The organism is uncultured Gemmiger sp., from assembly GCA_944388105.1.
GTDB lineage: Bacteria > Bacillota > Clostridia > Oscillospirales > Ruminococcaceae > Gemmiger.
On sequence record CALXHN010000006.1, the window covers coordinates 1 to 53,419 of the forward strand.

A 53,419-nucleotide genomic window follows, 5' to 3' on the forward strand; every position below is an offset into this window, starting at 1 on the left:
AGGGCCTGATGGACGAGCTTTCCAAGATCGCCCGCAGCGTCAAGAAGGCCAGCCCCGAAGCCAGCCTGGAAGTGCTGTTGGTGCTGGACGCCATCACCGGTCAGAACGCCATCAGTCAGGCCCAGGAATTCTGTCGGGCGGCGGGGGCCACCGGCGTGGTGCTCACCAAGCTGGACGGCACCCCCAAGGGCGGCTGCATCCTGGGCGTGCACGAAAAGCTGGGCCTGCCCATCCGCTTTGTGGGGGTGGGCGAGAAGATCGACGACCTGATCTTCTTCTCCGCCACTGATTTCTCCGAGGCCCTGCTGCCCGAACTGCCCAAGAAAGAGGAGGAACAGGCATGATCTTCTGCGCTGCCACCAACAACCAGGGCAAGCTCAAGGAGCTGCGCCGGATCCTGGAACGGGCCGGTCATACGGTGAAAAGCCTGCGGGAGCTGGGGGTCACCCTGGACCCGGAGGAAACCGGCACCACCTTTGCCGAAAATGCCCGCATCAAGGCGGAAGCTTTCTGCAAAGCCACCGGCCTTGCCACCGTGGCCGACGATTCCGGCCTGTGCGTGGACGCGCTGAACGGCGCTCCCGGCGTGTACAGCGCCCGCTATGCGGGGGTGCACGGGGACGACGACGCCAACAACCGGAAACTGCTTGATGCCATGCAGGATATCCCGGCGGACAAGCGGGCCGCCCGGTTTGTCTCCGCTGTCTGCCTCATGCTGCCCGACGGCCGGGAACTGACGGTGGAAGGGGAGTGCCCCGGCACCGTGGCCTTCGGCCTGACCGGGGAGAACGGCTTCGGCTATGATCCGCTTTTTGTCCCCGACTGCGTGGGCCTGCCCGACGGTTCCACCGCCCCCAACACCGTCCGGCGGTCTTACGCCGAACTGGCGGACGGGGAGAAGGACGCCATCAGCCACCGGGGACGGGCCATGGAACGCCTGGAACAGGCGCTGCCCGCTTTCCTGGGGGAATAAACAACCAACACCGAAAGGATTTCTGATATGAAAACTCTGACCAGCAAACAGCGTGCGGCCCTGCGCGGCGCCGCCAACACTCTGGACCCCGTGTTCCAGGTGGGCAAAGGGGAGATCGGCCCCGCCATGATCGAAGCGGTGGGCAAGTGTCTGGCCGCCCGGGAACTCATCAAGGTGAAGGTGCTGGAAAACAGCGAATACTCCGCCAAGGAGGCCGCCGCCATCCTGGCCGAAGCCACCGGCGCCCAGTGCGTCCAGGTCATCGGCCGCAAGTTCGTGCTCTTCCTGCAGAAGGACAAGGACTCCGACTTTACCGCTCTGCTGGCCTCGGCCCGCTGACTGATGGAACCGGTGGGCAAACTGCTTTTGTACGGCGGTACCTTTGACCCGCCGCACCAAGGGCATATGAACAATCTGCAGGCGGCCATGGAGGCGGTGCATCCGGACAAGGTCCTGGTCATGCCCGCGGGCATCCCGCCTCATAAAGCCGCCAGCGCCACCCCCGCCGAACTCCGTCTGGCCATGTGCCGCTGTTTCACCGCCGTGGACCCCCGGGTGGAGGTCAGCCGGTGGGAGATCGACCGGGAAGGGCGCAGCTACACCGTGCATACCCTGCAGATGCTGCGGGACACCAACCCGGGAACGGCCCTGTATCTGGCCCTGGGCAGTGACATGCTGCTCAGCTTTACAAGGTGGCACCGGTGGCAGGCCATCCTGGCCCTGGCCACCCTGGTGGTGCAGAGTCGGGCCGGGGGCGACAGCGCCGACCTGCACGCTGCCGCCGACGCTTTGCGCCCCTGCGGCGGGCGGGTGCTCTTTGCCCACGCGGTGCCGGTGCCCTGCGCGTCCAGCCAGATTCGCGCCGGCACCCTGGATGCCGACACCCTGCGGCAGGTTCTGCCCGCATCCGTGCGGGCCGTCATCCGCCAAAACGGACTCTACGGCCTGGGGGACCGGGTGTAAAGCCCCGGCGCCTGCCTGCCGCCACAGCGTGTCGAGAGACTCGACACGCTGCAAAAAGGGGAACAGTCCCGCACGGCAATTGCCTGACGGGCCTATTCCCCCTTTTGAAATCCCCCTCGACAAAATTTTGCGGCAAACCGCGCACGCGTCGCTTTGCTCCTTGCACACAATTTGCCGCAAAATTTCCCTGTCGGTGTCTCCATCGTCGGCGCTGGTCCGCCGATGGAGACGGATTTGGATTTTTTTGACAGTCTGAGGCAGTCTGCCTGCCCCCAACCGAACTTTTTTGACAAAGAGGGAAGTATTACATGACCTGTGAAGAAGCCCAGGAACTGGTAAAAGGCCGTTTGTCCCGCAAACGGTACAAGCACACCGTAAATGTAAAAAATAAGGCGGTGGAACTGGCCCGCCGCTACGGTGCGGACGAGGAAAAGGCCGCACTGGCGGCACTTTTGCATGACAGTGCGAAAGAATTGCCCCAAGAGGAAATGTTGCAGATTTTTTCCGACAATGCTATAATGGCTAAAAATGCCGCGTCCCGGCCCACGCCGGTCTGGCACGGCATTGCCGCCGCCATCCTGTGCGCCACCCAATGGGGCGTTACCGACCCGGAGATCCTTTCTGCCATCGAGTGTCATACCACCGGCAAAGCCGACATGACCCTGCTGGAAAAGATCATCTACATGGCGGACGCCACCAGCGCCGAGCGGGATTACCCCGGCGTGGACCGGCTGCGGCAGGAAGAGATGCAGGACCTGGATCTGGCTTTGCTGCACAGTCTGCAGCAGAGCATTGCCTTTGTGAAAAAGAAGGGCGGAAAACTGGACCCCCAGACCGTAGCGGCCTGTGAGGACCTGCAGGAACGCATCGCCCAAAAAGGATGAACATACCATATTCCCAAAAGGGATGCTCCGGCCCGTCCGCCGCACCCCGCCACCAAAAAGGGAGGACGCCCATGAGCGAACCACGCAAACTGAACACCGGTGACGCCCAGCGCACGGTGTATCATGCCGGCGACGCACAGCGCACCATCCGCACCTCCGGCGCCGCCGCCTCTTCCAGCCAGCTGGAGGAAGCCCGCCGCCGCGCCCGCATGGCCGCTGCCGAAAGCAGCCGCCGCAGCCGCCAGTTTACGCCGGTACAGCCGGCCGATGTGCAGCGGTATCAGGCTGCCCGTCAGGCACAGAACGCACAGACGGCCCCGCGCACCATCCATCAGCCGGTGCAGCACACGGCCCGCTACGCCCAGCAGCCTGCCGACCCCCGTCAGCAGGCCCAGCCCCAGCGCACCATTCACCGCGCCCAGCCGGCCCAGCCTGCGGCTCAGCCCCAGCGGCCGGTACAGCGTGCGGCCCAGCCCCAGTCCGGGGAAGAAAACCTGACCATGGCGCAGCGTCAGGCCATGGCCCTGCGCCGTCAGGCCGCCGCCAAGCAGGCGTCCGCCGGCGCCCGGGCCCAGGTGCAGCATCTGGACCTGCGTTCCGCCCAGGGCGAGCGCCCTGCCTATGATTTTGACGGCGACGCCGAGTTCGAAGCCCGTCAGGCCGCCCGGGCCGCCCAGCCGGCCGCCGCGGCCGAACAGCCGTCGGCCCGGGCATCCTCCCGCAGCACGTCCGGTTCCGCCCGCAGCGGTTCCGCCTCTTCCGCCTCCGGCCGCCGCAGCGGCGGCGCTTCCGCCGGCGGACAGCCCCCCAAGGGCCCCGGCAAGGGCCGCAAAGGCCGCGGCGATGACGGCAGCGGCAAAAAGGGCGGCAAGAAAAAGAAAAAGGGTACCTGGTGGAAGATCCTGCTGTCCACCCTGTTGGTGCTGGTGCTCATCTTCGGTGTCACCGTGGCCCTGATCATGAACGCCCTGCGCCCCGAAACCGGCGGCAACATCACCTTCAACCAGCTGCTGAACACCCCCAAGGAATTTGCCGGCAAGGAGATCAACATCCTGCTGGTGGGCATCGACCGTTCCACCGAGGACGGCTCCGGGGAAGACTCCCAGAGCAATGACGGCATGACCGACATGATCATGTGGATGCACTTCAACAATGAGACCGGGGAAGTGAAGATGCTGCAGATCCCCCGCAACATCTTCGTCACCACCGACTCCAGCTATTCCGGCAACTACCAGATCAACGCCATTGCCAAGACCCAGGGCTCCAAGGGCTACAACAACCTCAACGCCCTGTGCGAGGAGGTCAGCAAGGAGTTCCAGGTCTCCATCGACGGCTATGTGAGCATCCGGCTGGAAAAACTGGTGGAACTGGTGGATATCCTGGGCGGTGTGTACTGCTATATTCCCCAGGATATGTCCTACAAGGGCAGTGCCCTGGAACAGGGCTACCGCAACCTGGACGGCGCCGCGGCGGAGTTCCTGCTGCGCAACCGTCACAGCTACGCCAACAGCGACCTGGGCCGCCTGAACACCCAGCGCTACTTCTACGCCGCCATGTTCGCCAAGCTGCGCTCCATGACCGCGTGGGATATCGCCAAGAACCTGCCCTTCTACCTGAGCATGGTGGATACCAGCCTGAGCATCTCCGACCTGATCAGTGTGGCGGTCAGCCTGATGAGCGTTTCCAGTGACAAGATCATGCTGGCCCAGGTGCCGGTGTATATGGGCGGCATCACCTACAACGGCAACGACGTGGTCGTGGTGGCCCGCCAGGAAACCGCCGACCTGCTCAACACCTATTACCGTGAAAACACCGGTCCCGTGGATGCCAGCGAGCTCCAGGTGGTGGACAACGTGCTGGATGTCAGCGGCGTAGGAGCTTCCGACCCCAACGTGCAGTTCATGGCCGCCATCAACGAGCAGGTCAACGACGCTGCGCAGGAATCCGGCGTGGATACCAGCAGCGAGTATGTCTACGACACCCCGACCGCAGCTCCTGAAGGGGACGCTGCCTCCACAGAGGAAGGCACCGATTCCGCCGACTCCTCCAGCGAGGACCAGGCCGCCTGAGCGCCTGCATGCAAAATAAAAGGAGAACAGATTTATGGATAGCAAGACCCTGGCCATCGAACTGGCCCGTGCTCTGGACGCCAAAAAGGCACTGAACATCCGCGTGCTCAAGGTCGAGGACCTGACCACCGTCACCGATTACTTCGTCATTGCCACCGGCACTTCCACCACCCATGTGGGCGCCCTGGCGGACGAGGCGGACTTCGCTTTGTCCCAGCAGGGGGTGCATCCCCTGCGCAGCGAAGGCCATGACGGCAAGCGCTGGGTGCTGCTGGACTACGGCACTGTCATCGTGCATGTGTTCACCAAGGAAGCCCATGATTATTACGACCTGGAACACCTTTGGGCCGACGCCGCCGAAATGCCCGCCGCCGAATGGATGAAACCGGCCGAATAAATACCATTTTGTAAAATAGTGGGGAGAGATCAACCGTGAAGTACGACTTCAAAGCTGTGGAAGCCAAATGGCAGAAGGTGTGGCAGGATGAACACACCTTCCACGCCGAGATCGACCATTCCAAGCCGAAATTCTATGCGCTGGTAGAGTTCCCGTATCCGTCCGCCGCCGGCCTGCATGTGGGGCATCCCCGCAGCTACACCGCCCTGGATATTGTGGCCCGCAAAAAGCGGCAGTGCGGGTACAACGTGCTGTATCCCATGGGCTGGGACGCTTTCGGCCTGCCCACCGAGAACTATGCCCTGAAGAACCACATCAACCCCGAGATCGTCACCGCCAAGAACGTGGCCCGCTTCAAGAGCCAGCTCCAGGCCCTGGGCCTGTCCTTTGACTGGGACCGTGAGATCAACACCACCGACCCCGAGTACTACAAGTGGACCCAGTGGATCTTCCTGCAGCTGTACAAGAAGGGTCTGGCCTACAAGAAGGAGACCAACGTCAACTACTGCACCGGCTGCAAGGTGGTCCTGGCCAACGAGGAAGTGGTCAACGGCGTGTGCGAGCGCTGCGGCAGCCCCGTGGTCCACAAGGTCAAGAGCCAGTGGATGCTGAAGATCACCGCCTATGCCGACCGCCTCATCGACGATCTGGACGGCCTGGACTTCATCGAGCGCGTCTCCACCCAGCAGAAGAACTGGATCGGCCGCAGCCACGGCGCCGAGATCAACTTCGATACCACTGCCGGTGATGTGCTCACCGTCTACACCACCCGCGCCGACACCCTGTTCGGCTGCACCTATATGGTCGTCTCCCCCGAGCATGCCTACCTGAAGAAGTGGATGGACGCGGGGCTCATCAAGAACCCCGACGAGATCACCGCCTACCAGCAGGAAGCCGCCCGCAAGTCCGAGTTCGAGCGCACCGAGCTGAACAAGGAAAAGACCGGCGTGCGCATCCAGGGCGTGGAGGCGGTCAACCCGGTGAACGGCCAGACCGTGCCCATCTTTATCTCCGACTACGTCCTGGCCACCTACGGCACCGGCGCCATCATGGCCGTGCCTGCCCACGATACCCGTGACTGGGAGTTCGCCAAGAAGTTCGGCCTGCCCATCGTGGAGGTCGTCCGCGGCACCACCCCGGCCAACCTGGATGAGGGTGCCTTCACCGACGTGGCCACCGGCACCCTGGTCAACTCCGGTTTCCTCACCGGCCTGTCGGTGGAGGATGCCAAGAACAAGATGTACGCCTGGCTGGAAGAGAACGGCAAGGGCTGCAAGAAGGTCAACTTCAAGCTCCGCGACTGGGTCTTCAGCCGTCAGCGGTACTGGGGCGAACCCATCCCCATGGTCTACTGCGAAAAGTGCGGCTGGCAGCCCCTGCCCGAAAGCGAGCTGCCCCTGCGCCTGCCCGAGATCAAGGACTTTGAACCGGGCGAAAACGGCGAAAGCCCTCTGGCCCGCCACACCGAATGGGTGAACACCACCTGCCCGTGCTGCGGCGGCCCCGCCAAGCGGGAGACCGATACCATGCCTCAGTGGGCCGGTTCCAGCTGGTACTTCCTGCGCTACATGGATCCCCATAACAAGGATGCCATCGCCAGCAAGGAAGCCCTGGAATACTGGAGCCCGGTGGACTGGTACAACGGCGGCATGGAGCACACCACCCTGCACCTGCTGTACAGCCGTTTCTGGCACAAATTCCTGTATGATATCGGCGTGGTCCCCACCAAGGAGCCCTACGCCAAGCGCACCTCCCACGGCATGATCCTGGGTCTCAACCCCCACAGCTTTGTGAACCTGCCCGCCGAAAAACAGCGCAAGCTGGTGGCGGAGTTCGGCTCCGAGAAGGCTGCCCGGGAACACCTGGTGGAACAGTACGGCGAAATGGCCGAACACCCGGTGGTCAAGATGTCCAAGAGCCTGGGCAACGTGGTCAACCCTGACGACGTGGTGGACGAGTACGGCGCCGATACCCTGCGCCTGTACGAGATGTTCATCGGCGACTTTGAGAAGGCCGCGCCCTGGAACACCTCCTCCATCAAGGGCTGCAAGCGTTTCCTGGACCGCATCTGGGCCATGGGGGACAAGCTGGTGGAGGGCGGCGTGCGCCCCGAACTGGAATCCCTGATGCACCGCACCATCAAGAAGGTGGGCGAGGACATCGACAGCCTGAAGGCCAACACCGCCATCGCCCAGCTGATGATCTACGTCAACGCCCTGTCCGATGCCGGCGGCGCCACCCGTCCCGAGTACGAGGTGCTGCTGCAGCTGCTCAACCCCTTCGCCCCGCATATGACCGAGGAACTGTGGGAGCAGATGGGCCACGAGGACCGTCTGGCCTACCACCCCTGGCCCAAGTACGACGAGGCCAAGTGCACCGAGCAGACCATCGAGATCGCGGTGCAGGTCAACGGCAAGATCAAGGCCCGCATCAAGGTTCCCGCCGGTGTGGAAGCCGCCGATGCCATCGCCGCCGCCAAGGCGGAGCCCGCCGTGACCGAAGCCCTGGCCGGCAAGACGCTGGTCAAGGAGATCTACGTCAAGGGCAAGCTGGTCAATCTGGCCGCGAAATAAAACACGGAGCCCCCGCAGCCACGGGGGCTCTTTTCGCATATCATGGCAAATATCCCGTTGAAGGAGAGAAGTATATTGATGCGGCAAAACCTGCGCGCGGCCCTGCAGAAGCGGCTGCCGCGCCATTGGCTGGTGTGGGCGGTCATCCTCATCGAAGCGGTCTTTCTGGTGGGCGGCTTTGTGCAGGACCGGGCGGTGCGGGGCACCACCACCCTGCTCAGCGACAGCATGGGAGACATGCTGGACCACGGCATCACCCATACCACCCAGGGCACCGAGGTGGAGGCGGGGCTTTCGGGAGAAGTGCTGGCCACCCGCTGGCTGGAACTGGAACCGGGCATGTACAACGTCACCGTGGCCTACCTGGGCGGCGGGGACGATGTGACCTGCTATTTCTACAAATCCACCGCCCAGGCCGATACCGTCACCCTGCGGGAAGGCATGCGGGCGGTGACCTTCCAGGCACTGGTGCCCAGCGACCAGCAGCAGGCCACCCTGCGCATCGCCACCGGCGGCAGCGGCTTTACCCTGGAAAGCATCGTCATTTCCTACAGTCAGGCCTATTCCTGGTACAATCTGCTCTGCCGGCTGGTATTTTTCGCAGCGGCGGACCTGATCTGGCTGCTCTGGTCCGGGCGCCTGGTGCTCCCCGGCGGACCCCGGGCTTCGGTCACGGCCCTGGGCCTGGGCGGGGCGGTCCTCATTGCCTCCCTGCCGCTGCTCACCGGCGGGCTCATCCCCGGGCATGACCTGCAGTTCCACCTCAACCGCATCGAAGGTCTGGCCCAGGGCATTGCCGCCGGACAGCTGCCGGTGCGCATCCAGCCTTTCTGGCTGGACGGCCGGGGGTATGCGGTGTCGGTCTTTTACGGGGAACTGCTCCTCTACTTCCCGGCGCTGCTGCGCTTCTTCGGGGTGACGGTGCAGGGAGCCTACAAGGTGTATGTGGTGGCGGTGAATATGGGCACCGCCCTGGTCAGCTGGTTCTGCCTGCGCCGGATGCTCAAAAATCACTGGGCCGCCCTTTTCGGCAGCGTGCTGTACACCCTGTCCATCTACCGCATCATCAACATTTATCTGCGGGGGGCCGTGGGGGAATACACCGCCATGCTTTTCCTGCCCCTGGTATTTTACGGGCTGTGGAAGATCTTCACCCAGCCGGACGGCGCCAAAGCCGCCCCCCTTGTCTGGCTGCCGGCGGTCATCGGCTTTACCGGCCTGATCCAGACCCATCTGCTCAGCTGCGAGATCGTGGGCATGCTCACCCTGGGCAGCTGTGTGGTGCTGCTGCGCCGGACCCTGCGCAGAAACACCTTCTTCCCGCTGTGTAAGGTGGTGGGCATCACCGCCCTGCTCAACCTGTGGTTCCTGCTGCCCCTGTTCGATTACATGCGGGGGGATCTGGTCATCACCACCCAGGAAAGCTCCGGCCCCCACAACACCGCCGCCTTCCTGGGCCAGATGCTGGGCCTTTCCTTCAGCGGCGTGGCCGAGCGGTACAACCTGGGCCTGGACCAGGGTACTTATGAGGAGATGGCCATCGGCCTGGGCCTGACCCTGCTGCTGGCGGCGGGTCTTTTCGTGCTGGTCACCGCCATGGGCCGGGGCGACCGGAAAAATCCCGTCTGGCGCCTGGGCAGCTTCGGCCTGTGGGCAGGCCTGGTCTGCCTGGTCCTGGCCAGCGACATCTTCCCCTGGGACAACCTGTACAACCTGAACCCGGTCCTGGGCAAGCTGGTGGCCATGGTGCAGTATGTCTGGCGGTTCCTCAGTCCGGCCACCTGGTTCTGGGCCCTGGCGGGGGCCTGTGCCCTCTGCCTGCTGGCTGACCGGCCGGACCTGCGCAATCTTTCGGCGGGGGTGCTGCTGGTGCTCACCCTCTTCAGCTGGGGCGGCTTTGTGCAGACCGCCCTCACCGACAACGAGACCCTGTTCTGCTACAGCGCCGCAGCCCTGGATTCCTGTGACGCCGGGGCAGGGGAGTACCTGCCTGCCGGCACCGAAAAAACCGACTTCGGCGGTCCCCGGACCATCGAGGCCGACGGGGTGACGCTCACCGACAGCTCCCTCAGCGGCCTGACCGCCACCTTCACCTGCCAGAGTACCGACGGGGGCACCGTCACCGTGCCCATCCTGTACTATCCCTACTATCAGGCCGGAGATGAGGCGGGCAATGCCCTGACCGTGACCCAGGACCCGGAGAGCAAGATGGTCCGGGTGGATGTCCCGGCGGGATACAGCGGCACCATCCGGGTGTCCTATGCCGAACCCTGGTTCTGGCGCGCCGCCGAGGCCGTCAGTCTGCTGATCCTGGCGGGCCTGATCGCCCTGGGCGTATATCGCCGCAAAAACACCCGGACCCCCGTTCCGGCCAAAGGATAAAAGGATGAAACAGACACAACACAATCCGGTTTGGTCCAATCTGGCCGCCCTGGCCCGCCGTCCGCTTTTGTGGGCGGTGCTGGCGGCGCTGGCGGCCCTGGGCTACGGCTACGCCATGGCCGTGCCCGCCGTGGACATGGACGATCTGGCCATTGCCACCTACCAGCAGGGCGGGGAATTCCTGCGCCAGGGGCGGTTCACCGTCTGGCTGCTCCAGGCGGCCACCGGCATCATGACCTACCAGCGATTCTGGCCGGAATTCTTCTTTGCCCTCTGCCTGCTCCTGGCCGGGGTGCTGCTGGCGGCCCTGGTATACACGGCTTCCGGCCGGCAGCCGGCTCTGCCCGGAGTGCTTCTTCTGGCGGGCGGGCTTCTCCTCTGGCCTTACCATGGGGAGATCCTTATGTACTCCAACCAGTGCGGGGTGGGGCTGGGGTATCTGCTCTGCGTGCTGGGGGCCTGCCTGGTCTGGCCGGAGATGGCGGCAGGCTGGCGCCGCGGCCTGTCCGGCGGGGCGGGTGCCGCGCTCTGCCTGATGTTTGCTCTGGGACTGTATGAGTCCTTCGCCCCGGTCTGGCTCACCCTGGTGTTCCTGTTGCTGCTGGCGGCCCCGCCCCGGTCCCTGCGGGCCGGTCTGGGCATGGCTCTGCGGGGACTGTGGCCCCTGGCTGCCGCCCTGGTGCTGCGCAGCGGCATGGCCGCGGCCCTGCGTGCCCTGATGGGGGTGAGCGGGGAAAACGGCAGCGCCTCCAAGACCATCTTCTGGTTCCGGCGGGACAGCGTGCGGGATGCTATCCTCATCCCTGTGCGGGAATTCCTGACCAAATACGGGGCCGAGGCGCTGGCCGTGCCGGCGTTGGGCCTGCTGCTGCTGGCCTGTCTGGCCCTGGTGGTGTGGGCTTTGCCCCGCCGCGGCCGCCGGCTGTGGGCGCTGTGCCTGCTGCTCTCCCAGTTTTCCCTGGGGCTTTTGCAGGGCACCGGCTCCCAGATGGCCCGGGCCTGCCAGTGCTTTGCGGTGTTTGTGCCCTTTGTGGTCTGGCTGTGGCTGGGCAAAGCCCTGGACAGCCGCCGCAGCCTGCCCCTGGCCGCCCTGTGCTCTCTGCTGGCTGTGGCCCTGCTGGGCACCGAGGCCTGGGCACTGACCGATGACCTGCGCTTTGACCGGGACCGCTGGCAGTATGAAAAGGCCCTTCTGGAACAGACCGCCGCCGATCTGGCGGCTCTGGACCCGACGGGCACTGTGCCGGTGGTCTTTACGGGAGAGGTGGAACTCTCCCCCGAGCTGGAAGCCCGGGCGGAGATCCCGGCGGGCAGCCCCGCCTACACGGTGGCGTGGGTCATTGCCACGGCGCTGGACGGGCCCCAGGGGGTTCTGTACCGGTACGAAAACCCCCAGACCCTGGTCATCAACTGGGCCCAGACGGCCTTCGGCAGCCATGAACAGATGTACCTGCTCATGGAGGAGCTGGGTCATGTGTATCCCCGTCCCACCGGCGAACAGCAGGCGGCGGGGGACGCCCTGGCCGAAACGATGCCCGCCGGTGTCACCAGGCAGGACGGCTATCTGCTGGTCTGCTTCTGACCGTTGCGAAGCGCTGCACACTGCTGTATAATAAAAGAAAGTTTTCTGCTCGAAAGGTGGTTCACCCCTATGCTGATCTCCCTCGTTGTGCCCAGTTACAATGAAGAGGAAGCCATGCCGCTGTTCTATCAGGAGGCGTCCCGCGTGGCGGCCGAAATGAAAACCAGCCACGGCGCCGATTTTGAATTTATCTTTGTGGATGACGGGTCCAGGGACGGCACCCTGCGTGTGGCCCGGGAACTGCATGACCGGGACCCCCGGGTGCGGTATGTCTCCTTCAGCCGCAACTTCGGCAAGGAATCCGCCATTTATGCGGGTCTGAAGGCGGCCAGAGGGGACTATGTGGCCACCCTGGACGCCGACCTGCAGGACCCGCCCGCCCTGCTGCCCCAGATGCTGGACGCCCTGCTCACCGGGGATTTTGACTGCGCCGCCACCCGCCGTACCACCCGCAAGGGGGAACCCCCGGTGCGCAGCTGGTTTGCCCGCAAGTTCTACCAGATCATCAACCGCCTCAGCGACACCGAGATCGTGGACGGTGCCCGGGATTACCGGCTCATGAGCCGGAAGATGGTGGATGCAGTGCTCTCCATGGCGGAGTACAACCGGTTCAGCAAGGGCATCTTCAGCTGGGTGGGCTTCAAGACCAAGTGGTTTGATTACGAGAACATCGAGCGTGTGGCCGGCCAGACCAAATGGAATTTCTGGGGCCTGTTCAAGTATTCCATCGAAGGGATCGTGGGCTTCTCCACCGCGCCGCTGGTCATTGCGGCGGGCGCCGGTGTGATTTTCTGTCTGGCGGCCTTTGTGGGCATCATTTTTGTGGTAGTGCGGGCGCTGGTCTTCGGCGATCCCACCTCCGGCTGGCCCAGCATGGTCTGCATCATGCTGCTGTGCAGCGGCGTGCAGCTGTTCTGCCTGGGTATCGTGGGCGAATACCTGGCCAAGACCTACCTGGAAGTCAAACATCGCCCCATCTACATTGAGCGTGAGACCGAAGCGGACCGCGACGCCCGCCGTTGCCAATAAAACGGGGCAGGGGGTCTGTTTATGAATGATATGACCCGGGGCAGTGCGTACCGTCATCTGTGGCAGTATGCACTGCCCTTGATGTTGGGCAACTGGTTCCAGCTGGCCTACAACGCGGCGGATTCCATCATTGTGGGACAGTTCATCGGCAAGGATGCCCTGGCGGCGGAAGGCGCTGCCGCCCCGGTGATGAATCTGGTGATCCTGGCCATTTCCGGGGTGACCATCGGCGCCGGGGTGCTCATGAGTGAATTCTTCGGTGCCCGGGACGGGGAACAGCTGCGCAGGGAACTGGCCACCACCCTTCTTGCCGGGGCATGTTTTTCCCTGGCGGTGGCGGTGCTGGGCATCCTGTTCACCCCGCAGATCCTGCGCTGGCAGGCGGTTCCCGACGATATCTTTGCCATCACGATGGTCTACCTGCGCATCACCTTTGTGGGGGCGCCCTTCACCTGCTTCTACAACGCGCTGGCCGCCGGCCTCAAGAGTGTGGGGGATGCCAAAACGCCCCTGCGCTTCCTGATTTTTTCTTCTGTGCTCAATGTGATGCTGGATCTGGTCCTCATCGGGGCACTGGATTTCGGCATTGCCTGTTCGGCGGCCACCACTGTCTTTGCCCAGGGGGTCAGCGCCCTGCTGGCGGCGGTGTACCTGGTGCGGCGTCTGCCGGAACTCTGTCCCCGGCGGGAAGAGTGGCGGATCGACCGCCCGCTGTTGGGCCGGACCATGCGCTATGGCAGCGTCACCGCCCTGCAGCAGGCCTGCCAGCCCATCGGCAAGGTGCTGATCCAGGGCCAGGTGAACCTGCTGGGCGTGGATGTGATGGCCGCGTACAACGCCGTCACCCGCATGGATGATTTTGCCTGTATCCCGGAACAGAGCGTGGCCCAGGGGATCACCACCTTCATTGCCCAGAACCGGGGTGCCCGCCGGTATGCCCGCATCCGGGCCGGGTTCCGGGCCGGACTGCTCATGGAGTTCGGGTACTGGATTCTGATCGGCAGTATCACGGCCCTTTTCCGTACGCCCATTGTCTCCCTGTTCGTGTCAGGGGAAGGGGCGGAGCAGGTCACGGCCCTGGGCAGCCAGTATCTGGCCGCCATGACGGTGTTCTACATCCTGCCCGCCTTTACCAACGGGTTCCAGGGATACTACCGGGGCATGGGCCGGATGGGCATCACCCTGGCCGGTACCCTGATCCAGACCTCCCTGCGGGTGGTGTTCACCGTGCTGCTGGCCCCCCGGATGGGGATTTACGGCATCGCCTTTGCCTGCGCGGGCGGCTGGATCGTCATGCTGCTGTTTGAGATCCCCCTGTATTTTCTGCGCATGCGCGGACGGGAAGGCGAGGCCGCGGCCTGATTTTCTTCCCCAAAAAACAAAAACCGGAAGGTGTACCACCTTCCGGTTTTTTTGCATCAAAAAGCGGGTCCGCCGCTGTGGACGGACCCGCCTGCTGTTTCTGGAGAGGAAAAAATCAGGCCTTGTTGGCAGAGCCGAACAGCTCGATCTTCTCGCGCACGGTGGCCTTGATGGCCTCGGCGCCGGGAGCCAGCAGCTTGCGGGGGTCAAAGCCCTTGCCCTGCAGATCCTTGCCCGCTTCGATGTACTTGCGGGTGGCATCGGCGAAGCTCAGCTGGCATTCGGTGTTGACGTTGATCTTGGAAACGCCCAGGGTGATGGCCTTGCGGATCATGTCGGCCGGGATGCCCGTGCCGCCGTGCAGGACCAGAGGAATGTTGTCGGTGGCCTGATGGATCTTGCCCAGAGCCTCAAAGTCCAGGCCCTTCCAGTTGGCGGGATACTTGCCGTGGATGTTGCCGATGCCGGCAGCCAGGAAGTCGATGCCCAGGGCAGCGATCTTGGCGCACTCAGCGGGATCGGCCACTTCGCCGGCGCCGATGACGCCGTCTTCCTCGCCGCCGATGGAGCCGACCTCAGCCTCGATGGACAGGCCGTGGTCATGGGCCAGAGCCACCAGCTCGGTGGTCTTGGCAACGTTCTCATCGATGGGATAATGGCTGCCGTCGAACATGATGGAGGTGAAGCCGGCGGCCACGCAGGCCTTGGCGCCCTCGTAGGTGCCGTGGTCCAGATGCAGGGCCACGGGAACGGTGATGCCCAGGCTCTCATCCATGGCGCGGACCATGGCGGCCACGGTCTTGAAACCGGTCATATACTTGCCGGCGCCCTCGGAAACACCGAGGATGACGGGGCTGTTCATCTCCTGCGCGGTCAGCAGGATGCTCTTGGTCCATTCCAGGTTGTTGATGTTGAACTGACCGACGGCGTAATGGCCATCGCGTGCTTTCAGCAGCATATTGGTTGCGTTTACCAGCATAGTGAAGATACCTCCCAATGTTCTTCTGTTTCCGTTGCAGGAAAAATCCGCGTGGGGCCGTGCGCCCCGCGCGTCACCAGGGTATAGCTTCATTATAGCCTGACATTGACAAAAAAGCAACAAAAATATTTTGCTTCTTCCAGACAGGACTGTTTTGACGATGTACAGATGATTTCAGATGATTTGACCATGGGCGGCGGGCAGCCGTTCCCGGTGTGCGGACGCGGCGGCGCGGCGGGAAAAAAGGGCGGTGCTCCGGGGTTGTGCGGGCATGCAGGGGCCGGGATGAACTTTTCACCCCGATGGATGTGGAAAACCCGGAGCCTGGAAATCCTTGGGCATTTTGTGGGAATTTCGGAGGGTTTTGGCAGGAAAATCAGAACTTTGCCAACTTGACACGAGGGTTTATCCGAACTGTTATGTGGAAAAATTTTCAACAGGCTGTGGAAAACATCCTTCCATTTGGTGGAAAAATCGCATGGTGGGCGGGTTTTCCACACTTTCAACAGGGTTTTCAACAATGAACTCCGGCCATTGTGGAATTACGGTTTGTATAAAGCGCGGCGCAGCGCAAAACCTCCCTGGCGAAAAAGCAAAAAATCTGCACTTTTGACGCGGGTTTGCAGGTGACAAAGGCTTCCGGTTTGTGGTATACTATAATCCGTATAATTGTCGTCTGGTCCGGGGACCGGCGGCACAGAATTTCACGGGGGCGGCCATGCCGCCCCGCCGGAGGAACCAGAATGAACAAACCGGAACGCCCGGACAGCCGGGTCAACCCGTCCGATACCCCCGACACCCTCGTCTGGGGCAAAAATCCCGTCACCGAACTGCTGCGCGCCGGCACCGGGGTGGATACCCTGCTGCTGGCGGACAGCCTGGACCCGCGGACCGTGTCCTATTTCACCGCCTTGGGAAAACAGGCGGGGGCCGTCATCAAGCGGGTGCCCTCGGGCAAGCTGCAGAAGCTCTGCGGCACCCCCGATCATCAGGGCATCGCGGCCTGGGCCGCCCGCATCCAGTATGCGGAGCTGGAAGACCTTCTGGATGCCGCAGCCGCCAAGGGCGAACCGCCCTTCCTGGTCCTGTGCGACGGCATTGAGGATCCCCACAACCTGGGCGCCATCCTGCGCTCGGCCCTGCTGTGCGGGGCCCACGGGGTGGTCATTCCCCGCCGCGGCGGGGTGGGCGTGACCGGTACGGTGATGAAGGCCAGTGCCGGGGCAGCCGCCCGCATTCCGGTGGCCCGGGTGCCCAATCTGGCCCAGGCCATCCGCACCCTGAAGGAGCGGGGCGTTTTTGTCTACTGCGCCGATCTGGGGGGCGAATCCCCCACCCGCACCGACCTTACCGGATCGGTGGCCCTGGTCATGGGCAGCGAAGGCAGCGGTCCTTCGGCGCTGACTCGAAAATTGTGTGACGGTGTCGTCACATTGGATATGGCCGCAGGGGACTGCGGCGTGGACAGCTACAACGTTTCGGTAGCCGCCGGAATCCTTTTGTATCACATTATGCAGTGCCGCCGCGGGCGCTGAGCACCGGACGCCGGTGCCGCCGCCCGCGCTGCGGGCAGGGAAAAAGGGGAGAAGGATATGCCAAGCAAACGCACCAACGATTCGGTGGAACAGATTCTGCAGGAACTGAGCCATCAGCAGGCCAGGGATGGTGTGCGGGACAGTGTCAATGAAAGAAAGGTCGATGAAATCCTGAAAAGCGTGGGCATCGATACCGCTGCGCCCGGGTCTTCCCAGGATTCGCTGGGCCCCATCGGTGCGGAGGATCTGCCCCAGGTGGAGATCAGCGGCGGTGTGGCGGAAGACCGTTTTTCCACCACGGTGCTGGATGACCTGCTGGGGGACCTGCCCAGCATGAAACTGCTGAAGAAAAAATCCCCGCGCACCGCGCCGTCCAAGCCGGTGTCCACGGCGCCCGCCCAGCAGCCCGTCCGTCCCGCAGCCCCCGCGCGCCGGCAGCCGTCGGCCCGCACGGCGCCGCAGCCTGAACAGCCGGTCCGCACCGTGCCGCAGCCGGAGCAGCCGGCCCGCACGGCGCCGGCACCCCAGCCGGAACAGCCTTCCGGGCAGCCGGATGCCGGCCGGGACCGCACAAGCCCCGCCGGCCGCACCGAGCAGCCTGCGCGGACGGTGCCCGCCAACCCGGACCCGGAGCCGAAACCCGCTGCAGGGACCGGCCGGGGTAGGACCGGCACGGTCACCGATACCACCAGCACCAGCGTCATCAAGAATTTCCTTCTCAAGATGGCCCCGGGCGCCGACCATGCCAACACCCATGCCCTGAATGAGGGCAAGGAACAGTTCCAGCAGTTCTTCGGAAAGACGGCTGCGGTTGTCCCCGGTGCGGACGGCAAACTGAAAGACCCTTCCACCCATCGCAAGCGGGGCCTGTTCGGCCTGGGCCGTGCGGAGGATTCCGGGCAGTTTGTGCCCATCAATATCTCCCTGGGCGGCCGCCGGGAAGAACCCGAGCCGGAACCGGAAGAGGATACCTATGTCCAGCCGGAACCGCAGCCGGAACAGACTTACGCGGAGGACGCCGACGCCTTTGATGACGGGGAAGCCGTCATGCCGGAGGCGGAGACCCCCGCCCCGGAACCGCAGCCCGAACCGGAGCCGGAGCCGCAGCCCGAGCCGCCGGCGGACAAAAAGACCGTTTACCACTCCCAGCACACCGGCGGCATCCCCGGCGGGACCCGCCATGGGGGGCTGGGCGGCAACACGGTGAGCATCACCTTCAACAATATCCGGGACGTGCTGCGGGGCAATACCGCCTCCGGTGCCACAGGGACCATCTACCGCAAGAAGCGCAATACCATCGAGTTCACCCCGGGCCAGAAGCTGGCCCGCAGCCCCGAACCCGACCCGGGGGAGAAATCCCGCGGGGAACCGGTGGGGGAGCCGGTCATGACCTCCACCGCCGACGTTACATCCGGCACCGCATCCTTCAATGTTTCCCTGACCCAGGAGGAAGAAGCGGAGGATACCAAGGACTTCCTCAAAGACCTGGAAGCGGCCTCGGAATCCGCGGCCAAACTGGCCTCCCGGGTCGCCCGACAGACGCCGCGGCCCCAGCCTTCCGCGCCGGTCACTCCGGCCCGCGGCGGGGCGGACCGGGCGGACCTGCCTTCCGGGCAGCGCACCCAGCCCCGGCAGGACACTCCCACCCCGCCGGCCGGACGGACGGAACAGCCCGCCCGGGAAGATACCTTTGAGGAGATCTCCCGGGATGATGCCGTCTCCATGACCGGAGAGGTGCGTCTGGCCGATATCGCGGCCGGCCGTACAGAGGAGGATACCTCTGCCTTCGAGGCGGATCTGGCCCACGCGGGCACCCACGAAGTCAGCCCCGACACGGCGGACTTCATGGCCCAGCTGGACGCCCAGCCCCGCCCCCGTCCGGACACCGGTGCCTTTGTGAAGGGCATTGAGCAGTCCATCAACGACGAGGACCAGGAGGCCGAGCCGGAAGACCGCTTTGCCCAGGCCGCCGGCATCCTCACCGACACCTCCGAGATCGACGAGCCCACCGCCCACCGTACCAAGGCGGGCATCCGCCTGACCGGCAAGCCGGATGATGAAACCGGCGACGGGGAAAAAGGCGAAGCTCCTTTTGAGGAGGAAGCGGCCGCACCTTCCCGCCATCGGGAATACGAACATGTGGAAGATGCGCCGGCGGTGCGCCGGGATCTGAACAACCAGATCCTGCTGCTGACCGTCGCCGCCATCGTGTCGGGCATTGCCGCGGTGGTGATGCTCTACCTGGGCGTTGCGGCAGGGGGCGGTCTGCCCATGCCCGCGCCGCTGGACCCCCTGACCGGGGCCACGCCGCTGCTGGCCACCCTGCTGGTACTGCTGCTGTTCTGCTGCGCGCTGAACTGGCATACCATGCTGGATGGACTCAAGGGGCTGTTCAAGGGCCCAACTGCCGATACCCTGTCCGCGCTGGCGGCTTTCGGCGCGGTGGTGCAGCTGGCGGCGTTCCTCATCCAACCGGAATGGTATAATCCCGAAAAACTCTGCCTGCTGGCCGGACCCGCGGCGCTGGTGCTCTGCTTCAATGCCATCGGCAAGCGGCTGGACGCCCTCACTACCCGGGAAAATTTCCAGCTGGTCAGCGCCAAGGTGGACCACGCGGTGGCCTACCGCCTGAAAGACACCGGGATCCTGCGGGCCGTCACCCGTGGGCTGGACCAGCCCCGTCCCAGCGTGCTGGTCAGCCGTCCCACCCTGCTGCTGAAGGATTTCCTCTCCTCCAGCAGTTCCCACCGCACATCCGACAAGAACCAGCAGCAGCTGGGCCGTCTGGTGGCCGGCGTGGCTGTGGCGGCCCTGCTGTTTACGCTGCTCTACCGCAAGGACGCCGGTCTGGCCTTCACCGCCATGGCCGCGGTGCTCTGCCTGGGGGCACCCCTGGCAGGTACGCTGCTCAGCGCCCTGCCCGCGCGGCTGATGCAGCGCAGCGCCGCCCAGGTGGGCGCGGTCATCCCCGGCTGGCGGGATATCCGCCAGCTGGGCCGCATCAATGTGATCCAGGTCTCCACCCAGGATCTATTCCCCCGGGGCTGCGTCAAGCTCTGCGGCATCAAGCCGGTGAATAAGGAGACCATCGATCTGGCCATTATCTATGCGGCCTCCATGATGGCCCAGGGCGCTCCCACCCTGCGGGACGTTTTCCTGGGTATGATCGGGGACAACCGCAAGCTGCTGGACAAGGTGGACGACTTCGAGACCATCTATGGCATGGGGTATGTGGGCTGGATCAAGGGCGAACGTGTGCTGGCCGGCAACCGCCGTCTGATGGAAAAATTCGATGTGGCGGTGCCCAGCCTGGAATATGAGCAGCGCCATACCGTCAACCAGCGCCGGGTCATTTATCTGGCCGTGTCCGGCAAACTGTACAGCATGTTCCAGGTGGTCTACCAGGCGGAACGGGATACCGCCGCCGTGCTGGACGGCCTGCGCCGCAGCGGCATGTCCCTGATCGTGGACTGTGACGACTTCAACTGTGATGAAGCCCTGCTGGAAGCCGCCTACACCCTGCCCACCGGCACGGTGCGGGTGCTGGACGGCACGGCGCGCAAGGCTCTGGAACCGGCCATTGCATGGCTGCCCGAAAGCGAAGGCAACATGCTGCATCTGGGCAGCTTCGTGAGTTATGTGGGCGGCCTGGAAGCCGCTGCCGGCGCCGCCGAAGGCGAGCGCAAAGCCGCCACCATCCTGTCCATGTCGGTGCTGCTGTCCTGCGTGCTGGCGGTGATCATGGTGCTGGCGGGGGGCATTGCGGCCCTGCCGCTGCCCGCACTGGTCCTGTACCAGGCAGCCTGGGCCGTGCTGGCTCTGATTTTCCCGATGCTGCAACGTTACTAAATCAAAGGGGGCGTGGTCTTTGTACCGCACAAGCGAACAGCAGATGAGCATTTATGATTATCTGCCGCCCTATCATGGGGAACTGGCCGAGCGCAACCGCTGGGTGCGTCTGGCCGATGCCATCGACTGGGATGCTTTTGAAAAAGAATACAGCGGTCATTTCGGCCATGTGGGCAAGGTGGCCGTCCCCGCCCGGGTGGCCTACGGCTGCCTGATCGTCCGGGCCGCCTGCGGCGTGTCCGACCGGGAGACGGTGGCCCTGATCCGGGAAAGCCCCTATCTGCAATATTTCCTGGGGTTCGACGCCTTCACCGACACGGTGCCCTTTTCCTCCCGCAGTATGGAGCGCTTCCGCACCCGCATCCCGGCGGACAAGGTCCGGGCGGCGGTGCGGCTGCTGCGCCGGTTTGAGGCCGAGGACTGAACCCGCTTCTCCTGACCAGGGACGCTGAACACGCCCCTGGCTTTTTGTGCCCGGTATGCCGGGACTTCTCATGCCGTCACGGCGGCCACGTTCACCGCCGTTTTCCACTCTTTCCGCATTTTACCCCGCAACCATAAAGGAAATCACATGGAACACATCATTCTGCACACCATCGAACATGCTTTTGAGGACAGCCTCAAAATGCTGCCCTTCCTGTTCCTGGCGTATCTGCTCATCGAATGGCTGGAACGCCACCACGGCGAACGCATCGAAAACGCCCTGGCCGGCGGCGGCCGCTGGGGCTTTGTACCGGGCGCTGTGCTGGGCTGCGTGCCCCAGTGCGGGTTCTCCGCGCTGGCGGCCAACCTGTACGCCAGCCGGGTCATCACCCCCGGCGCCTTGCTGGCCGTCTTTGTGGCCACCAGTGACGAGGCCGTGCCCCTGCTGGCCGCCGAGCCCAGCCTGTGGGGCACCCTGCCCCTGCTGCTCATCGGCAAGGTGGTGGCCGGCGTGGCGGGCGGTTTCCTGCTGGATGTTCCCCTGCGCAAGATCCTGCCCGCCGGCCTGTACGGCGGCTACGCCGGCCATGCCGACGAGATCGACTGCCACGAGGAGCACGAGGAACACAGCGGCGTTTTACTGGCCGCCCTGCGCCATACGGTGGAGATCTTCCTCTTCATCCTGCTGTTCAGCTTCCTGATCGGCTTCGCCTTTGAACTCATCGGGGAGGACACCATCACCGCCTTCCTCACCGGCATGGGCATCTTCCAGCCCATGGCCGCCGCCCTGGTGGGTCTGGTGCCCAACTGCGCGGCCAGCGTGCTGCTGGCCCAGCTGTACGCCCAGGGGGCCATCAGCTTCGGCAGCCTGTTCGCAGGCCTGTGCGCCGGAGCGGGCATCGGTCTGGCTGTGCTCTGGCGGGTCAACCCCAGCTGGAAGCAGAACCTGTTCATGACCGGCCTGCTGTGGGCCGGCGGTTCGGTCTGCGGCATTGTGCTGCAGTTCCTGCCCCTGTGATCCCTCTCTGACAACAATACCCCGCCCGCCGCAAAAACCTTGCAGTTTTACGGCGGGCGGGGTATTATTATATCGTGTTTCCGGTCTTACAGCGCTTCGCCCTGGCGGACAAAGACCACGGCCCGGGAACCCAGCTGGCGGTATACCCGCATAAAGCGGTCCCGGGGCACGGTGCGATTGAAATCCAGGGGGTCCGCTACCGTGAAATGGGTGTCGGTGGCCCCGCACAGCACCATGCAGTGCAGGGTGTGGAATACCCGGTGCACGCCGCCTTTGGGCAGGGGATAGGGGGCCACATCCGCAAAGCCGATGTCATCAAAATGCAGCGATGCCCAGAAGATCACCGGCCGCCCCTTCTGCAGCTGCGCCACCAGGTCGGCTTCCTCCGCCCCGGTCAGGTCGTGGGCGGTGTACCCGCCGCCGTGGCGGGCCAGATAGGTGTTGGCTGCTTCCACAATGGGCCCTGCAAAGCAGTAATAGCCCTCCTCGGGGGTGCCGTCATCCTTGTGTGGGTCCCCCATGTACACCTCGTCCGGGTCGGCGCCGTACCAGCGCTCACTGCGGGGCAGGTAGTGGTCGGCCAGGTCGCACTTGTCCGCCTCAAAGCCCAGATAGCGCAGCACTTCGCAGCAGCTGGTGATCTCACACCCGTTGGGCAGTTCCGGGTTCTGCAATACCTGAGGCACGTTCAGCAAGATTTCGGTCATGGGTTCCTCCCCGCCCGGCGGGGCCGGGACTTGTGATTTTTTCCTTTTTACATTGTATCATATCCCTTTTTGGAAAGGAAGTGCATCCATGCCCACCATCCGCGATTACGGTCTGGTACCCGGGCATCTGCCTGCCGGACCCCGCAACGCCATCACCGATGTGCCCGGGGTGCGGGTGGGCCATACCACCGTCGATGCCGGCAGCCATCACACCGGTGTCACCGTCATTCTGCCCCGGCAGGACATATACAACCACCGCTGCACCGCCGCCGCCCATGTGATCAACGGCTTCGGCAAGACCGCCGGCCTGGTCCAGATCCAGGAACTGGGCCAGCTGGAAAGCCCCATCGCCCTGACCAACACCCTGAACGTGGGGCTGGTGTACGACGCCCTGGTGCAGTACACCGCCGATGCCTGTGCCGAAACAGGCGGCAAGCTGCGCAGTTTCAACCCGGTGGTGGGGGAGTGCAACGACGGCACCCTCAGCGACATCACCGACCGGGTCATCGGCCGGCGGGAGGTGTTCCACGCCATCGAGACCGCCTCCCCGGACTTTGCGCAGGGCTGTGTGGGGGCCGGCACCGGCATGATCTGCCACGAACTCAAGGGCGGCATCGGGTCCGCCAGCCGGATGGTCAAGGTGGCCGGACGGGATTTCTGCATCGGGGTGCTGGCCCTGTGCAACCACGGCCAACTTTCGGAGCTGAACATCCTGGGCCGCCATGTGGGGGCGGAGATCCGCCGCCGCATCCAGGGCGAACCCCGCCCGGAAGACAAGGGCAGCTGCATTCTGGTCCTGGCCACCGACCTGCCCCTGTCCAGCCGTCAGCTGGGCCGGGTCTGCCGCCGGTGTGCCGCCGGTCTGGCCCGGGTGGGCAGCTACTGGGGCCACGGCAGCGGGGATATCACCATCGGCTTCACCACCGCCCACGATATCCACCGGGGGGATGCCGCCGAGATCGCCACCCGTGCCGTTTTCAATGAGGACAAGCTGGATCCCCTCTTCCTGGCCGCCGCCGAAGCCGCCGAGGAATCGGTGCTCAACGCCCTGGCCGCCGCCGTGCCCATGGTGGGATACGACGGCACCGTCTGCCATGCCCTCTCCGAATTTGCCGATCTGTTGGGCTGATTCCGGCCCGTCATTTTACCATAAAAAGCAGGTGCATCTTTATGAAAATCACCAACATCACCACCACCGAATGTCAGATCCCCCTGCGCACCCCCTTCAAGACGGCCCTGCGCACGGTGGACAGCGTGCACGATCTCCTGGTCCGGGTCGAGACCGACACCGGCGCTGTGGGCTACGGCGAAGCGCCGCCCACCGCCGTCATCACCGGCGAGACCCTGGGGTCCCTGCACACCGCCGTGGAGGAGTTCATCGCCCCGGCCCTGACCGGCATGGAGGTGGAAGACCTGGACACGGTCATGACCAGGCTGGAACGCTGCATGGTGCACAACACCAGCGCCAAGGCCGCTGTGGACATGGCCATCTATGACCTTTTTGCCAAAAGCTGCGGCAAGCCTTTGTATAAAGTGCTGGGCGGTGCCCGCAACACCCTGGAAACTGACCTGACCATCTCGGTGAATCCGGTGCCGGAAATGGTGGCGGATGCCAAGTCTGCGGTGGCCGAGGGCTTCCGTGTGCTCAAGGTCAAGGTAGGCAAGGAAGGTCTGGCCGACATCCCCCGGCTCAAAGCCATCCGGGAGGCCGTGGGCCCCGGTGTGGCCCTGCGGGTGGACGCCAACCAGGGCTGGACCGCCAAGCAGGCGGTGCGGATCATCACCGCCCTGGAGGATGCCGGGGTCAACCCGGAACTGGTGGAACAGCCGGTGCCTGCCCATGACATCGACGGCCTGGAATACATCACCAACCGGGTAGCCACCCCCATCCTGGCGGATGAGTGCGTCTTCTCCCCGGCGGATGCCCTGAACGTGCTCCAGCGCCATGCTGCCGACATGATCAACATCAAGCTGATGAAGACCGGCGGCATCTGGCAGGCCCAGAAGATCTGTGCCGCGGCGGAGATCTACGGCGTGCAGTGCATGATGGGCTGCATGCTGGAAAGCAAGCTGGCGGTGTCGGCGGCGGCCCATCTGGCGGCGGCCCGGTCGGTCATCAGCTGCGTGGACCTGGACGGCCCCAGCCTGTGCAGCGTGGACCCCTACACCGGCGGTCCGGTGTACGAGGGCGCCCGCATTGTCATGAACGAGACCCCGGGCATCGGCATTACCGGTGTGCCCGGGTTTGAGGAGGTGTAAGCCGTGAAAGTCTGGGACCTGCACTGCGATACCCTGTCCGAACTGCGCCATGCCCAGCTCAGCGGCGCCCCCAAGAGCTTTGCCCACAACGACCTGATGATCGACCTGCAGCGGCTGAAACAGTCCGGCTACGGCCTGCAGTGCTTTGCCTGCTTTGTGGATCTGGGCGCTCCCGAAGACCCCATGCACACCGCCCTGCAGGAGATGGACATCTTCCACACCCTGCTGGCCCAGTACCCCGATGATCTGGTCTGGGTGCGCACCGGGGAGGACGTGAAAAATCTGGCCAAAGAAAACCGCATCGGCGCCATGCTCACGGTGGAGGAGGGCGGCACCTGCCACGGGGACCCGGCCATCCTGCGGGACTTCTACCGCCTGGGCGTGCGGATGATGACCCTGACCTGGAACCACAAGAACGAGCTGGCCGAACCCAACGTGGGCCCTGATTACAACGAGGACACCTGGCCGGTGGCCCCCAACACCACCGGCGGCCTGACCGACCGGGGCGTGGAATTCGTGCAGGAGATGGAGCAGCTCCACATGCTGGTGGACGTGGCCCATCTGTCCGACGCGGGCATCCGGGACGTGCTGCAGCACAGCACCCGGCCTTTCGTGGCCAGCCACTCCAACGCCCGGGCCTGCTGCCCCCATGTGCGCAACCTGCCCGACGACCTGCTGAAAGCCATGGGAGAGAAGGGCTGCCTCATCGGGCTGAACTTCTGTCCGGCCTTCCTGGACGACAGCCCGGAACGCCATAATCTGAAAAGCCGGGTCACCGACATGGCCCGCCACGCAAAATACATCATGAACCTGGCGGGGGAGGACTGTCTGGCCCTGGGCAGTGATTTCGACGGCATCGGCGGCGAATTGGAGATCGCCGGCGCCCAGGACATGCCCCGTCTGGCCGAAGGCCTGTGCAGGGCGGGCCTCACCGAGACCCAGGTGGAAAAGATCTTCTGGAACAACGCCGCCCGTTTCTTTGCCGAAAACCTCTGAGCCTTATATAAAGGAGAATCCCCATGCCTTATCCATCCCTCACTCTGGAAAAACGCATCGACGCCGAACTCTGCGGCCTGGATGCCACCATGTGCGTCTACGCCGACGACCTGCGCGGCCATGTGGTGGAGCGCGGCGCCGACGAACCCTTTGAATCCGCCTCCACCATCAAGATCTTTGTGCTGGGCTGCCTGTATGACCGGGCGGAGCAGGGCAAGGCCAGCCTGGACGAGGTGCTGACCTATGAGGACCGGCACTTTGTGGACGGCTCCGGCATGATCCGCTCCTTAGGCCCCGGGGCCAAGCTGCGGGCCGGCGATGTGGCCACCCTCATGATCATCTGCAGCGACAACATCGCCACCAACATGCTCATCGACTACCTGGGTCTGGACACCATCAACGCCTTCATCCGTTCCATCGGCTGTGGGGCCACCACCCTCCACCGCCGTCTGGCCTCGGACAACTGGGGCGAGCCCCTGGGCACCATCACCCCCCGGGACATGGGCCGTTTCTTTGCCCTGCTGGCCAGGGGCGAGCTGGTCAGCCCCGCTGCCAGTGCGGCCATGCGCGCCATCCTGCGCCAGCAGCACTACAACGCCATGCTCACCGGCAACCTGCCCCCCTACTACACCGACGCCGAGGAATCCGGTGCCGATCCGGACCTGATCTACACCGCCAGCAAGAGCGGCAGCATGGATGCCTGCCGCAACGACGGCGGCCTGGTCCACACCCCCTACGGCGACTATGTGGTGGTGCTCATGTGCAAGGATTTTGCCAACAAGCTGGAAGTGAACGACCATCCCGCCTTTTTGTACGGCGCACGCGTGAGCCGCCTGCTGTTCGACCAGTATCTGGCGCTGGAAGGCAGCTTTTCCCTGACCTGACCCGGAGGTGCCTGCCATGACGATCCTGAATTTTGTGTACTGTGTGCTGGGTGCGGTGTTCATCGTGCTGGGCGCTGCCTGCCTGTGGGAAAAATACCGGGTGGTCCGCGGCGGTATGTGCCTGCCCGCCCGGGTGCTGGAATGCCGCCGGGTGGGCTCCTCCCGCCGCAAACGGGGCGGGGGATACTGCTATGTGGTGGAGTTCACCTCCCCCGACGGCATCCGCCATGTGGCCCCCACCAACGACTCCTTCTGGGCTGACCGCCCCAACAGCGTGGGTACGGTGGTGGAGATCTGGTACAACCCCGCCACCCCCGAAGTGGTGGAGCGCCGCAGCCTGGAAGCGGAGCTGCTGGGCGCCCTGTTCATCGCCATGGGCTTTGCGGTGATTTTCTGGCTGGGGCTGCGCTGATTTTTTTGTGAGAGAACAACAAATGGTTGTAACGGGCGGCTCCCTGTGGTATACTGAACCCATCAAACAAGAGGAGATAGAACACATATGGAACCGCTGATTTATCTGCTGCTGGTGCTGGCCCTGGTGGGGGACGTCCTGCTGGCCGCCGTACTGGTGCTGACCCTGCGCCGCAGCCGGGAGGAGGGGGATGACGGGCAGCTGGCCCGTACCCTGCAAAAGGTCATCGAATCCGAGACCGACCTGCTGGCCGACCAGCTGCGCGCCACCCAGGCCGAGACCGCCCGCTCCACCCAGGCATCGGTGCGGGATCTGGGCACCATTCTGGCCGAAAGCCAGCGCCAGAGCAGTGCCGCTGCCACCGCACGGCTGGAAGCCATCGACAAGGCGGGGGCTGCCCGCCAGAAAGCCGCCGGCGACGCCACCGCCGCCCAGCTGGCCCTGCTGGAAAACCGGCTCAAAGGCCTGGAAGACTCCAACGCCGCCCGTCTGGACGGCATGCGGGGGGCCCTGGTCCAGGGGCTGAACACCATCCGGGCGGACAACAACCGCAAGCTGGATGAGATCCGGGGCACGGTGGACGAGAAGCTGCAGGACACCCTGCAGAAGCGGATCTCCGAATCCTTCCGCACCGTCAGCGCCCAGCTGGAACAGGTGTACAAAGGCCTGGGCGAGATGCAGACCCTGGCCGCCGATGTGGGCGGCCTGAAACGGGTGCTCTCCGGCGTCAAGACCCGGGGCATGCTGGGCGAAGTGCAGCTGGGGGCCATCCTGCAGGAGATTTTGGCGCCCGGTCAGTATGCGGAAAATGTGGCCACCGTCCCGGGCAGCGCCAACCGGGTGGAATTCGCGGTGAAGCTGCCGGGGCAGGGGGGCACCGTCTGGATGCCCATCGACGCCAAGTTCCCCGGGGACAGCTACGCCAAGCTGGTGCAGGCCCGGGATTCCGGGGATGCCGCTGCCGTGGCCGCTGCCCGCAGGCAGCTGGACACGGTGCTGCGCCAGGAAGCCAAGGACATCCACGACAAGTACATCGAGGTGCCCTACACCACCGCTTTCGGCGTCCTCTTCCTGCCCTTTGAGGGGCTGTATGCGGAGGTGGTCTCCTCCGGCATGACCGAGAACTTGCAGCGGGAATTCCAGATCAGCGTGGCGGGCCCCTCCACCATGGCGGCCCTGCTCAACGCCCTGCAGATGGGATTCCGCACCCTGGCCATCCAGAAACGCTCCGGCGAGGTATGGCAGGTGCTGGCAGCGGTCAAGACTGAATTTGAAAAGTTCGGTACCGGTCTGCAGGCCATGCAGCGGCACCTGAACCAGACCGGCAGCGATCTGGAAGAACTCATCGGCACCCGCAGCCGGGCCATCACCCGCAAGCTGGAATCGGTGCAGCAGCTGGAACCCACCGAGGCCGCCGACCTGCTGGGGCTGGATGTGGACCCCGCCCCCGGTGCGGCACCCCGCCTGCGCCGCCGGGACAGCGATTCCTGATCCTGCCGGACCGGAAACAATCCCGGCCTCTGCCGGGAAAACAAAGGAGGCAATCTGCCATGAAACATCTGCAATGGGACCGTCTGGTCATGCCTGTGGCCGGGGTGGTGCTGGGTCTTTTCCTGGTGGCCCGTCCCTGGAACGCCACCGCCGCTCTGTGCAGCTTTATCGGCTGGCTGGTCCTGCTGGCCGGCATCTGCGGCATCGTCAATGCCCTGGCCTTCCAGCGCGCCACCTTCATCTCCAGCCCGCTGCTGCCCATCAGTGTGGGCGCGGCGGTCATCGGCTTTTTCTTCATCCTCAGCCCCGGCATGCTGGTCAGCCTGGTGGGCACCATCGTCTGTGTCTTTCTGCTGGTCACCGGCATGAGCAACATCCAGGCCGCCATGGCCCGCCGTGCCTGGGGGGACCGGGCCTGGTGGGTACCCCTGGCTGTGGGCATCGTCTGCGTGCTGCTGGGCCTGTATGCCCTGTTTGCGCCGGGGGCCTCCGCCGCCATGGTCATGCGGCTGGTGGGAATCATGATCCTGTGCTCCAGCGCGGTGAACCTGTTTGCGGTGCTGACCTGGCACGACTGAATCCCCGGAAAAAACTTTGCACAGCGGTTTAATTTTTGACATCCCGCAAAAATATGCTACAATAAAAAGAAACAAACGGTGGACCTTTTGCAGTCTGCACGGTTGCGCCGAGAAATGAGGCTTGCTGTTATGATCCGCATCCTGACCGACTCCGCCGCTGACCTGACCCCCGCCGACGCCAACCGTCCCGGGGTGACCATTGTACCCCTGCACGTGCTCTTTGCCGACGGTGAAACCATCCTGGACGGGGTGGACATGACCGGCGACGAATATTACGCCCGCCTGAGTGCGGAGGCCAAGCTGCCCCGCACCAGCCAGCCTTCCCCGGACACCTTCATCCAGTTCTTTGAGGAGGCCGCCGCCGCGGGGGATGAGGTACTGGCGGTGCTCATCTCCTCCAATCTGTCCGGCACCTACCAGTGCGCCCGTCTGGCCGCCGAAACCTGCGAGTTCGAGAACGTCCGCTTTGTGGATTCCCGCACCGCGTCTCAGGGCGAAGCCATCCTCATCCGGGAGGCCCTGCGCCTGCGGGAGGAGGGCAAGACCCTGGATGAGATCGCCGATGCCCTGGAGGAACTCAAGGGCCGCATCCGCATCCTGGGCATCGTGGACAGCCTGAAACACCTGCACAAGGGCGGCCGTCTGCCCGCTGCCGTGGCCCTGGTGGGCGGCGCACTGGGCATCAAGCCGGTGCTGTCGGTCATTGACGGCGAGATCAAGCTGGCCGATACCGCCCGGGGCCGTCCCGGCGCCATGGTGGCCCTGTTCAAGCAGATCGACAAGCTGGGCGGGGTGGATGCGCGCTACGGCTATGTGCTGCTTTATTCCGACCAGAAGACCATCACCGCTCCCATCCATCGCTATATGCACGAGAACCTGCACCTGTCCGGCGGCCGTGTGGCCCGCCTGGGTGCTGCCATCGGCACCCACATCGGACCGGGCTGTGCCGCCCTGGTCTTTGTGGCCAAGGAAGCCGACGCCGAATAAGTTCCCATAAAAAAGCAGCGCCGCCCCGGCATCACCGGGACGGCGCTTTTTCTTTGGGCGGGCCGGACTGTTCAGCCCTGCACAAGGCCCTGCTCTTCCTCCATCCGCTTCTGCAGCAGTTCCTCATATACGGCAGGGTCCACCGGCAGACGGACCTTGCGCTCCTGCCAGGCCGAAACATAGGCCGCGTTGGTCAGTTCCACCGTCCGCAGGCCATCCTCCCCGTCGGCGATCAGGGGGACGCCCCTGCGCAGATGGTCACAGAAATTCTGCAGGATCGTCTGGTATACTTCCGGGTTGGCCTGTACCGGGATCTCCCGGCTGTGATGGGCCAGTTTCCCGTATATCTCCCGGTTGACGGCGGCGTATTCAGTGGTGGTCATCTCATTTTCATCCAGGAAGAGGCGGGCGGTGTCCTCCACGCACAGCCGTCCCTTTTCTCCCCAGATCTCCAGCCGGTTCACCCCCGGATTTTCCCCGGTGGAACTGATATAGGTGCCGTGCAGGCCGCTGTCATAGTACAGCTGCATGTCCACCGCGTCATCCACCGTGATGGGCGCATACCGCCCGAAGGACAGGTCGGCGTACACCCCGTCCGGTGCCCCCAGCAGCCACTGCCAGATATCCAGATAATGCTGGCTCTGGTTGATCAGCAGACCGCCGCGCTCTCCCAGCCAGCTGCTGCGCCAGGGCGAAGACTGGTGGTACGCCGGGGTGCGGAACCAGGTGTTGCACACCCAGACCGCCCGCACGGGGGTCCCCACGGCGCCGGCCTGCAGCAGCTCCCGCGCCTTGCCGAAAGCCGCGTTGGCCCGGGTGTTGAACATCATCCCGAAGCTGACCCCCGCCGTGCGGGCCTGGTCCACCAGCGCCCGCACATCCCGGGCGTATACGCCGGCGGGCTTGTCCAGCAGGATGTGCTTGCCGGCCGCCACCATCCGGCGTGCGATCTGCACATGGCTGGTGTGGGGCGTCACGATGAGGGCGGCATCAAAATCCCCGGCGTGGGCCAGGGGGTCCTCCACATCCCGGTAGATGGCCACCCCCGGGTATTCCTCCCGCAGAAGCTGCTGCCCGGGGGCGTTGCGGCAGCATACGCCGGCGAGCACCATGCCCTCCACTTCCTTGTCCCGCAGCATGGCGGCGTACTTGCGCCCCATGCCGCCAAACCCGATCAGAACCATCCTTACCTGCTGCATGGCAAAACCTCCCTGCACGGCCCCGGGCCGCGTTTTTCCCCATTATACCATGGGCCTGTAAAGAAGGCAAAACAAAAGAAAAACGTGCAAATATTGTCATAAAACGAAAAAAACACACAAAAAATCCCTTGGGCTGTAACATCTTCGATACATGAATCGTTATATAGTATAAGCGGGGTTTTCCTTGCGGCAGAGAAACTCCGCCCGGATTTGCGGGGGAAGATTGCGGAATATCTATGTAAAGAGGCTGTTGAAGTATGGCAACGATCCTGATTGTTGAAAACGAACACGCCATCGCACAGCGCATGGCGGTGAATCTGCACCTGGTCGGACATAACTGTGACCAGGCTGAAACGGCACAGCAGGCGGCGGAACTGGACCGCCGCAAGGTATACGATCTGGTGATCCTGGACCTGGATGCTCCCGGTTCCGGCGGTTTTGAAGGCGTGCATGCCTGGGAAAACGGCCATCCCGCACTGGTGCTGGCGTCCCAGTCCCGTCTGTCCTCCTGCCCGGAGGCGCTGCGCGCCCTGTGTCTGGCCAAGCCCTTTGAGGTCATGGAACTGGTGGGGGCCGTGCAGCATACCCTGGGTGCCGGGGCGGCGTCCGGGCAGGAGTTCCACTTCCATGACATCGAGGTGGACATGGCCGGCCGTCAGGTGCTGCGGGGCGGGCATACCGTGTCCCTGACCCCCCAGGAATACTCCCTGCTGGAAACCCTGGTGCTCAACCGCAACCTGGCCCTCAGCCGGACCAAGCTGCTGGAGATCGCCTGGGGCTACGGCTACCAGGGCGCCACCCGCACGGTGGATGTCCATATCCAGCGCCTGCGCCGCAAGCTGGGCCTGGAAAAGGAGATCCAGACCGTGTACAAGATCGGCTACCGCCTGAACACCCGGGAGGAAGTCGGGGCTGTTTGACGCGCCTTCGCAGGAAATGAGAGCATGCCTGTTCCGGTTCTTTTGCCGGGGCGGGCTTTTTTCGTGCAAAAACTGCCAAAAAAGCAAAGGGGGACCCGGAGCCTTTTGCACGAACTGCTGAAAATAGAAGGATGTAATATTTATTCATTGACAATGAATAAATACAAATCTATACTAAAGGGTATCCCGGCGGCGCATGTCCGCCGGTTCAAGAGGGAAAAGAACAGAACATTGTACAAAAAGAGGGTTATTACATGAAAAAGCTTCTTTCCGTTTTGCTGGCCGCCGGCATGGTGTTCAGCGTGACCGCCTGCGGCGCTTCCTCTGAGAGCACCGCTTCCACCGAGACCAACACTGCCGAGGCCGCCAGCGCTGAGACTGCTTCCACCGAGACCGCTTCCGGCGAGTTCACCACCGTCACCGACGGCGTGCTGACCATGTCCACCAACGCCGCCTTCCCCCCGTACGAGATGACCACCGACAGCGGTGACTTCGAGGGCATCGATGTGGAGATCGCCGGCGCCATCGCCGACAAGCTGGGCCTGGAGCTCCAGGTCGACGATATGGACTTTGACGCGGCGCTGCTGGCTGTGCAGCAGGGCAAGAGCGACATGGTCATGGCCGGCGTTACCGTCACCGACGAGCGCAAGGCTGTCATGAACTTCACCGACTCTTACGCCAACGGCATCCAGTCCGTCATCGTGCTGGAAGATTCCGACATCGCCTCCATCGATGACATGCAGGGCAAGCTCATCGGCACCCAGGCCGGCACCACCGGTTACATCTACTGCTCCGACACCCCGGAAAACGGCGGTTTCGGTGAGGACAACGTCATCGCCTACGACAACGGCATCACCGCTGTGCAGGCTCTGATGAACGGCCAGGTGGACTGCGTGGTCATCGACAACGCTCCTGCGCAGGAGTTCGTCAAGGCCAACCCCGGTCTGAAGATCCTGGACACCGAGTACGCCAATGAGGACTACGCCATCGGCGTCAACAAGGACAACACCGCTCTGCTGGATGCCATCAACGGCGCCCTGGCCGAACTGAAGGCTGACGGCACTGTGGACTCCATCGTTGCCAAGTACATCAACACCGACAGCGGCGACGCTGCCAGCAGCACGGCTGAATAAGCACACAACGGCGTGAACAGCGCCGCGTGGCGGCCCCGGAAGGGCCGCCTCTTTTGTGGTTTTACACATTCCGACGAAAGGCGGCTCCTTCATGGCATACCTGACCCAACAATTTGAAATCCTGTCGGCTCTGGCCGATAACGGCGGGGATCTGACTGCCTGGCAGGACGGATTCCTCAAGTTCTACCGGGCGTTCCTGGCCAATGACCGCTGGCTGCAGTACATCGAGGGCGTGGGCACCACCCTGGTGGTCACGGCGGTGGCCCTGGCCATCGGCGTGATCCTGGGCGGCACTGTGGCCCTGGTGCGTGTGGCCCACGACCAGCAGCGCCCCCACCACCGCAACGCGCTCCTGGGCTTTGTGAACGGCGCGTTCAAGGTCTATGTCACCGTCATCCGCGGTACCCCCATGATGGTGCAGCTGCTGATCATGGGCATGGTCATCTTTGCCTCCAGCCGCAACTTCACCATGGTGGGCGCCCTGACCCTGGGCATCAACTCCGGCGCCTATGTGTCCGAGATCATCCGCGGCGGCCTGATGGCCGTGGACCCCGGCCAGATGGAAGCCGGCCGCAGCCTGGGCCTGAATTACATCACCACCATGGTCAAGATCATCATTCCCCAGGCCATCCGCTCCATCCTGCCGGCCCTGGGCAATGAGTTCATCGTCCTGCTCAAGGATACCTCCCTGATCACCGTTATCGGCGGCAAGGAACTGCTGTATGCGGCCCAGGGCATTTACAGCCGCACCTATGAGTGCATGTACCCGCTGCTGGGCATCGCCGTCATCTATCTGGTGCTGGTCATGATCTTTACCTGGCTGCTGGGCAAGTTTGAAAGGAGGCTGGCGCAGAGTGATCGTCGTTAAGGGACTGAAGAAAAGCTACAATGGTCTGCAGGTCCTGAAGGGTGTGGACCTGACCATTAACAAGGGCGACGTGGTGGTGCTGGTCGGGCCTTCCGGCTGCGGCAAGTCCACCTTCCTGCGCTGCCTGAACCGGCTGGAAGAGCCGGACGAGGGCACCGTCACCCTGGACGGCCAGGAAGTCACCGAGAAGGGCATCGACGCCATGCGCGCCAAGATGGGCATGGTGTTCCAGCACTTCAACCTCTTCCCCCACCTGACAGTGAAGAAGAACATCACCCTGGCCCCGGTGCACCTGGGCCTGATGGACCAGGCCACCGCCGACGCCAAGGCCATGGAACTGCTGGAACGCATCGGTCTGGCGGACAAGGCCGATACCTACCCCAACATGCTTTCCGGCGGCCAGAAACAGCGCATTGCCATTGTGCGTGCCCTGGCCATGAACCCGGAAGTGCTGCTCTTTGACGAGCCTACCAGCGCCCTGGACCCCGAAATGGTGGGCGAGGTGCTGGAACTCATGAAGGAGCTGGCCAAGGGCGGCATGACCATGGTGGTGGTCACCCATGAGATGGGCTTTGCCCGGGAGGTGGCCAACCGGGTCATCTTCATCGACGAGGGCGTGGTCAAGGTGGACAAGCCCCCGCAGGAATTTTTCAGCCGTATCGAGAACGAGCGTCTCAAGGCCTTTTTGTCCAAGGTCCTGTGACGCTGTGGGCGGTCCCGCCGGTCGGCGGGGCTGTTTTTTTGTTGTGCGGCGTCCAGGCCCGTTTACAAAAAGGGGCGGGGCGTCTACAATAAAGACAAAACCGTCCCGATGTAAGGAGGAACCCGTTATGCCGCTGCAGATCGTCCGGAACGACATCACCAGGATGAAGGTGGATGCCATTGTCAACGCCGCCAACACCTCCCTGTTGGGCGGAGGCGGGGTGGATGGCTGCATCCACCGGGCCGCCGGACCGGGGCTGCTGGCCGAATGCCGCACCCTGGGCGGCTGCAGGACCGGCGACGCCAAGATCACCGGGGGATATGCGCTGCCCTGCCGGTACGTCATTCACACGGTGGGGCCGGTATGGCGGGGCGGCACCCACGGGGAACGGGAACTTCTGGCCTCCTGCTACCGCACCTCCCTGGAACTGGCCGCCGCACACAACTGTGAAACGGTGGCCTTTCCCCTGATCTCCTCGGGGGTGTACGGCTATCCCAAGGTCCAGGCCCTGCAGGTGGCGGTGGACACCATCCGGGACTTCCTGGCCGACCGGGAAATGACCGTCTACATGGTCCTGTTCGACCGGGACTCCACCACCATCGGCCAGCAGCTCTTCACGGATCTCCGCTCCTATATTGATGACCGGTACGAGGATGTGTACGCCACCTCCTACGCCGAGCACACCCGCCATCTCCAGGCGCTTCTGGAGGATATGGCGCAGGCCGCACCGTCCATCGACGCGCCGCCCTGCGCGGCCATGTCCGCCTCCCTGGAAGAGGCCCTGGACGGCCTGGATGAAAGCTTTTCCCAGATGCTGCTGCGCAAGATCGACGAGAAGGGCATGACCGATGTGCAGTGCTATAAAAAGGCCAACATCAGCCGCAAGCTGTTTTCCAAGATCCGCAGCCACAAGCTGTACCGGCCCAGCAAGGCCACGGCGCTGGCTTTTGCCATTGCCCTGGAACTGTCTTTGCAGGAGACCCGGGAACTGCTGATGAAAGCGGGGTTTGCCCTGTCCCGCAGCAGCAAGGCGGATATCATTGTGGAATATTTCATCGAACACGGCAACTATGATATCTTTGCCATCAACGAGGCCCTGTTCGCCTTTGACCAGAACCTGCTGGGCGGCTGAATGTCGCCTGACGGGCGACCGCTTTTTCTCCGTGATCCGGTATGATGGATGCACAAGGACAGGCAATCCAACCCATTCACACCAGAACGGAGGAAAATCCCATGCAAGAAAATCTGACCGAACTCGTGTTCATTCTGGACCGCAGCGGTTCCATGAGCGGCCTGGAAGCCGATACCATCGGCGGCTTCAACTCCATGATCGAAAAGCAGAAGAAGGAGCCGGGGGAAGTGCTGGTCTCCACCGTCCTCTTCGACAATGTCAGCCAGGTCATTCATGACCGGGTGGACCTGCGGGAGATCCGGCCCATGACCGAGCGGGACTACACCGTCCGGGGGTGCACCGCCCTGCTGGATGCCATCGGCGGTGCCATCCACCACATTTCCAATGTGCACAAATACATCCGGACGGAGGACGTGCCGGCGCACACCCTGTTCGTCATCACCACCGACGGCATGGAAAACGCCAGCCGCCGCTACAGCGCTCCGGAAGTGCGCAGCATGATCGAACGCCAGCAGAAGGTGTACGGCTGGGAGTTCCTGTTCCTGGGCGCCAACATCGACGCGGTGGGGACGGCCCGGCGGTTCGGCATCGGCGCGGACCATGCGGTGAATTACCACGCCGACTCCGCCGGCACCCGCCTGAACTACGACGTGCTCAGCGATGCGGTCAGCGCGGTGCGCTGCGACTGCCCGCTGGATGCCGGCTGGAAGATGCGGATCGATGAGGATTACCAGAAACGGGAGCAGCGCGGCAGGCGCTGAGCACCTTACGGGAAGGCCGGGGCTTGTGCCCCGGCTTTTCCTTTGGGGAACAAGACACTTTACATGGTGTGTCCGGGTATTGTATCATAGAAACCGGAACAAGGGGGAATGGGAAAATGCCCGAGATCGAGTATAACGGACAGGCCCCGCAGGCGGCAGCAGCCGCCTTTGTGGCGCCCACGGCGGTGCTGGCGGGGGATGTGACCCTGGAAGAAGGCAGCAGTGTCTGGTACGGAGCGGTGCTCCGGGCGGACACCGGCCGCATCCGGGTGGGAAAGGACTCCAACGTGCAGGACAACGCCGTGCTGCACACCGGCCCGGACCTGGATGTGGTCATCGGGGACCGGGTGAGCATCGGCCACAGCGCCGTGGTCCACGGCTGTACCGTGGGGGACGACTGCCTCATCGGCATGCACGCCACCGTGCTCAACGGGGCGGTGCTGGGGCAGGGCAGCCTGATTGCCGCGGGCGCCCTGGTCACCGAAAACACCGTCATTCCGCCCCACAGTCTGGTCATGGGGGTCCCCGGCAAGGTGCGGGGGACCGTCACGCCGGAAAAGGCGGCGGAACTGATCCATAATGTGCGGGAATACTGTGATCTGGCCGGGGCCCATGCCCGGGCCTGCGGAAAAGGGAAAGAGGGAAAGGAAGAGTAAGATGGCAGTGAAGATGATCTGCAGCGACCTGGACGGCACACTGCTGCCCTACGGGCAGAGCGCCATCAGCGGCGAGATCTGTGAGGAGATCCGGGAACTGGCCGGCCGCGGCATCCTGTTCTGTCCGGCCAGCGGCCGGCAGTACACCAGCCTGCGCAAGCTTTTTGCCCCGGTGGCGGAACACTGTGTGTTCCTGTGCGAAAACGGGGGCATCGTCTTTCAGGAAGGCAAGGCCATCGCCAAGACCCCCATGCCCCGGGACCTGGCCGAAGCCATCGCCTGGGATATGTGGAACAACTCCGACGGCCGGGGGGAGGTCATGCTCTCGGGGGAGAACATGAGCTACCTCATGGAGCGGGGCATCGGCATGCACCACCGCATCCATGAGATCGGCAACAACCACACCGTCATCACCGACCCGGCCCAGATCCCGGAGGAGATCATCAAGGTCAGCGTCTACCTGCCCGACGGGGTGGGGGCCTACGCCGACCGGTTCGTGCCCAAATGGAAGCAGGCCAACGCCGCGGTGGCGGGGCCTTACTGGATCGACACCACCCTGGCCAACAAGGGAATAGGGGTGCAGAGCCTGTGCGATGCCCTGGGCTTTTCTCCCGCGGAGGTCATGGCTTTCGGGGACAACTACAACGATGTGGCCATGCTGGACCTGGTGGGACACCCCTATATCATGGAGACGGCCGCCGCCGAACTGCGGGGGCGCTACGCCGACCACACCCCCCGGCCGGAGGAGACGATCCGTCGCTTGCTGCAAAGCCTATGATCAATTTGAACAAATCACCGTTTATAAATTTGTTCAAAAAAGTTATGGAAAAGTTATGGGCAAATTTTGAATAAACGGGTATCATATGTACAGAAACAAGGTTGTTACTCACCTCCGAGGCATTACTTGTACACAGCGACCCATGGAATTGAATGTGTCGGCTGGCGTATATGCCTTTGAGGTTATTTTTTTGTCAAAAAAGCTTGCAGCCAACATTCTGACCAGGTGGGATCGCATGGAAATCATCAAAAAGATCAACAACAACAGCGCCCTGGCCCGGGATGCCAAGGGCCACGAAGTGGTTGTGTTCGGCAAGGGGATCGGGTTTCCGCCCACCCCCTATGAGCTGGAAGATCTGAGCAAGATCCAGCGTACCTTCTACTATGTGGATGACAAATACTATGCGCTGCTGCAGGAGGTTCCGGAAGAAATTTTCCTGGCTGCCGACGACATTGCGGAGGACGCCAACGAGGAACTGAACTGCGACCTCAATCCCAATCTGGCCTTCATTCTGGCCGACCATCTGAACTTTGCCATCGAGCGCACCCGCGCGGGCATGACCCTGCGCACGCCGCTTGCCTACGATATCCGCCACCTGTACCCCAATGAGTACAAGCTGGGACGCAGTGCCCTGCACATGCTGCGGGACCGCCTGAAGGTGGAGCTTCCGGAGCAGGAAGCCGTCAGCATTGCCTTGCACATCATCAACGCCGAAGCCGAAAACAGCGATATGCACGCCACCATGCAGAGCGCGCAGATCATCACCGAGCTCACCGAGATCGTGGAACAGGCATTCGGCATCACCCTGGACCGGGACAGCTTCAACTATTCCCGCTTCGCCATGCACCTGCGGTATCTGGTGCAGCGGATGATGCAGGGCAGCCCCCTTCCCGCCGATGCCGGCAGCCGGGACCTGTTTCTGGCCGTGCGGCGCCAGTACCCCGAAATCTACACCTGCACCCGGCAGGTCTCCCGCTACCTCAAGGACCGCTACGGCTGGACCTGTACCGAGGAAGAGGAACTGTACCTGACCATGCACATCCACCGCGTCAAGTCGGAGCAGCAGCCCGACAAGGACGCCGAATAAAGTTTCCAGGACAATTCTAGGATCGTTACCCGTACTCAGCTTGCGGGGCGTCACCCAAAACACTGTCCCGCAGCCGTATGACCCCTGTGGCCGTACTGCCGGTGCGGAAATTGTGTTTTGGGTCCTTTTTTTTGCCGGAACCTGTCTTGTTTTCCCGTTGGTATGTCTACGCCCGGCGCGCGAGGGCGGTGCATATACATTTTCCGCGGTAACGCGGCATCCCCGTATGATTGCTTTGAGAGGTGATCTGCTATGGAGCCGAACCGGACCCCGGGCCATCTGCCCGCGGAATTCCTTCCGCCTTTGGGCGGTGCGGCCAACATTGCGGACGCCTCCCGCCGGGGCAGCCGCCTTTCGGTCTCCGTCAAGGACCAGAGCCTGACGGACCCCCACGCTCTGGCAGCATTGCCGGGTGTGGCGGGCTGCACGGTACGAAACGGCCGTGTGCGGATCGAACTGACCGAAGAGTCTCACCAAACAGTAAAGGAGAATCGTCTTATGCCCAGAAAATACGATGGTCTCGCCCGCATTATCATCCAGAACGTGGGCGGCAAATCCAACATCAACAGTGTGGCCCACTGCATCACCCGCCTGCGCTTCAAGCTGAAGGATGAATCCAAGGCCAACAAGGAAGTCCTGGAAGCCACCGACGGCGTCATCAAGGTCATGCAGTCCGGCGGCCAGTATCAGGTCGTTATCGGCAACAACGTCACCGACGTGTACGACGCCGTGCTGGAAGTGGGTCACTTCCAGGGCGCCGGCACCGTGGACGAGGACGGCAACGCCACCGATGACGGCGATGCCGACGGCGGCAAGAAGAGCCCCGTGAGCATCCTCATTGATATGATCTCCGGCGTCATCCAGCCCACCCTGGGTGTGCTGGCCGCTACCGGCATCATCAAGGGCCTGCTGGCTCTGTTCTCCTTCCTGGGCATCCTGCCCGAGACCAGCGGCACCTACCAGGTGCTGTACGCCGTGGACGACGGCTTCTTCTACTTCCTGCCCATCATCCTGGGCTACACCGCCGCCAAGAAGTTCAAGATGAACGAATTCATCGGCATGGCCATCGGCATCGCCCTGTGCTATCCCAACATGGTCAACATCACCAGCGGCGAGGTGCTGGGTTCCCTGTTCACCGGCACTGCCTTCGAGATGAGCTACTACACCACCTTCCTGGGCATCCCGGTCATCATGCCCGCTTCCGGCTACACCAGCTCGGTCGTGCCCATCATCATCGCCTGCGGCGTGGGCGCCATGCTGGAAAAATGGCTGCGTAAGGTCATTCCCGACGTCATCAAGCTCTTCGTCGTGCCCTTCATCACCCTGGTCGTCATGGTCCCCCTGAGCTACCTGGTCATCGGCCCCGTCGCCACCGTCCTGTGCAACCTGCTCACCGCCATCTTCAGCGCCATCTACGGCATCCCCGTGGTGGGCGGCCTCATCGCCGGCGTTCTCATCGGTGCCTTCTGGCAGGTCCTGGTCATCTTCGGCCTGCACTGGGGCCTGGTTCCTCTGGCGCTCATCAACTACTCCAACCTGGGCTATGACTTCATCCTCAGCCCCTACTTCTGCGTCTCCTTCGCCCAGACCTTCGTTGTTCTGGCCATGCTGCTCAAGACCCGTGACGACAAGATGAAGAAGGTCGCTCTGCCCGCCTTCATCTCCGGCATCTTCGGCGTCACTGAACCCGCCATCTACGGCGTCACCCTGCCCAAGAAGAAGCCCTTCGTCTACTCCTGCATCGGCGGTGCCGTGGGCGGCGCCTTCATCGGCTTCATGGGCACCCGCAGCTTCACCATGGGCGGCCTGGGCCTGTTCGGCCTGCCCAGCTACATCGACACCATCGGTGACACCGGCATCCAGAACCTGATCTATGTGCTCATCGGCACCGTGATCGCCTCTGTGATCGGCTTTGTGCTCACCTGGGTCCTGTACAAGGATGAACCCGCCAAGAAGTAAGCAATTTTCCTGAACCTGTTCTGACCGCGGAGCCGCCGGAAAGCGGCGGCTCCTTTGTGCGGTCCGGCAAATAATCCACCGAAATCGGGAGGTATTCTGTTATGGCTTCGGTTTTTCGCAAAGATTTCCTGTGGGGCGGTGCCTGTGCCGCCAACCAGTTCGAAGGCGCCTGGGATGTGGACGGCAAGGGCCCCAGCATCCCCGATATGTGCACCAACGGCACCCACACCACCCCCAAACTGCTGACCCCCACCATTGAACCGGACAAGTTCTACCCCAGCCATGAGGCCATCGACTTCTATCATCACTACGAGGAGGACATCGCCCTCTTTGCCGAGATGGGCTTCAAGACCTTCCGTACATCCATCAACTGGACCCGCATCTTCCCCACCGGGGAGGAGACCGAGCCCAACGAGGCCGGTCTGGCCTTCTATGACCGCGTTTTCGACTGCTGCAAGAAGCACGGCATCGAACCCCTGGTCACCATCAGCCACTATGAGCTGCCCTACGCCCTGGTGGAAAAGTACAACGGCTGGGCGGACCGCAAGCTGGTGGACTTTTTCATGAACTACTGCAAGGCCATCTTTGCCCGGTACCAGGGCAAGGTCAAGTACTGGCTGACCTTCAACGAGATCAACGCCGGCATGATGCCCTTCGGCGGCGTGCTCTCCCTGGGCACCTGCCAGGGCTACCGCGGCCCCGCCGTGGCCATGCCCGACGACCCCCAGACCCGCCTGCAGGCCCTGCACCATCAGTTCATCGCCAGCGCCCTGGCCGTGAAGTACGCCCATGACAACTACCCCGAATACAAGATGGGCAACATGGACTGCTTCATCACCAGCTATCCCTACACCTGCGACCCGGCGGACATCCTGGCCAACCAGCAGGCCATGCGCAAGACCAACTGGTACTGCTCCGACGTGCAGGTCCGGGGCGAATACCCGGCCTTTGCCAAGCGCCTGTGGGAGGACCTGGGCGTGACCATCCACATGGAACCCGGCGATGCCGAGATCCTGAAGGAAGGCACCGTGGACTTCTACACCTTCAGCTACTACATGTCCAACTGCATCACCACCCACAAGGATGCCGCCAGGACCGACGGCAACGTGGCCCAGGGCTTCAAGAACCCCTACCTGCAGGCCTCCGAGTGGGGCTGGCAGATCGACCCCCAGGGCCTGCGCTACAGCCTGAACGAGATCTATGACCGCTACCGCATCCCCCTGATGGTGGTGGAAAACGGTCTGGGCGCCCGGGATACCCTGGAAGCCGACGGCACGGTTCACGACAGCTACCGCATCGACTACCTGCGCCAGCACATCGAGCAGATGGCCGAGGCCGTCAAGGACGGCGTGGACCTGATGGGCTACACCCCCTGGGGCTGCATCGACCTGGTCTCCGCTTCCACCGGTGAGATGGCCAAGCGCTACGGCTTCATCTACGTCAACAAGTACGATGACGGCACCGGCGACTACAGCCGCCTGCGCAAGGATTCCTTCTACTGGTACAAGAAGGTCATCGCCACCAACGGTGAGGACCTGACCTGATCCGACATTCTCCGCTTCATCATAAAAGCACGGGGCGCACCGGGCCGTGGGCCCGATGCGCCCCGCTGTTTTTTCATCAAAGGAAAGGAACACCGCTGATGTCCAAGATCATTTTTCTGGATGTGGACGGCACCTTGGTGGATTACCAGAACCGTCTGCCGGACTCCGCCGCCCTGGCCGTGCGCAAGGCGCGGGCCAACGGCCACCGGGTCTACCTGTGCACCGGCCGCAGCAGGGCCGAGATCTATCCCAACCTGTGGGAGCTGGGGATCAACGGCCTGCTGGGCGGCAACGGCAGCTATGTGGAGGACGACGGACAGGTCATCATGCACCAGCTGCTCAGCCTGGACCAGTGCCGCCGGGTGGTGGACTGGCTCCACGCCCGGGGCCTGGAATTCTACCTGGAAAGCAACAACGGCCTGTTTGCCAGCGAACGCTTTGAGGAGGTGGCCCTGCCCACCCTGCTGGAATATATCCGCCGCAAGGGCAAGGATGTGGAAGGGCTGACGGTGCGGGAGATCTTTCCCGACCTGCAGTTCGGCCTGCAGGGGGAACAGCTCTACCGGGACGACGTGAACAAGATCAGCTTCATTCTCCACAGCTATCAGGACCACCTGGACTCGGTGCGGGACTTCCCGGACCTGCAGCCCGGGACCTGGGGCGGCAGGGGAGAGACCGCCCTTTTCGGGGACCTGGGGGTGAAGAACATCACCAAGGCCCACGCGGTGCAGGTCCTGCTGGACCACCTGGGCGCCGACCGGGCCGACACCATCGGCTTCGGGGATGCCAAAGTGGACCTGCCGCTGCTGGAAGCCTGCGCCGTGGGTGTGGCCATGGGCAACGGCGGGCCGGAGATCCGCGCCGCCGCCGACTTTGTCACCGACGATGTGGAGGAAAACGGCCTGTACAATGCCTTTGTCCGCCTGGGCCTCATCGAAGGCTGAGACGCCGGTAAAGACCGTCTATACGGACAACGGCAGGGCACCGGCGGGGCTTTTTCAGCCGAAATTTTTGTCAAAAATTTCACCAATGTACAAAAAGGACGAAAAAGCGACAGAGTTTGTGCCCGCTTTTGGTTGACGTTGCGGCCCGAACATGCTACTATATTAGTGATACATTGGCACCGGAAACACCGGTGCGTATGGGAGGAAACAAGTATGAAAGAATTCACTTATACCATCCAGGAAGCCGTTGGCATTCACGCTCGTCCCGCCGGCCTGTTGGTCAAGGAAGTCAAGAAATATCAGAGCACTGTCACCATCACCAAGGGCGATAAGTCTGTCAACGCCCTGAAGCTGATGGCCCTGATGGGCATGGGCGTCAAGTGCGGCGATACCGTCACCGTCAAGGTGGAGGGTGCCGACGAGGAGACCGCCGCTCCGGCTCTGGAAGCTTTCTTCAAGGCCAACCTGTAATTTCTGCCAAGACTCCGTCTGCGGCCAGCCACCTGGCTGGCCGCTTTTTTCGTATTTCTATGGATTGAATGAGGTGTAAGCCAATGATCAGTATTCAGGGCAAGGGCGTATCGTCCGGTGTGGGCATCGGTCCGCTGTATTTCTACCATCGCGCCAAGACCGCCATTCCGCGCTACACCGTGGAAGACACCGATGCCGAATGGCATCGTTTCAAGGGCGCCCAGACCGGCGCCATCGAGCAGCTGGGCGAGCTGGCCGAAAAGGCCCGCGCCGAAGCAGGCGACGAGGCCGCTATGTTGTTTGAGACCCACCAGATGATGGTGGAAGATCTGGATTATGAAGAGGCCATCGAGGACCGCATCACCAACGAAAAGATGAACGCCGAGGCCGCCATTGCCGATACCTCCCTGCAGTTTGCCGAGATGTTCGAGGCCATGGACGACAGCTATATGCAGGCCCGCGCCGCTGACGTCAAGGACGTTTCCCGCCGGCTGCTGTCCATCCTGGGCGGTGCCGTGGAGGGTGGTATCGCTTCCGACGTGCCAGTGCTGCTGGCCGCCGACGATCTGGCTCCTTCCGAGACCGTTCAGCTGGACAAGTCCAAGATCCTGGGCTTCATCACCGCCGGCGGCTCCGGTTCCAGCCACACCGCCATTCTGGCCCGCACCATGGGCATCCCCGCCATCGTGGGCGTGGGCGATGCCCTCAAGCCGGAGTATGAAGGCCGCCAGGCCATCATCGATGGTGCCACCGGCAGCGTGGTCATTGATCCCGACGATATGACCCGGGACAAGATGATGAAGAAGCGGGAAGAGCAGCTGCGCCTGCAGCGCCTGCTGGAGACCCTGAAGGGTCAGCCCAACATCACCAAGGACGGCAAGAGCATCCGGGTCTACTGCAACATCGGCAGCCCTGAGGACGTCCACGCCGTGCAGGTCAACGACGGCGGCGGCATTGGTCTGTTCCGCAGCGAATTCCTGTACCTGAACTGCGAGGATTATCCCACCGAGGACCAGCAGTTTGAAGCCTACAAGCAGGTCCTGTCCGATATGGACGGCAAGGAAGTCATCATCCGTACCCTGGATATCGGCGCGGACAAGCAGATCGGCTACTTCAACCTGCCTCATGAGGAAAACCCGGCCATGGGCATGCGCGCTTTGCGCATCTGCCTGACCCGTCCGGAAGTCTTCCACACCCAGCTGCGTGCGCTGTACCGTGCTTCCGCTTTCGGCAAGCTGCGCATCATGTTCCCCATGGTCACCAACGTGTGGGAAGTGCGGGAAGCCAAGCGTCAGTGTGAGGACGTGAAGCGGGAACTGAAGGCCGAGGGCATCCCCTACAGCGAGGACGTGGAGATCGGCATCATGATCGAGACCCCCGCCGCCGTCATGCTCAGCGACCGTCTGGCCAAGGAAGTGGACTTCTTCAGCGTGGGCACCAACGACCTGACCCAGTACACCCTGGCCTGCGACCGTCAGAACAACGACCTGGGCCGTTTCTATGACCCCCATCATCCCGCGGTGCTCCGCATGCTGAAGATGGTGGCCGACAACGCCCACAAGAACGGCATCTGGACCGGCATCTGCGGTGAGCTGGGTGCCGACCTGACCCTGACCGAGACCTTCCTGGCCATCGGCATTGATGAGCTGTCCGTCTCTCCCCGTGCTGTGCTGCCGCTGCGCAACGCCATCCGCATGACCGACACCCGGGAGACCAGCCCCCGCATTCTGGCGGCCCTGGCGGACGAGTATACCAACAACTGAAAAACCGGACCCGCCGGTCCGTAAAACAGCAGGCCGTTCCCCGGCAGGGGAGCGGCCTGTTTTTTATGGTTCGGGTCTGGGGCGCACCCGCAGCTGCAGTTCGGTCACATGGTCGGCGTCGTCCCCGGAAATGTGGATGTCCGCCAGCAGAAATTCCAGCAGCGGCCCCTGGGGCGTATAGCCCTGTCGGCCGGCTTCGGCCAGCAGGAGGGGGACCAGATCGGCGTTCTGGCTGTTGGGGCCCCGGTAGGCCAGACAGAGGTATTCTCCCCGGGGCAGGGTGCTCTCTCCCCGGGGGTGCAGGATGAACACGCCGGTGTACCGCTGGCAGTCTCCCTGTCCGGCAGCGTTCAGGTCCAGATAGGACCCGATGCCGTCGTTGCCCCACACATACAGATGGTCCGGGTCGAACCGCCGCAGCTGCTGGATCAGCGGGTCCATCTCGGCATCGGTGCGGTAGGCCTGGTGCAGGGCATGGCATCGCCGCGCCGGAAACTTCTGCACAAAGCAGGTGTCCAGCGGCAGGCTGTAGGCCCGCTGGCAGCTGTCCATGCGCTGGCATACGGTGCGGCGCAGCGCCTGCAGCCGCCGGATGCGGGCATCCAGCAGTTCCAGTTCGTCGTGAAGCAGCTGGCGGGTGGTGGCGGCGCTGTGGTCCTGCAGGTACGCCCGGATGGTCTCCACCGGCACGTCCAGGGTGCGCAGATCCCGGATCACGTTCAGCCGCCATACATCCTCGATGCTGTAGGCCCGGTACCCGTTTTCGGTGCGCTGGGGCCGCAGCAGGTCCTGCTCCTCGTAATAGCGCAGCAGGTCGGGGCTGACGCCGTACAGGCGGGCCAGCTCGCCGATGCGGTAAAAGCGGGGCATGAAAAGCGCCTCCTTCCTGTGTTCCTTTCATTATAGCAACCGGGGCAGGGGAGCGGCAAGACCTGCCGCCTTGCATGGCCCGGGTACCTCTGTTATAATAAAACGCGATATTGTACAGTACAACGGGAAGGCTCTGCCATGCCCGACCGGCCCGGGAGAAAGTCATGGAATACGATCTGAAAAAGCTGACGCAGGAAGCCCGCGACGCTCTGAACTTTCTGGGAGAAAGTTCCCACGAATACTATTTCTATTACAATTTTCATGACCGAACAGCGGTGTTTTCCCGCAACATGTGGGACCGGTTCGCCCTGCCGCCCTCCCGGGAGGCAACCTGCACCCCCCGCCAGTTGTATGAGATCGTGCACCCGCAGGACCGGCCCATCGTGACCATGCAGTACCGGCGCCTGTCCCGGGGGGAGGACACCACCTACGAAGGCCGCTATCGCCTGCGGGCCCACACGGGGGAATATGTGTGGGTCAGCAGCTGCGGAAAAAGCCAGATCGGGCCGAAAGGCCGCCCGCAGTGGATGATCGGGCGCATTGCCCCCTGTGAATCCGAAGTAGAATCCCGCCCGGATGTATTCGATCTGAACCGCCTGAAACAGGATGCGGAGATCTATCTGGAAGAAAAGACTCCCGCCAGCCTGCTGGTCATCGGGGTGGACAACCTGCGCTCCATCAACCTCAAGCATGGGCGCCGGTACGGGGATTCGGTGCTGGCGCAGCTGCATGCCTCCTTTGAGGAGGCGGTCTATGGCCGGCAGCGCGTCTACCATACGGTGGGGGACTGCTACGCGGCGGTCCTGCCCTACACCGATGAAGCCCAGGCCACCGAGGTCTTCCGCTATGTGCAGAAGCGCATGGCCGACTGCTGCACCCTCTCTGCCGGCTGTGTGCCCCTGCTGACCTACAAGATCCCGGACGCCGAGACCCTGTACCAGTACGCAGAGGTGACGCTGGCTGCCGCCAAGCGGCAGGGGCGGGACAAGATCGTGTTCTTCTCGGCGGAAGATTACGAAAAGGAACTCAGCGTCCTGGAACTGAAAGACGAGCTCAGACGCAGTGTGGAACAGGAATTCCGGGGCTTCTCGGTGATGTATCAGCCCCAGGTGCGCACCGACAGTTTCCGCCTGTATGGGGCCGAAGCCCTGCTGCGCTACCGGTCGGAACAGCGGGGAGAGGTCCCGCCCACCGAATTCATCCCGCTGCTGGAACAGTCCGGCCTCATCGGCAAGGTGGGGCTGTGGGTGCTCCGGCAGGCCCTGGCCCAGTGCGGTCAATGGCGGCAGCAGGCGCCGGAATTCCGGATGAGCGTCAACCTTTCCTTCGCCCAGCTCTATCAGGAGAGCATCGCCCGGGATGTGCTGGATGCCCTGCACGAGAGCGGTCTGCCCGGAAATGCCCTGACCCTGGAAGTCACCGAAAGCCTGGAACTGGTGGAGTACACCCGCATCAATGAGATCTTCCGCCAATGGAAACTCAGCGGCATCGAGATCTCGGTGGATGATTTCGGCACCGGGTATTCGGGCCTGAGCCGGCTCAAGGAGCTGGAAGTGGACGAGATCAAGATCGACGGCATGTTTGTGAGCAACATTCACCGCAGCGCCTACAATTACCGCCTGCTCAGCAACATGATCCAGCTGGCGGACAGCAGCCGCATCCGGGTGTGCTGTGAGGGGGTGGAGCGGGAGGATGAACTGCGCGTCCTGCAGGAACTGGGCCCCATGCTGCTGCAGGGGTACCTGATCGCCCGTCCCTGCACCCCGGCCCAGCTGGAAGCCCTTTTCCTGGACGAAAATGATCCGGCCTGCCGTAAACGCCAGGAACGGATCCGGAACATGACGGCCCGCAGCGCGGCGGCTCCCGCACTGCCGGAGGATGCCTGCAATGAAAGTGAACTGGCCCTCAAGGTCCTCAATTCCGAAAGCAACATCTACTATATCAGCGACCCCGAGACCTACGAGCTGTATTACCTGAACCCGGCGGGCCAGAGTCTGTTCGGGGTGCGGGATTACCAGGGCCGCAAATGCTACCGTGTGCTGCAGGGCCGGGACACGCCCTGCCCCAACTGCACCAATTCCCAGCTGCGCCAGGACGGCTTTTACGTATGGGACCACTATAACGAATACTGCAAGCGGCATTTCCTGCTGCGGGACAAGCTTATCGAATTCCGGGGCCGGCCGATGCGGCTGGAAATCGCCTCGGACATCACCAAGCATGAAAACGTCAGCCGGGATACCGGCGAACGGCTGGCCTTTGCCCAGAAAATCGTGGAGAACACCGCCATCCTTTCCGGGGACAGCCGTTATGAGGAAGCGGTGGACAAGGTGCTGGCTTCGGTGGGACAGTATTACCACGCCGACCGTGCCTACCTTTTTGAGCCCACACCGGCCAAACGCGGGTATTGGGACAACACCTTTGAATGGTGTGCTCCCGGCGTGGCACCGCAGCACGGCAATCTGCAGAAAGTGCCGCCCGAGGCGGTCCGCCGCTGGATGGACCAGTTCGAGCGGGACCGCAGTGTCCTCATCCTGAACCTGGACCTCATCCGGGCCCAGAATCCGGCTGAATGGGAGACCCTGCACGCCCAGGACATCACCCGGCTCATCGCGGTGCCCCTGCGGGACGGCGGCCGCACCATCGGCTTCATCGGGGTGGACAACCCCCGGGTCTCCATCCGGGACGATTCCCAGATCCGGGTGCTGGCCCACTTCCTCATCACCCGCATGCACCAGGAGCGCAGCGAGCGGCGTTACCGGCGCCTGCTGCACACCGACAGCCAGGATGTTTTCGCCCGTCTGGGGCTGGGACTCTGGGTCATCTACATGAACCCGGAATCCGGTCAGCGCACCATGCTGGGGGATGATACCATGAACCGGGCCCTGGGGGCATCCGGCACGCTGAGTGAGGCCGAATACTACGAATTCTGGTATACCCGCATCAACCCCGGCTATTATGAGTATGTGGAACGGTCGGTACAGAACATGGTGGATTCCGGCAAGGTCATCCAGGTGGAATATACCTGGAAGCATCCCCAGCGGGGGGATGTGATGGTGCGCTGCACCGGCGTGCGCACCGCCGACGAAAACGGGATGATCTGCCTGAAAGGGTATCACCGCATCGTGGATGATATCGAGATGCTGCCCTACATTCCCGCGGCCTGTGACCGGGATATTTTTGAGTATAACGATCTCAACGGGAGCATCTTCTTCCACACCCGACGGCTTCTGCTGCAGGGGGATGCCCAGCAGGAGCAGAATTTCCCCGGCTGCTGGGTCGAAAGCGGGCTGGTGCACCCCAATTTTGCCGCCAGCTTCCTCCAGGCGTTTTCCCGCCTTCGCCTGCAGGATGAGCCGGGGCAGCTGCAGCTGCAGCTGCGGGGCAAGAGCGGAGAATATGAATGGTTCCGCCTGACACTGCAGCATCTCAGCCAGCAGATCCAGGACCTGGACACCGTGCTGGTCCTGGTGGAGCCCATGGGGACCGAGCGGACCCAGGAACTGGAATACATGCGCATGCGGCGGTTCTACCAGGTGCTGCTGGGCGAGGCCATCGCCTACGCCGAGGTGGACCTGGACCGGGACGATCTGCAGTCGGCAGGCGGTATATGGCGCTGTTATGAGAAGGACTACCGCCATACCGGCCGTCATTTCTTCCAGGAGCTGTCCCGGGCGCTGTCCCAGGGCCTGAACGAGGCGGAGATGAAGGTCCTGCATGACTATGCGGACCCCGCCGCCCGGGAAACCTTCTTTGCCGAAGGAAACCTGAGCCACCGTTTTTACTACCGGCGCTGCATCGGCAACGAACTGCACTGGGTGGAGCTCACCGTTTACCTGTTCCGGGAGCAGCTGTCCGGCAGTGTGTACGCCCTGCTGTACCTCAAGGATGTGAACGCCGAGAAGGAGCGGGAACTGGCCCAGCTGGACGCAGCCAACCGGGATCCCCTTACCGAGATCTACAACCGCACGGCCTTTGAGCGGGAGATGACCCGCAGCATCATCGAGTCCACCGCCAGCCCCTGCGGGTATCTGCTGCTGCTGGACGTGGACAACTTCAAGCAGATCAACGACCTGCACGGGCATATCGAAGGGGACGCCATGCTGAAGACAGTGTCCCGACAGCTGCTGCAGACCTTCCGCAAAGGGGATGTGATCGGCCGCATGGGCGGGGACGAGTTCCTGGTGTACATCCGGGGCAGCATCCCCCGGGAAAGCCTGGAACAGCGCCTGAACCAGTTCCTGGAACAGCTGCGGCTGAATACCAACAATGTGCTGACCTGCAGTATGGGCCTCACCTGCGTCACCAGCGAACATTTCGACTATGCCCGTTCGGTGGACCGGGCGGACAATGCCATGTATCACAGCAAGCGCAACGGCAAAAACAGCTATACCTTCTATGAGGACCTTCATCCCTGAGACCGGCAGAATTTTCCGCGTCCGCAGCCCTTGACATTTTCCGCCGTGGGCTGTACCATGTATACCGTTGTTAAACCGTCCCTCTCGGGAACGGATGTGGATTTTAGGTAAAACAGGTTACTTTTCGCCACACGAGTATGCCCTTCGTTCCGGGCAGCCCGTGTGGCTTTTTTTGCCTGTCAGCCTTTTTGGGCCGAAAAGAAAGAGGAACCCGTCCTTATGGAACAGACCTTCATGAAACAAAAACCCGTTCTGCCCCTGGTGCTGTCCATGTCGCTGCCCATGGTCCTGTCCATGATGGTATCGTCGCTGTACAACATCGTGGACAGCTACTTTGTGGCCCGGATCAGTGAGCAGGCCATGACCGCCCTTTCCCTGGTGTTTCCGGTGCAGAACCTCATCAACGCGGTCACCATCGGATTTGCCATCGGCATCAACGCGGTCATCTCCTACTACCTGGGCGCCGGCGAGCCCGACCGTGCCGGACAGGCCGCCACCCAGGGCATGGCCTGCAACGCCCTGCACGGTCTGGTGCTGACGGTGGGGTGCATTGCCTGCATGCCGGCCTTTCTGGCCTGCTTCACCGCCGACACCGCCGTCATCGACCTGGGGGTGCGGTATTCCCGTATTGCCTTCAGCTTTGCGGTGGTCATCGCTCTGGCCATGTCCTTTGAAAAGATCTATCAGGCGGCAGGCCGGATGGTCCTCACCATGGTCAGCATGCTCTGCGGCTGTGTGGCCAACATTGTGCTGGACCCCATCATGATCTTTGGGCTGGGCCCGGTGCCCCGCATGGGCATCGAAGGCGCGGCGTGGGCCACCGGTATCGGACAGGTCATCAGCCTGGTGCTCTACCTGCTCTTCTATACCTTCCGCCCGCTGAATATTCGCATCCGGGCAAAGGCCCTGCGCCCCAGCCGGAAGATCCTGGGCCGCCTGTACGCGGTGGGGGTCCCAGCTGCGCTGAACCTGGCTCTGCCTTCGCTGCTGATCTCGGCGCTGAACGTGATCCTGGCGGCATATTCCCAGGTGTATGTGCTGGTGCTGGGGGTCTACTACAAGCTGCAGACCTTCCTGTACCTGCCGGCCAACGGCATCGTGCAGGGCATGCGGCCCATCATCGGCTACAATTACGGCGCCGGCGAGCATGACCGGGTGCGCAGGATCTACCGGGTCACCCTGGCGCTGTCCGCAGCCATCATGGCGGTGGGCACCCTGCTGTGCTGGGCTGTGCCCGGGCAGCTCATCGGCCTGTTTTCCCGGAATGCCCAGACCATCGCCACCGGCAGCACCGCGCTGCGGATCATCAGCCTGGGTTTCCTGATCTCCTCGGTATCGGTCATCTCTTCCGGCGCGCTGGAAGGCCTGGGCATGGGCGGGGCGTCCCTCATCATCTCCCTCATGCGGTATACCGTCTTCATCATTCCGGCGGCCTTCCTGCTCAGCCGCGTCTGGCAGGCAAACGGGGTGTGGCATGCCTTCTGGATCACCGAGGTGGTCACCGCCGCGGTGGGATACCGTGTCTACCGCAAGCGGACCGCCGTGTGCGCAGGTACGGACCATCTGTAAGACAAAAACCCGCCCGGGACCCAAGATCCCGGGCGGGTTTTGTCAGTTTGATTCGGCTTGGTAGGGCGGGCACTGGTAGCGGGGCTTGCCCCGGCTGATGCGGCCGTACTCGATGGCATTGACCGGACACCCGCAGATGCAGGCCATGCAGTGGGTGCAGCGGTCGCCCCAGGCCGGTTTGCCGTCCTGCAGCAGGATGTTGCCCAGGGGGCAGTGGGCTTCACACCGGCCGCAGGCCACACAGGCATCGGAGACGGTGAAAGGCTTGGCCTTGATCTGGAACCGGTAGAAGGCCTTGTTGATGAGCCCGGATTT

At 63.1% G+C, this 53,419-nt stretch carries 45 protein-coding genes and 1 pseudogene; 41 read left to right on the plus strand and 5 right to left on the minus strand.

The window, feature by feature from the left end; genetic code table 11:
- The 12 genes and pseudogenes from Q0K17_RS01345 to Q0K17_RS01400 all read left to right on the plus strand — a co-directional run.
- Positions 1–344 (plus strand): annotated as a pseudogene (locus Q0K17_RS01345) (signal recognition particle-docking protein FtsY); the annotation flags it as partial.
- Positions 341–973, plus strand: a complete 633-nt coding sequence (rdgB, locus tag Q0K17_RS01350; RefSeq protein WP_294538955.1) for an RdgB/HAM1 family non-canonical purine NTP pyrophosphatase — start codon at positions 341–343, stop codon at positions 971–973. The pseudogene Q0K17_RS01345 and the gene rdgB, both read left to right, overlap by 4 nt.
- A 27-nt stretch (positions 974–1,000) precedes the next feature.
- Positions 1,001–1,312 (plus strand): YhbY family RNA-binding protein, encoded by a 312-nt coding sequence (locus Q0K17_RS01355; RefSeq protein WP_294538957.1) that lies wholly within the window; start codon positions 1,001–1,003, stop codon positions 1,310–1,312.
- 3 nt (positions 1,313–1,315) lie between these two features.
- Positions 1,316–1,936 carry a nicotinate (nicotinamide) nucleotide adenylyltransferase gene (gene nadD / locus Q0K17_RS01360; RefSeq protein ID WP_294538959.1) on the plus strand — a complete coding sequence of 207 codons (621 nt, stop codon included), beginning with the start codon at positions 1,316–1,318 and terminating at the stop codon, positions 1,934–1,936.
- Between the two features lie 308 nt (positions 1,937–2,244).
- Positions 2,245–2,820, plus strand: coding sequence for a bis(5'-nucleosyl)-tetraphosphatase (symmetrical) YqeK (yqeK, locus tag Q0K17_RS01365; protein ID WP_294538961.1), 576 nt, complete (start codon positions 2,245–2,247; stop codon positions 2,818–2,820).
- 71 nt (positions 2,821–2,891) lie between these two features.
- Positions 2,892–4,889, plus strand: a complete 1,998-nt coding sequence (locus Q0K17_RS01370) for an LCP family protein (RefSeq protein WP_294538964.1) — start codon at positions 2,892–2,894, stop codon at positions 4,887–4,889.
- A 34-nt stretch (positions 4,890–4,923) separates the two neighbouring features.
- Positions 4,924–5,286 carry a ribosome silencing factor gene (gene rsfS / locus Q0K17_RS01375; RefSeq protein ID WP_294538967.1) on the plus strand — a complete coding sequence of 121 codons (363 nt, stop codon included), beginning with the start codon at positions 4,924–4,926 and terminating at the stop codon, positions 5,284–5,286.
- A gap of 35 nt (positions 5,287–5,321) precedes the next feature.
- Positions 5,322–7,859 carry a leucine--tRNA ligase gene (gene leuS, locus Q0K17_RS01380; protein WP_294538970.1) on the plus strand — a complete coding sequence of 846 codons (2,538 nt, stop codon included), beginning with the start codon at positions 5,322–5,324 and terminating at the stop codon, positions 7,857–7,859.
- A gap of 78 nt (positions 7,860–7,937) precedes the next feature.
- On the plus strand, positions 7,938–10,241 hold the full coding sequence (locus tag Q0K17_RS01385; protein ID WP_294538973.1) for a hypothetical protein: 2,304 nt from the start codon (positions 7,938–7,940) through the stop codon (positions 10,239–10,241).
- 4 nt (positions 10,242–10,245) lie between these two features.
- A complete protein-coding gene (locus Q0K17_RS01390) occupies positions 10,246–11,823 on the plus strand; it encodes a glucosyltransferase domain-containing protein (protein ID WP_294538976.1) in 1,578 nt (525 codons plus the stop codon).
- A gap of 69 nt (positions 11,824–11,892) precedes the next feature.
- Entirely contained in the window at positions 11,893–12,852 is a 960-nt protein-coding gene (locus Q0K17_RS01395) for a glycosyltransferase family 2 protein (protein WP_294538978.1), read from the plus strand.
- 21 nt (positions 12,853–12,873) lie between these two features.
- Entirely contained in the window at positions 12,874–14,214 is a 1,341-nt protein-coding gene (locus Q0K17_RS01400; RefSeq protein WP_366776621.1) for an MATE family efflux transporter, read from the plus strand.
- Positions 14,215–14,329: 115 nt separating this feature from the next.
- Here Q0K17_RS01400 and fba read toward each other — a convergent pair whose 3' ends face one another.
- Entirely contained in the window at positions 14,330–15,193 is an 864-nt protein-coding gene (fba, locus tag Q0K17_RS01405; RefSeq protein WP_294538981.1) for a class II fructose-1,6-bisphosphate aldolase, read from the minus strand.
- Positions 15,194–15,495: 302 nt separating this feature from the next.
- Between fba and Q0K17_RS01410 the strand changes: the two genes are divergently transcribed.
- The 5 genes from Q0K17_RS01410 (at position 15,496) to Q0K17_RS01430 (ending at position 22,018) form a co-directional block, all read left to right on the plus strand.
- A complete protein-coding gene (locus Q0K17_RS01410) occupies positions 15,496–15,717 on the plus strand; it encodes a hypothetical protein (RefSeq protein ID WP_294538984.1) in 222 nt (73 codons plus the stop codon).
- A 219-nt stretch (positions 15,718–15,936) separates the two neighbouring features.
- A complete protein-coding gene (gene rlmB / locus Q0K17_RS01415) occupies positions 15,937–16,728 on the plus strand; it encodes a 23S rRNA (guanosine(2251)-2'-O)-methyltransferase RlmB (protein ID WP_294538986.1) in 792 nt (263 codons plus the stop codon).
- A 57-nt stretch (positions 16,729–16,785) separates the two neighbouring features.
- A complete protein-coding gene (locus Q0K17_RS01420) occupies positions 16,786–20,577 on the plus strand; it encodes a hypothetical protein (protein ID WP_294538989.1) in 3,792 nt (1,263 codons plus the stop codon).
- Positions 20,578–20,596: 19 nt separating this feature from the next.
- Positions 20,597–21,001, plus strand: a complete 405-nt coding sequence (locus Q0K17_RS01425) for a transposase (protein WP_294538992.1) — start codon at positions 20,597–20,599, stop codon at positions 20,999–21,001.
- Positions 21,002–21,148: 147 nt separating this feature from the next.
- Positions 21,149–22,018: a putative manganese transporter gene (locus Q0K17_RS01430; RefSeq protein ID WP_294538995.1), complete on the plus strand. Its 870-nt coding sequence runs from the start codon at positions 21,149–21,151 to the stop codon at positions 22,016–22,018.
- Positions 22,019–22,104: 86 nt separating this feature from the next.
- On the opposite strand, the gene Q0K17_RS01435 is transcribed toward Q0K17_RS01430, so the two are convergent.
- Positions 22,105–22,725: a C39 family peptidase gene (locus tag Q0K17_RS01435; RefSeq protein ID WP_294538998.1), complete on the minus strand. Its 621-nt coding sequence runs from the start codon at positions 22,723–22,725 to the stop codon at positions 22,105–22,107.
- 88 nt (positions 22,726–22,813) lie between these two features.
- Between Q0K17_RS01435 and Q0K17_RS01440 the strand changes: the two genes are divergently transcribed.
- The 8 genes from Q0K17_RS01440 to Q0K17_RS01475 all read left to right on the plus strand — a co-directional run bounded on the left by Q0K17_RS01440 (position 22,814) and on the right by Q0K17_RS01475 (position 30,332).
- Positions 22,814–23,854, plus strand: coding sequence for a P1 family peptidase (locus Q0K17_RS01440; RefSeq protein ID WP_294539001.1), 1,041 nt, complete (start codon positions 22,814–22,816; stop codon positions 23,852–23,854).
- A 41-nt stretch (positions 23,855–23,895) separates the two neighbouring features.
- Complete coding sequence (locus Q0K17_RS01445; protein WP_294539004.1) at positions 23,896–24,984, plus strand: dipeptide epimerase; 1,089 nt, start codon at positions 23,896–23,898, stop codon at positions 24,982–24,984.
- A gap of 3 nt (positions 24,985–24,987) precedes the next feature.
- Positions 24,988–25,980: a dipeptidase gene (locus tag Q0K17_RS01450; RefSeq protein WP_294539007.1), complete on the plus strand. Its 993-nt coding sequence runs from the start codon at positions 24,988–24,990 to the stop codon at positions 25,978–25,980.
- Between the two features lie 23 nt (positions 25,981–26,003).
- Entirely contained in the window at positions 26,004–26,864 is an 861-nt protein-coding gene (locus Q0K17_RS01455) for a serine hydrolase (protein ID WP_294539010.1), read from the plus strand.
- Positions 26,865–26,880: 16 nt separating this feature from the next.
- Positions 26,881–27,276, plus strand: a complete 396-nt coding sequence (locus tag Q0K17_RS01460; RefSeq protein WP_294539014.1) for a DUF3592 domain-containing protein — start codon at positions 26,881–26,883, stop codon at positions 27,274–27,276.
- Positions 27,277–27,363: 87 nt separating this feature from the next.
- Complete coding sequence (gene rmuC / locus Q0K17_RS01465) at positions 27,364–28,767, plus strand: DNA recombination protein RmuC (RefSeq protein WP_294539017.1); 1,404 nt, start codon at positions 27,364–27,366, stop codon at positions 28,765–28,767.
- Between the two features lie 59 nt (positions 28,768–28,826).
- Positions 28,827–29,345, plus strand: a complete 519-nt coding sequence (locus tag Q0K17_RS01470) for a DUF308 domain-containing protein (RefSeq protein WP_294539019.1) — start codon at positions 28,827–28,829, stop codon at positions 29,343–29,345.
- 129 nt (positions 29,346–29,474) lie between these two features.
- A complete protein-coding gene (locus Q0K17_RS01475) occupies positions 29,475–30,332 on the plus strand; it encodes a DegV family protein (RefSeq protein WP_294539021.1) in 858 nt (285 codons plus the stop codon).
- A gap of 71 nt (positions 30,333–30,403) precedes the next feature.
- Here the strand turns inward: Q0K17_RS01475 and Q0K17_RS01480 are convergent, their stop codons facing one another.
- The gene (locus Q0K17_RS01480; protein WP_294539022.1) at positions 30,404–31,531 is read right to left on the minus strand and encodes a Gfo/Idh/MocA family oxidoreductase; all 1,128 of its coding nucleotides are present in this window, start codon (positions 31,529–31,531) and stop codon (positions 30,404–30,406) included.
- Positions 31,532–31,788: 257 nt separating this feature from the next.
- On the opposite strand from Q0K17_RS01480, the gene Q0K17_RS01485 reads away from it, so the two are divergent.
- The 14 genes from Q0K17_RS01485 (at position 31,789) to ptsP (ending at position 46,250) form a co-directional block, all read left to right on the plus strand.
- Positions 31,789–32,451, plus strand: coding sequence for a response regulator transcription factor (locus Q0K17_RS01485; RefSeq protein WP_294539025.1), 663 nt, complete (start codon positions 31,789–31,791; stop codon positions 32,449–32,451).
- A gap of 254 nt (positions 32,452–32,705) precedes the next feature.
- On the plus strand, positions 32,706–33,584 hold the full coding sequence (locus Q0K17_RS01490; protein ID WP_294539028.1) for a transporter substrate-binding domain-containing protein: 879 nt from the start codon (positions 32,706–32,708) through the stop codon (positions 33,582–33,584).
- A gap of 100 nt (positions 33,585–33,684) precedes the next feature.
- A complete protein-coding gene (locus tag Q0K17_RS01495; protein ID WP_294539074.1) occupies positions 33,685–34,452 on the plus strand; it encodes an amino acid ABC transporter permease in 768 nt (255 codons plus the stop codon).
- A complete protein-coding gene (locus Q0K17_RS01500; protein ID WP_294539031.1) occupies positions 34,439–35,155 on the plus strand; it encodes an amino acid ABC transporter ATP-binding protein in 717 nt (238 codons plus the stop codon). Before Q0K17_RS01495 ends, Q0K17_RS01500 begins: the two co-directional genes overlap by 14 nt.
- A gap of 127 nt (positions 35,156–35,282) precedes the next feature.
- Complete coding sequence (locus tag Q0K17_RS01505) at positions 35,283–36,287, plus strand: O-acetyl-ADP-ribose deacetylase (protein WP_294539034.1); 1,005 nt, start codon at positions 35,283–35,285, stop codon at positions 36,285–36,287.
- 101 nt (positions 36,288–36,388) lie between these two features.
- A complete protein-coding gene (locus tag Q0K17_RS01510; protein ID WP_294539037.1) occupies positions 36,389–37,048 on the plus strand; it encodes a vWA domain-containing protein in 660 nt (219 codons plus the stop codon).
- Positions 37,049–37,164: 116 nt separating this feature from the next.
- A complete protein-coding gene (locus Q0K17_RS01515; protein ID WP_294539040.1) occupies positions 37,165–37,704 on the plus strand; it encodes a gamma carbonic anhydrase family protein in 540 nt (179 codons plus the stop codon).
- Between the two features lies 1 nt (position 37,705).
- Entirely contained in the window at positions 37,706–38,482 is a 777-nt protein-coding gene (locus tag Q0K17_RS01520) for an HAD family hydrolase (RefSeq protein ID WP_294539043.1), read from the plus strand.
- 235 nt (positions 38,483–38,717) lie between these two features.
- Positions 38,718–39,569 (plus strand): PRD domain-containing protein, encoded by an 852-nt coding sequence (locus tag Q0K17_RS01525; RefSeq protein ID WP_294539045.1) that lies wholly within the window; start codon positions 38,718–38,720, stop codon positions 39,567–39,569.
- Between the two features lie 252 nt (positions 39,570–39,821).
- Positions 39,822–41,528, plus strand: a complete 1,707-nt coding sequence (locus Q0K17_RS01530; protein ID WP_294539047.1) for a PTS transporter subunit EIIC — start codon at positions 39,822–39,824, stop codon at positions 41,526–41,528.
- Positions 41,529–41,629: 101 nt separating this feature from the next.
- Positions 41,630–43,072 (plus strand): glycoside hydrolase family 1 protein, encoded by a 1,443-nt coding sequence (locus tag Q0K17_RS01535; RefSeq protein WP_294539049.1) that lies wholly within the window; start codon positions 41,630–41,632, stop codon positions 43,070–43,072.
- A 98-nt stretch (positions 43,073–43,170) separates the two neighbouring features.
- Positions 43,171–44,016 (plus strand): Cof-type HAD-IIB family hydrolase, encoded by an 846-nt coding sequence (locus tag Q0K17_RS01540; protein ID WP_294539051.1) that lies wholly within the window; start codon positions 43,171–43,173, stop codon positions 44,014–44,016.
- A gap of 213 nt (positions 44,017–44,229) precedes the next feature.
- On the plus strand, positions 44,230–44,487 hold the full coding sequence (locus Q0K17_RS01545; RefSeq protein WP_294539052.1) for an HPr family phosphocarrier protein: 258 nt from the start codon (positions 44,230–44,232) through the stop codon (positions 44,485–44,487).
- An 83-nt stretch (positions 44,488–44,570) separates the two neighbouring features.
- Positions 44,571–46,250 carry a phosphoenolpyruvate--protein phosphotransferase gene (gene ptsP / locus Q0K17_RS01550; protein ID WP_294539054.1) on the plus strand — a complete coding sequence of 560 codons (1,680 nt, stop codon included), beginning with the start codon at positions 44,571–44,573 and terminating at the stop codon, positions 46,248–46,250.
- Between the two features lie 63 nt (positions 46,251–46,313).
- On the opposite strand, the gene Q0K17_RS01555 is transcribed toward ptsP, so the two are convergent.
- Complete coding sequence (locus Q0K17_RS01555; RefSeq protein WP_294539057.1) at positions 46,314–47,120, minus strand: MerR family transcriptional regulator; 807 nt, start codon at positions 47,118–47,120, stop codon at positions 46,314–46,316.
- A 164-nt stretch (positions 47,121–47,284) separates the two neighbouring features.
- Here Q0K17_RS01555 and Q0K17_RS01560 point away from each other — a divergent pair, with 164 nt between their 5' ends.
- Positions 47,285–51,535: an EAL domain-containing protein gene (locus tag Q0K17_RS01560; protein WP_294539061.1), complete on the plus strand. Its 4,251-nt coding sequence runs from the start codon at positions 47,285–47,287 to the stop codon at positions 51,533–51,535.
- Positions 51,536–51,754: 219 nt separating this feature from the next.
- Complete coding sequence (locus Q0K17_RS01565) at positions 51,755–53,104, plus strand: MATE family efflux transporter (protein ID WP_294539064.1); 1,350 nt, start codon at positions 51,755–51,757, stop codon at positions 53,102–53,104.
- 42 nt (positions 53,105–53,146) lie between these two features.
- On the opposite strand, the gene Q0K17_RS01570 is transcribed toward Q0K17_RS01565, so the two are convergent.
- The coding region (locus tag Q0K17_RS01570) for an EFR1 family ferrodoxin (protein WP_294539067.1) at positions 53,147–53,419 on the minus strand (273 nt) is incomplete at its 5' end.

What these genes read in the sequence shown, in the direction of transcription:
- rdgB (WP_294538955.1), top strand. Translation starts at nt 341, where the DNA reads ATGATCTTCTGCGCTGCCACCAACAACCAGGGCAAGCTCAAGGAGCTG.
- Q0K17_RS01355 (WP_294538957.1), top strand. Translation starts at nt 1,001, where the DNA reads ATGAAAACTCTGACCAGCAAACAGCGTGCGGCCCTGCGCGGCGCCGCC.
- nadD (WP_294538959.1), top strand. Translation starts at nt 1,316, where the DNA reads ATGGAACCGGTGGGCAAACTGCTTTTGTACGGCGGTACCTTTGACCCG.
- yqeK (WP_294538961.1), top strand. Translation starts at nt 2,245, where the DNA reads ATGACCTGTGAAGAAGCCCAGGAACTGGTAAAAGGCCGTTTGTCCCGC.
- Q0K17_RS01370 (WP_294538964.1), top strand. Translation starts at nt 2,892, where the DNA reads ATGAGCGAACCACGCAAACTGAACACCGGTGACGCCCAGCGCACGGTG.
- rsfS (WP_294538967.1), top strand. Translation starts at nt 4,924, where the DNA reads ATGGATAGCAAGACCCTGGCCATCGAACTGGCCCGTGCTCTGGACGCC.
- Q0K17_RS01385 (WP_294538973.1), top strand. Translation starts at nt 7,938, where the DNA reads ATGCGGCAAAACCTGCGCGCGGCCCTGCAGAAGCGGCTGCCGCGCCAT.
- Q0K17_RS01390 (WP_294538976.1), top strand. Translation starts at nt 10,246, where the DNA reads ATGAAACAGACACAACACAATCCGGTTTGGTCCAATCTGGCCGCCCTG.
- Q0K17_RS01395 (WP_294538978.1), top strand. Translation starts at nt 11,893, where the DNA reads ATGCTGATCTCCCTCGTTGTGCCCAGTTACAATGAAGAGGAAGCCATG.
- Q0K17_RS01400 (WP_366776621.1), top strand. Translation starts at nt 12,874, where the DNA reads ATGAATGATATGACCCGGGGCAGTGCGTACCGTCATCTGTGGCAGTAT.
- fba (WP_294538981.1), bottom strand. Translation starts at nt 15,193, where the DNA reads ATGCTGGTAAACGCAACCAATATGCTGCTGAAAGCACGCGATGGCCAT.
- Q0K17_RS01410 (WP_294538984.1), top strand. Translation starts at nt 15,496, where the DNA reads ATGGATGTGGAAAACCCGGAGCCTGGAAATCCTTGGGCATTTTGTGGG.
- rlmB (WP_294538986.1), top strand. Translation starts at nt 15,937, where the DNA reads ATGAACAAACCGGAACGCCCGGACAGCCGGGTCAACCCGTCCGATACC.
- Q0K17_RS01420 (WP_294538989.1), top strand. Translation starts at nt 16,786, where the DNA reads ATGCCAAGCAAACGCACCAACGATTCGGTGGAACAGATTCTGCAGGAA.
- Q0K17_RS01430 (WP_294538995.1), top strand. Translation starts at nt 21,149, where the DNA reads ATGGAACACATCATTCTGCACACCATCGAACATGCTTTTGAGGACAGC.
- Q0K17_RS01435 (WP_294538998.1), bottom strand. Translation starts at nt 22,725, where the DNA reads ATGACCGAAATCTTGCTGAACGTGCCTCAGGTATTGCAGAACCCGGAA.
- Q0K17_RS01440 (WP_294539001.1), top strand. Translation starts at nt 22,814, where the DNA reads ATGCCCACCATCCGCGATTACGGTCTGGTACCCGGGCATCTGCCTGCC.
- Q0K17_RS01445 (WP_294539004.1), top strand. Translation starts at nt 23,896, where the DNA reads ATGAAAATCACCAACATCACCACCACCGAATGTCAGATCCCCCTGCGC.
- Q0K17_RS01455 (WP_294539010.1), top strand. Translation starts at nt 26,004, where the DNA reads ATGCCTTATCCATCCCTCACTCTGGAAAAACGCATCGACGCCGAACTC.
- Q0K17_RS01460 (WP_294539014.1), top strand. Translation starts at nt 26,881, where the DNA reads ATGACGATCCTGAATTTTGTGTACTGTGTGCTGGGTGCGGTGTTCATC.
- rmuC (WP_294539017.1), top strand. Translation starts at nt 27,364, where the DNA reads ATGGAACCGCTGATTTATCTGCTGCTGGTGCTGGCCCTGGTGGGGGAC.
- Q0K17_RS01470 (WP_294539019.1), top strand. Translation starts at nt 28,827, where the DNA reads ATGAAACATCTGCAATGGGACCGTCTGGTCATGCCTGTGGCCGGGGTG.
- Q0K17_RS01475 (WP_294539021.1), top strand. Translation starts at nt 29,475, where the DNA reads ATGATCCGCATCCTGACCGACTCCGCCGCTGACCTGACCCCCGCCGAC.
- Q0K17_RS01480 (WP_294539022.1), bottom strand. Translation starts at nt 31,531, where the DNA reads ATGCAGCAGGTAAGGATGGTTCTGATCGGGTTTGGCGGCATGGGGCGC.
- Q0K17_RS01485 (WP_294539025.1), top strand. Translation starts at nt 31,789, where the DNA reads ATGGCAACGATCCTGATTGTTGAAAACGAACACGCCATCGCACAGCGC.
- Q0K17_RS01490 (WP_294539028.1), top strand. Translation starts at nt 32,706, where the DNA reads ATGAAAAAGCTTCTTTCCGTTTTGCTGGCCGCCGGCATGGTGTTCAGC.
- Q0K17_RS01505 (WP_294539034.1), top strand. Translation starts at nt 35,283, where the DNA reads ATGCCGCTGCAGATCGTCCGGAACGACATCACCAGGATGAAGGTGGAT.
- Q0K17_RS01510 (WP_294539037.1), top strand. Translation starts at nt 36,389, where the DNA reads ATGCAAGAAAATCTGACCGAACTCGTGTTCATTCTGGACCGCAGCGGT.
- Q0K17_RS01515 (WP_294539040.1), top strand. Translation starts at nt 37,165, where the DNA reads ATGCCCGAGATCGAGTATAACGGACAGGCCCCGCAGGCGGCAGCAGCC.
- Q0K17_RS01520 (WP_294539043.1), top strand. Translation starts at nt 37,706, where the DNA reads ATGGCAGTGAAGATGATCTGCAGCGACCTGGACGGCACACTGCTGCCC.
- Q0K17_RS01525 (WP_294539045.1), top strand. Translation starts at nt 38,718, where the DNA reads ATGGAAATCATCAAAAAGATCAACAACAACAGCGCCCTGGCCCGGGAT.
- Q0K17_RS01530 (WP_294539047.1), top strand. Translation starts at nt 39,822, where the DNA reads ATGGAGCCGAACCGGACCCCGGGCCATCTGCCCGCGGAATTCCTTCCG.
- Q0K17_RS01535 (WP_294539049.1), top strand. Translation starts at nt 41,630, where the DNA reads ATGGCTTCGGTTTTTCGCAAAGATTTCCTGTGGGGCGGTGCCTGTGCC.
- Q0K17_RS01540 (WP_294539051.1), top strand. Translation starts at nt 43,171, where the DNA reads ATGTCCAAGATCATTTTTCTGGATGTGGACGGCACCTTGGTGGATTAC.
- Q0K17_RS01545 (WP_294539052.1), top strand. Translation starts at nt 44,230, where the DNA reads ATGAAAGAATTCACTTATACCATCCAGGAAGCCGTTGGCATTCACGCT.
- ptsP (WP_294539054.1), top strand. Translation starts at nt 44,571, where the DNA reads ATGATCAGTATTCAGGGCAAGGGCGTATCGTCCGGTGTGGGCATCGGT.
- Q0K17_RS01555 (WP_294539057.1), bottom strand. Translation starts at nt 47,120, where the DNA reads ATGCCCCGCTTTTACCGCATCGGCGAGCTGGCCCGCCTGTACGGCGTC.
- Q0K17_RS01560 (WP_294539061.1), top strand. Translation starts at nt 47,285, where the DNA reads ATGGAATACGATCTGAAAAAGCTGACGCAGGAAGCCCGCGACGCTCTG.
- Q0K17_RS01565 (WP_294539064.1), top strand. Translation starts at nt 51,755, where the DNA reads ATGGAACAGACCTTCATGAAACAAAAACCCGTTCTGCCCCTGGTGCTG.